The organism is Pseudomonas sp. FW300-N1A1 (assembly GCF_058789115.1).
Map to the genome: position 1 here is coordinate 110,226 of NZ_JBYTBK010000003.1, position 56,241 is coordinate 166,466.

Annotated in this window: 49 protein-coding genes and 1 pseudogene (2 of these 50 running past the window's edge); 25 read left to right on the plus strand and 25 right to left on the minus strand. The window is 61.2% G+C overall.

Annotation, left to right across the window (positions count from 1 at the left end; all coding sequences use genetic code 11):
- A protein-coding gene (locus AC3WQN_RS04115; RefSeq protein WP_103398770.1) for a transporter substrate-binding domain-containing protein crosses the window boundary here: on the minus strand, window positions 1–160 show its 5' end (the start). The gene continues 614 nt to the left of window position 1, outside the view; only the first 160 of its 774 coding nucleotides appear in the window; the start codon lies at window positions 158–160; the stop codon falls past the left edge of the window.
- Between the two features lie 132 nt (window positions 161–292).
- On the opposite strand from AC3WQN_RS04115, the gene AC3WQN_RS04120 reads away from it, so the two are divergent.
- The gene (locus tag AC3WQN_RS04120; protein WP_095081801.1) at window positions 293–730 is read left to right on the plus strand and encodes a DUF4399 domain-containing protein; all 438 of its coding nucleotides are present in this window, start codon (window positions 293–295) and stop codon (window positions 728–730) included.
- Between the two features lie 99 nt (window positions 731–829).
- Here AC3WQN_RS04120 and serA read toward each other — a convergent pair whose 3' ends face one another.
- The gene (gene serA / locus AC3WQN_RS04125) at window positions 830–2,059 is read right to left on the minus strand and encodes a phosphoglycerate dehydrogenase (RefSeq protein WP_095145984.1); all 1,230 of its coding nucleotides are present in this window, start codon (window positions 2,057–2,059) and stop codon (window positions 830–832) included.
- A 206-nt stretch (window positions 2,060–2,265) separates the two neighbouring features.
- On the opposite strand from serA, the gene AC3WQN_RS04130 reads away from it, so the two are divergent.
- The 3 genes from AC3WQN_RS04130 to AC3WQN_RS04140 all read left to right on the plus strand — a co-directional run bounded on the left by AC3WQN_RS04130 (window position 2,266) and on the right by AC3WQN_RS04140 (window position 5,470).
- Complete coding sequence (locus tag AC3WQN_RS04130) at window positions 2,266–3,660, plus strand: FAD-binding oxidoreductase (RefSeq protein WP_095083587.1); 1,395 nt, start codon at window positions 2,266–2,268, stop codon at window positions 3,658–3,660.
- Between the two features lie 40 nt (window positions 3,661–3,700).
- Complete coding sequence (locus AC3WQN_RS04135; protein ID WP_103398771.1) at window positions 3,701–4,366, plus strand: fumarylacetoacetate hydrolase family protein; 666 nt, start codon at window positions 3,701–3,703, stop codon at window positions 4,364–4,366.
- Between the two features lie 186 nt (window positions 4,367–4,552).
- Window positions 4,553–5,470 carry an SdiA-regulated domain-containing protein gene (locus tag AC3WQN_RS04140; protein WP_103398772.1) on the plus strand — a complete coding sequence of 306 codons (918 nt, stop codon included), beginning with the start codon at window positions 4,553–4,555 and terminating at the stop codon, window positions 5,468–5,470.
- 137 nt (window positions 5,471–5,607) lie between these two features.
- Here the strand turns inward: AC3WQN_RS04140 and rpiA are convergent, their stop codons facing one another.
- Entirely contained in the window at window positions 5,608–6,279 is a 672-nt protein-coding gene (gene rpiA / locus AC3WQN_RS04145) for a ribose-5-phosphate isomerase RpiA (RefSeq protein WP_103398773.1), read from the minus strand.
- A gap of 316 nt (window positions 6,280–6,595) precedes the next feature.
- On the opposite strand from rpiA, the gene ilvA reads away from it, so the two are divergent.
- A complete protein-coding gene (gene ilvA / locus AC3WQN_RS04150; protein WP_095083598.1) occupies window positions 6,596–8,110 on the plus strand; it encodes a threonine ammonia-lyase, biosynthetic in 1,515 nt (504 codons plus the stop codon).
- A 39-nt stretch (window positions 8,111–8,149) separates the two neighbouring features.
- Window positions 8,150–8,575 carry a DUF2269 domain-containing protein gene (locus AC3WQN_RS04155; protein WP_103398774.1) on the plus strand — a complete coding sequence of 142 codons (426 nt, stop codon included), beginning with the start codon at window positions 8,150–8,152 and terminating at the stop codon, window positions 8,573–8,575.
- A 167-nt stretch (window positions 8,576–8,742) separates the two neighbouring features.
- Here AC3WQN_RS04155 and AC3WQN_RS04160 read toward each other — a convergent pair whose 3' ends face one another.
- A complete protein-coding gene (locus tag AC3WQN_RS04160) occupies window positions 8,743–9,399 on the minus strand; it encodes a histidinol-phosphatase (protein WP_103398775.1) in 657 nt (218 codons plus the stop codon).
- 143 nt (window positions 9,400–9,542) lie between these two features.
- On the opposite strand from AC3WQN_RS04160, the gene AC3WQN_RS04165 reads away from it, so the two are divergent.
- Both AC3WQN_RS04165 and ptsP read left to right on the plus strand, forming a co-directional pair.
- The gene (locus tag AC3WQN_RS04165; protein ID WP_095083604.1) at window positions 9,543–10,022 is read left to right on the plus strand and encodes an RNA pyrophosphohydrolase; all 480 of its coding nucleotides are present in this window, start codon (window positions 9,543–9,545) and stop codon (window positions 10,020–10,022) included.
- A gap of 22 nt (window positions 10,023–10,044) precedes the next feature.
- Entirely contained in the window at window positions 10,045–12,324 is a 2,280-nt protein-coding gene (gene ptsP, locus AC3WQN_RS04170) for a phosphoenolpyruvate--protein phosphotransferase (RefSeq protein WP_103398776.1), read from the plus strand.
- A gap of 161 nt (window positions 12,325–12,485) precedes the next feature.
- Here the strand turns inward: ptsP and AC3WQN_RS04175 are convergent, their stop codons facing one another.
- Complete coding sequence (locus AC3WQN_RS04175; protein ID WP_103398777.1) at window positions 12,486–13,232, minus strand: NRDE family protein; 747 nt, start codon at window positions 13,230–13,232, stop codon at window positions 12,486–12,488.
- A gap of 125 nt (window positions 13,233–13,357) precedes the next feature.
- Between AC3WQN_RS04175 and AC3WQN_RS04180 the strand changes: the two genes are divergently transcribed.
- The 3 genes from AC3WQN_RS04180 (at window position 13,358) to AC3WQN_RS04190 (ending at window position 16,073) form a co-directional block, all read left to right on the plus strand.
- Window positions 13,358–14,140 carry a sulfite exporter TauE/SafE family protein gene (locus AC3WQN_RS04180; RefSeq protein WP_103398778.1) on the plus strand — a complete coding sequence of 261 codons (783 nt, stop codon included), beginning with the start codon at window positions 13,358–13,360 and terminating at the stop codon, window positions 14,138–14,140.
- 82 nt (window positions 14,141–14,222) lie between these two features.
- Window positions 14,223–15,038: a prolipoprotein diacylglyceryl transferase gene (gene lgt, locus AC3WQN_RS04185; protein WP_095146005.1), complete on the plus strand. Its 816-nt coding sequence runs from the start codon at window positions 14,223–14,225 to the stop codon at window positions 15,036–15,038.
- 63 nt (window positions 15,039–15,101) lie between these two features.
- Window positions 15,102–16,073, plus strand: coding sequence for a thymidylate synthase (locus AC3WQN_RS04190; protein WP_095146007.1), 972 nt, complete (start codon window positions 15,102–15,104; stop codon window positions 16,071–16,073).
- Between the two features lie 172 nt (window positions 16,074–16,245).
- Here AC3WQN_RS04190 and cadR read toward each other — a convergent pair whose 3' ends face one another.
- Window positions 16,246–16,695: a Cd(II)/Pb(II)-responsive transcriptional regulator gene (gene cadR / locus AC3WQN_RS04195; protein ID WP_103398779.1), complete on the minus strand. Its 450-nt coding sequence runs from the start codon at window positions 16,693–16,695 to the stop codon at window positions 16,246–16,248.
- 91 nt (window positions 16,696–16,786) lie between these two features.
- Between cadR and AC3WQN_RS04200 the strand changes: the two genes are divergently transcribed.
- The 7 genes from AC3WQN_RS04200 (at window position 16,787) to AC3WQN_RS04230 (ending at window position 25,942) form a co-directional block, all read left to right on the plus strand.
- The gene (locus tag AC3WQN_RS04200; RefSeq protein ID WP_103398780.1) at window positions 16,787–19,057 is read left to right on the plus strand and encodes a heavy metal translocating P-type ATPase; all 2,271 of its coding nucleotides are present in this window, start codon (window positions 16,787–16,789) and stop codon (window positions 19,055–19,057) included.
- A 16-nt stretch (window positions 19,058–19,073) separates the two neighbouring features.
- Entirely contained in the window at window positions 19,074–19,937 is an 864-nt protein-coding gene (locus AC3WQN_RS04205) for a LysR family transcriptional regulator (protein ID WP_103398781.1), read from the plus strand.
- A gap of 249 nt (window positions 19,938–20,186) precedes the next feature.
- The gene (locus AC3WQN_RS04210; RefSeq protein ID WP_103398782.1) at window positions 20,187–21,263 is read left to right on the plus strand and encodes a putative 2-aminoethylphosphonate ABC transporter ATP-binding protein; all 1,077 of its coding nucleotides are present in this window, start codon (window positions 20,187–20,189) and stop codon (window positions 21,261–21,263) included.
- A complete protein-coding gene (locus AC3WQN_RS04215) occupies window positions 21,263–22,987 on the plus strand; it encodes a putative 2-aminoethylphosphonate ABC transporter permease subunit (RefSeq protein ID WP_103398783.1) in 1,725 nt (574 codons plus the stop codon). The genes AC3WQN_RS04210 and AC3WQN_RS04215 overlap by 1 nt, the downstream gene beginning before the upstream one ends.
- Before the next feature lie 51 nt (window positions 22,988–23,038).
- Window positions 23,039–24,064 (plus strand): putative 2-aminoethylphosphonate ABC transporter substrate-binding protein, encoded by a 1,026-nt coding sequence (locus AC3WQN_RS04220; protein WP_095083630.1) that lies wholly within the window; start codon window positions 23,039–23,041, stop codon window positions 24,062–24,064.
- Between the two features lie 187 nt (window positions 24,065–24,251).
- On the plus strand, window positions 24,252–25,385 hold the full coding sequence (locus AC3WQN_RS04225) for a TIGR03364 family FAD-dependent oxidoreductase (RefSeq protein WP_103398784.1): 1,134 nt from the start codon (window positions 24,252–24,254) through the stop codon (window positions 25,383–25,385).
- Window positions 25,385–25,942: a phosphonate degradation HD-domain oxygenase gene (locus tag AC3WQN_RS04230; RefSeq protein WP_103398785.1), complete on the plus strand. Its 558-nt coding sequence runs from the start codon at window positions 25,385–25,387 to the stop codon at window positions 25,940–25,942. Before AC3WQN_RS04225 ends, AC3WQN_RS04230 begins: the two co-directional genes overlap by 1 nt.
- A 94-nt stretch (window positions 25,943–26,036) precedes the next feature.
- Here the strand turns inward: AC3WQN_RS04230 and AC3WQN_RS04235 are convergent, their stop codons facing one another.
- Window positions 26,037–27,422, minus strand: coding sequence for a GTPase/DUF3482 domain-containing protein (locus AC3WQN_RS04235; protein WP_103398786.1), 1,386 nt, complete (start codon window positions 27,420–27,422; stop codon window positions 26,037–26,039).
- Window positions 27,415–28,794, minus strand: coding sequence for a DUF2868 domain-containing protein (locus AC3WQN_RS04240; RefSeq protein ID WP_103398787.1), 1,380 nt, complete (start codon window positions 28,792–28,794; stop codon window positions 27,415–27,417). The genes AC3WQN_RS04235 and AC3WQN_RS04240 overlap by 8 nt, the downstream gene beginning before the upstream one ends.
- An 85-nt stretch (window positions 28,795–28,879) precedes the next feature.
- Between AC3WQN_RS04240 and AC3WQN_RS04245 the strand changes: the two genes are divergently transcribed.
- Complete coding sequence (locus AC3WQN_RS04245) at window positions 28,880–29,392, plus strand: dihydrofolate reductase (RefSeq protein WP_103398788.1); 513 nt, start codon at window positions 28,880–28,882, stop codon at window positions 29,390–29,392.
- Between the two features lie 151 nt (window positions 29,393–29,543).
- On the opposite strand, the gene AC3WQN_RS04250 is transcribed toward AC3WQN_RS04245, so the two are convergent.
- On the minus strand, window positions 29,544–30,935 hold the full coding sequence (locus tag AC3WQN_RS04250; protein WP_103398789.1) for an L-cystine transporter: 1,392 nt from the start codon (window positions 30,933–30,935) through the stop codon (window positions 29,544–29,546).
- 240 nt (window positions 30,936–31,175) lie between these two features.
- Between AC3WQN_RS04250 and AC3WQN_RS04255 the strand changes: the two genes are divergently transcribed.
- On the plus strand, window positions 31,176–32,231 hold the full coding sequence (locus tag AC3WQN_RS04255) for an HAD family hydrolase (protein WP_103398790.1): 1,056 nt from the start codon (window positions 31,176–31,178) through the stop codon (window positions 32,229–32,231).
- A gap of 119 nt (window positions 32,232–32,350) precedes the next feature.
- Here AC3WQN_RS04255 and ilvD read toward each other — a convergent pair whose 3' ends face one another.
- The 4 genes and pseudogenes from ilvD to AC3WQN_RS04275 all read right to left on the minus strand — a co-directional run bounded on the left by ilvD (window position 32,351) and on the right by AC3WQN_RS04275 (window position 38,388).
- Window positions 32,351–34,192: a dihydroxy-acid dehydratase gene (ilvD, locus tag AC3WQN_RS04260; protein WP_103398791.1), complete on the minus strand. Its 1,842-nt coding sequence runs from the start codon at window positions 34,190–34,192 to the stop codon at window positions 32,351–32,353.
- Window positions 34,193–34,502: 310 nt separating this feature from the next.
- Window positions 34,503–35,699, minus strand: a complete 1,197-nt coding sequence (locus AC3WQN_RS04265) for an MFS transporter (protein ID WP_103398792.1) — start codon at window positions 35,697–35,699, stop codon at window positions 34,503–34,505.
- Between the two features lie 29 nt (window positions 35,700–35,728).
- Window positions 35,729–36,805, minus strand: a pseudogene (locus tag AC3WQN_RS04270) (SagB family peptide dehydrogenase).
- A gap of 386 nt (window positions 36,806–37,191) precedes the next feature.
- On the minus strand, window positions 37,192–38,388 hold the full coding sequence (locus AC3WQN_RS04275) for a class I SAM-dependent rRNA methyltransferase (protein WP_095081576.1): 1,197 nt from the start codon (window positions 38,386–38,388) through the stop codon (window positions 37,192–37,194).
- A 147-nt stretch (window positions 38,389–38,535) separates the two neighbouring features.
- Here AC3WQN_RS04275 and AC3WQN_RS04280 point away from each other — a divergent pair, with 147 nt between their 5' ends.
- Both AC3WQN_RS04280 and mutM read left to right on the plus strand, forming a co-directional pair.
- Window positions 38,536–39,405: an HDOD domain-containing protein gene (locus tag AC3WQN_RS04280; RefSeq protein ID WP_095081574.1), complete on the plus strand. Its 870-nt coding sequence runs from the start codon at window positions 38,536–38,538 to the stop codon at window positions 39,403–39,405.
- A 30-nt stretch (window positions 39,406–39,435) separates the two neighbouring features.
- Window positions 39,436–40,248 carry a bifunctional DNA-formamidopyrimidine glycosylase/DNA-(apurinic or apyrimidinic site) lyase gene (gene mutM / locus AC3WQN_RS04285; protein WP_103398793.1) on the plus strand — a complete coding sequence of 271 codons (813 nt, stop codon included), beginning with the start codon at window positions 39,436–39,438 and terminating at the stop codon, window positions 40,246–40,248.
- 49 nt (window positions 40,249–40,297) lie between these two features.
- Here the strand turns inward: mutM and AC3WQN_RS04290 are convergent, their stop codons facing one another.
- The 5 genes from AC3WQN_RS04290 to AC3WQN_RS04310 all read right to left on the minus strand — a co-directional run bounded on the left by AC3WQN_RS04290 (window position 40,298) and on the right by AC3WQN_RS04310 (window position 44,949).
- Window positions 40,298–40,549: a YfhL family 4Fe-4S dicluster ferredoxin gene (locus tag AC3WQN_RS04290; RefSeq protein WP_003195146.1), complete on the minus strand. Its 252-nt coding sequence runs from the start codon at window positions 40,547–40,549 to the stop codon at window positions 40,298–40,300.
- Window positions 40,550–40,687: 138 nt separating this feature from the next.
- Window positions 40,688–41,167, minus strand: coding sequence for a pantetheine-phosphate adenylyltransferase (gene coaD / locus AC3WQN_RS04295; protein ID WP_071552943.1), 480 nt, complete (start codon window positions 41,165–41,167; stop codon window positions 40,688–40,690).
- A gap of 115 nt (window positions 41,168–41,282) precedes the next feature.
- The gene (locus AC3WQN_RS04300) at window positions 41,283–42,878 is read right to left on the minus strand and encodes a GMC family oxidoreductase (RefSeq protein WP_103398794.1); all 1,596 of its coding nucleotides are present in this window, start codon (window positions 42,876–42,878) and stop codon (window positions 41,283–41,285) included.
- A 68-nt stretch (window positions 42,879–42,946) separates the two neighbouring features.
- The gene (locus tag AC3WQN_RS04305; protein WP_095146040.1) at window positions 42,947–43,492 is read right to left on the minus strand and encodes a twin-arginine translocation pathway signal protein; all 546 of its coding nucleotides are present in this window, start codon (window positions 43,490–43,492) and stop codon (window positions 42,947–42,949) included.
- 26 nt (window positions 43,493–43,518) lie between these two features.
- Window positions 43,519–44,949: a coniferyl aldehyde dehydrogenase gene (locus AC3WQN_RS04310; protein WP_095146042.1), complete on the minus strand. Its 1,431-nt coding sequence runs from the start codon at window positions 44,947–44,949 to the stop codon at window positions 43,519–43,521.
- A gap of 146 nt (window positions 44,950–45,095) precedes the next feature.
- On the opposite strand from AC3WQN_RS04310, the gene AC3WQN_RS04315 reads away from it, so the two are divergent.
- Together AC3WQN_RS04315 and AC3WQN_RS04320 are read left to right on the plus strand one after the other, a co-directional pair.
- Window positions 45,096–45,767, plus strand: a complete 672-nt coding sequence (locus tag AC3WQN_RS04315) for a TetR/AcrR family transcriptional regulator (RefSeq protein WP_103398859.1) — start codon at window positions 45,096–45,098, stop codon at window positions 45,765–45,767.
- Window positions 45,768–45,800: 33 nt separating this feature from the next.
- Entirely contained in the window at window positions 45,801–46,655 is an 855-nt protein-coding gene (locus AC3WQN_RS04320; RefSeq protein WP_103398795.1) for a sulfurtransferase, read from the plus strand.
- An 87-nt stretch (window positions 46,656–46,742) separates the two neighbouring features.
- Here AC3WQN_RS04320 and AC3WQN_RS04325 read toward each other — a convergent pair whose 3' ends face one another.
- From AC3WQN_RS04325 to AC3WQN_RS04355, 7 genes are all read right to left on the minus strand, one after another.
- Window positions 46,743–47,759, minus strand: coding sequence for a hydrolase (locus AC3WQN_RS04325; protein ID WP_256587197.1), 1,017 nt, complete (start codon window positions 47,757–47,759; stop codon window positions 46,743–46,745).
- Window positions 47,760–47,834: 75 nt separating this feature from the next.
- On the minus strand, window positions 47,835–49,322 hold the full coding sequence (locus AC3WQN_RS04330; protein WP_256587198.1) for a M16 family metallopeptidase: 1,488 nt from the start codon (window positions 49,320–49,322) through the stop codon (window positions 47,835–47,837).
- Window positions 49,288–50,631, minus strand: a complete 1,344-nt coding sequence (locus AC3WQN_RS04335; protein ID WP_103398797.1) for a M16 family metallopeptidase — start codon at window positions 50,629–50,631, stop codon at window positions 49,288–49,290. The genes AC3WQN_RS04330 and AC3WQN_RS04335 overlap by 35 nt, the downstream gene beginning before the upstream one ends.
- A 251-nt stretch (window positions 50,632–50,882) precedes the next feature.
- Window positions 50,883–51,488 (minus strand): 16S rRNA (guanine(966)-N(2))-methyltransferase RsmD, encoded by a 606-nt coding sequence (rsmD, locus tag AC3WQN_RS04340; RefSeq protein ID WP_103398798.1) that lies wholly within the window; start codon window positions 51,486–51,488, stop codon window positions 50,883–50,885.
- Window positions 51,488–52,978 (minus strand): M16 family metallopeptidase, encoded by a 1,491-nt coding sequence (locus tag AC3WQN_RS04345; RefSeq protein ID WP_103398799.1) that lies wholly within the window; start codon window positions 52,976–52,978, stop codon window positions 51,488–51,490. The genes rsmD and AC3WQN_RS04345 overlap by 1 nt, the downstream gene beginning before the upstream one ends.
- A complete protein-coding gene (locus AC3WQN_RS04350) occupies window positions 52,971–54,326 on the minus strand; it encodes a M16 family metallopeptidase (protein ID WP_103398800.1) in 1,356 nt (451 codons plus the stop codon). Before AC3WQN_RS04350 ends, AC3WQN_RS04345 begins: the two co-directional genes overlap by 8 nt.
- Window positions 54,327–54,477: 151 nt before the next feature.
- Window positions 54,478–54,672 carry a hypothetical protein gene (locus AC3WQN_RS04355; protein WP_103398801.1) on the minus strand — a complete coding sequence of 65 codons (195 nt, stop codon included), beginning with the start codon at window positions 54,670–54,672 and terminating at the stop codon, window positions 54,478–54,480.
- Here AC3WQN_RS04355 and ftsY point away from each other — a divergent pair.
- On the plus strand, window positions 54,671–56,241 hold the 5' portion of the coding sequence (gene ftsY / locus AC3WQN_RS04360; RefSeq protein WP_103398802.1) for a signal recognition particle-docking protein FtsY. 37 nt of this gene lie beyond the right edge of the window; the window shows 1,571 of its 1,608 coding nt (coding positions 1–1,571); the start codon lies at window positions 54,671–54,673; its stop codon lies beyond the right edge, outside the window. The two genes, AC3WQN_RS04355 and ftsY, sit on opposite strands and share 2 nt — an antisense overlap.

Consider the following 56,241-nt stretch of genomic DNA (forward strand, 5'->3'; position numbering starts at 1 on the left):
AGCCGGTCAGCTTGCCGTCTTCCTTGAAGTTGAACGGTGGCGTATTGGCCTCAAGTGCAATGCGCAGTTCGCCGCGGTCATTGACTTCATCAATCAGTTCGGCGTGAGCCAAGGGGCTAAGAAGGGGTAGCAACATGATCAGGCCAGGCAGAAAACGCATGGTCACTCCTTGAATTATTTATAGGCGACGCGCTGTTGCGGTTCGCTTTGCTATGGTGTTGAGGTCCTTCGACAACGAATGGCTACGAAGTTGTCCCATTCGTAGAGATTAAGCGGAAAAATGGAGAAAAGAATGAAAACCTTTTTGTCTCGTGCAGCTCTGGCGGGTTTGATGCTCAGCGCTTCGATGCTGGCCAGTGCGGCGGATATCCCACGCACCCAGGCACCGCAGGACGCGCAAGTATTTATCGTCACCCCGGTCAACGGCGATACCGTGGCCAAGACCTTTAAAGTCAAATTCGGTGTCAGTGATATTTCCCTGGCTCCAGCGGGTGATCAAACCCCTCACACCGGGCACCACCATTTGCTGATCGATGTCGACAAGCTGCCAGCCGAGAACCTGCCGATTCCGGCGGACGCCCAGCACATCCACTTCGGCAAGGCCCAGACCGAAACCGAAGTGACCCTGGCGCCCGGCAAACACACCTTGCAACTGGAGTTGGGGGACAAGAACCACATGCCGTTCGACCCGCCGATCCTTTCGGAAAAAATCACCGTCACGGTGAAATGAAAAAAGGGAGCCCCGATGGGGGCTCCCTTTTTCATAACGGCAAGCTGTAAGCCTCGGGTTAAAGCAAAGGCGAACTCGACTTGCCGCTTGCCGCTGCCCTTAGAACAGCACCCGGCTACGGATGGTGCCCTTGATGTGCTGCAGCTTCTCTTGCGCCAGGTCCGAGTACTCGGCATCGACGTCGATCACGACGTAGCCGACTTTCTCGTTGGTCTGCAGGAACTGACCGGAAATGTTGATGCCGTTTTCGGCGAAGACCTTGTTGATCTCGCTCATCACACCCGGGATGTTCTCGTGGATGTGCAGCAATCGGTGCTTGCCAGGGTGAGCCGGCAGGGCCACTTCCGGGAAGTTGACCGAGGACACCGACGTACCGTTGTCGCTGTACTTGACCAACTTCTCGGCTACTTCCAGGCCGATGTTGGCCTGCGCTTCAGCGGTGGAGCCGCCGATGTGCGGGGTCAGGATCACATTGTCCAGGCCACGCAGCGGGCTTTCGAACTCTTCGTCGTTGGAGCGTGGCTCCACCGGGAATACGTCGATGGCCGCGCCGATCAGGTGCTTGTCCTTGATCGCGTCCGCCAGGGCGTCCAGCTCGACCACGGTGCCGCGAGCGGCGTTGATCAGGATCCCGCCCTTCTTGATGGCGCGGATTTCCTTCTCGCCGACCATCCACTGGGTGGCAGCGGTTTCCGGTACGTGCAGGGTCACGATGTCGGACATGCCCAGCAACTCGTGCAGGTTGCCGACCTGGGTGGCGTTACCCAGTGGCAGCTTGGTCACGGTATCGTAGAAGTACACCTGCATGCCGAGGCCTTCGGCCAGGACCGACAGCTGGGTACCGATCGAGCCGTAACCGACGATGCCCAGTTTCTTGCCCCGGATTTCGAAGGAGTTGGCCGCGCTCTTGATCCAGCCGCCACGGTGGCAGGAAGCGTTTTTCTCCGGGATGCCGCGCAGCAGCAGGATCGCTTCGGCCAGCACCAGCTCGGCGACGGAGCGAGTGTTGGAGTACGGCGCGTTGAACACGGCGATACCGCGTTCGCGGGCAGCGCTGAGGTCGACCTGGTTGGTGCCGATGCAGAAACACCCTACAGCCACGAGCTTCTTCGCGTGATCGAAGATCTCTTCGGTCAGTTGAGTGCGCGAGCGAATGCCGATGAAGTGCGCATCAGCAATCTTTTCCTTGAGCTGCGCTTCCGGCAGAGAACCTGTGAGGTACTCGATGCTGGTGTAGCCCGCCGCCTTGAGGACGTCGACAGCCGATTGGTGGACGCCTTCGAGAAGAAGGAACTTGATCTTGCTCTTATCGAGAGAAGTCTTGCTCATCTGCGTAAACCTGTATCCCGGAGAAAAATGGCAGGGAGGGGAGCAGCCCAGAGCTGACCCGAACGGCAGGAACGCCGTGACCGCAGAACAGCCTTTGGGCACTACCCTGCGGGGTCGGTATGCTAGCATATGCACCCCGCTAAACACTCATTCCTGCGACGTGAAGCGTTCTCAGGATGACCATGAATTGTTCGAGAGTTCTGTCGATGACCAATCCTGCCCTGATTGATGAGCTGAAGACCCTGGTTGAGCCTGGCAAGGTGCTGACCGATGCCGACTCCCTGAATGCTTACGGTAAGGATTGGACCAAGCATTTCGCCCCGGCCCCGACGGCTATCGTGTTCCCCAAGACCACGGAACAGGTCCAGGCCATTGTGCGCTGGGCCAATGAGCACAAGGTCGCACTGGTGCCGTCCGGCGGGCGTACCGGGCTTTCCGCTGCGGCGGTGGCGGCCAACGGCGAAGTGGTCGTGTCCTTCGACTACATGAACCAGATCCTCGACGTGAACCTGACCGATCGCACCGCTGTTTGTCAGCCGGGTGTGGTCACCGAGCATTTGCAGAACGTGGCCGAAGAAAAAGGCCTGTACTACCCGGTGGATTTCGCTTCTGCAGGTTCCAGCCAGATTGGCGGCAATATCGGTACCAATGCCGGCGGGATCAAGGTCATTCGCTACGGCATGACCCGCAACTGGGTGGCCGGCATGAAAGTGGTCACCGGCAAGGGCGACCTGCTGGAACTGAACCGCGACCTGATCAAGAACGCCACCGGCTACGACATGCGTCAGCTGTTCATCGGCGCCGAGGGCACCCTGGGTTTCGTGGTCGAAGCGACCATGCGCCTGGATCGCGCGCCGAAAAACCTCACCGCCATGGTGCTCGGCACCGCCGACTTCGACTCGATCATGCCGGTGCTGCACGCGTTCCAGAGCAAACTCGACCTGACCGCCTTCGAATTCTTCTCCGACAAGGCCCTGGCCAAAGTCCTCGCGCGTGGCGACGTGCCGGCCCCTTTCGAGTCCGATTGCCCGTTCTACGCGCTGCTGGAATTCGAAGCGACCACTGAGGAAGTGGCCAACCACGCCCTGGAAACCTTCGAACACTGCGTCGAAGAAGGCTGGGTGCTGGATGGCGTGATGAGCCAGAGCGAATCGCAACTGCAAAACCTGTGGAAGCTGCGCGAGTACATCTCCGAGACCATTTCCCACTGGACACCGTACAAGAACGACATTTCGGTCACCGTGTCGAAAGTGCCGGCATTCCTGAAGGAAATTGACGCGATTGTCGGTGAACACTACCCGGACTTCGAAATCGTCTGGTTCGGCCACATCGGCGACGGCAACCTGCACCTGAACATCCTCAAGCCGGATAACCTGAGCAAGGACGAGTTCTTCGCCAAGTGCGCAACGGTGAACAAGTGGGTGTTCGAAACCGTCGAGAAGTACAACGGTTCGATTTCCGCCGAGCACGGCGTGGGCATGACCAAGCGCGATTACTTGACCTACAGCCGCTCCCCGGTCGAGATCGAGTATATGAAGGCCGTCAAGGCGGTGTTCGACCCGAATGGCATCATGAACCCGGGCAAGATCTTCGCTGTTTGAAGGGGTCGTACCTGAAGAATCACTAAGGCAGGAGTCGGTAATGAGCTATCAGCACCAATATGTCGACGGTACACGTATTCATTTCCCGGTCGGGAAAGTGGTGTGTATCGGGCGCAATTACGCCGAGCACGCCAAGGAACTGGACAACCCGGTGCCGACCGAGCCGTTGCTGTTCATCAAGCCAGGCAGTTGCGTGGTGCCGTTGGACGGGGGTTTTGCCATTCCGGTCGATCGCGGGTCGGTGCACTACGAAGCGGAAATCGCGGTGCTGATCGGCAAGCCGCTGTCGACCCGGCCGAGTCGTGAGGAAGTGCTGGATGCGATTTCCGGGTTTGCCCCCGCGCTGGACCTGACCCTGCGTGACAAGCAGGCCGAGCTCAAGTCCAAGGGCCTGCCGTGGGAAATCGCCAAGTGTTTCGATGGCGCCTGTGTACTGGCGCCGTTCGTGGTCAGCAGCACCTTTGCCGACCTGGGCGACATTGGCATCCGCCTGACCATCAATGGCGAAGTTCGCCAGGATGGCAACAGCAGCGCCATGCTCAACCCGATCGTGCCGATGATCCAGCACATGGCCGGCTGCTTCTCGCTGCAGGCCGGTGACGTGATCCTGACCGGTACGCCGGTGGGCGTGGGCCCGCTGAATGTCGGTGACGAACTGGTGCTGGAGCTTCCAGGCGCCGGCAGCTTCACCAGCAGCGTTCGCTAAACCACGGTCGCCAGCTCCCTCTGGAGCTGGCGCAGCCTGCGATCTTTTGACTTGGCTTTGCTGCACCCTTTCCCAAAAACGACCCCTGCGCGCCGTCCGGTTGTGGCTGCAACCCCGTGGCCATTAAGCTTGAATTCATCAAGGCGTGATATTTCATCCTCCCGATTCGTTTTTTGAGCAGCCTGAATGCGCCGACTAGCCCGTCCCAAACCCCTTGCCCTGATGATGGTCATCACCGCCGTGCTGGCATTGGGTGTGCTGGGTCAGTACTACCGCCTTTACGAGCGTACCTGGTTCAACCTGCAAGCCTGGTTGCACCCGCTCAGTGAGCAGTCCATGGCGCTCAATGACTACCAGGTGGTGATCGAGGCGAAGGTGATCGACGGGCTGGACGATGATGTCTCGGCACTGACCTTTGATCCGGTGCGTAAAAGCCTGTTCACCGTGACCAACCAGAATTCCGAGCTGATCGAGATGTCCCTCGACGGGCAAATCCTGCGCCGCGTGGCGTTGGTGGGGTTTGGCGACCCGGAGGCGGTGGAGTTCATCAGCGCCGACACCTATGTGATCAGCGATGAGCGTCAGCAGCGCCTGATCAAGATTCACCTGGAGGACGACACGACGTTCCTCGATGCCGCCGATGCCGAGCAGATGACCCTGGGCGTGCACATGACCCGGAACAAGGGCTTTGAAGGTCTGGCCTACGACTCCAAGGGCAAGCGCCTGTTTGTCGCCAAGGAACGCGACCCGATGCTGATCTATGAGGTGCAGGGTTTCCCGCACTTCGACCCGGAAAAGTCCTATGCCGTTCACGTGGTCAACAACCCCAAGCGCGATGCCGGGATGTTTGTGCGTGACCTATCGAGCCTGCAATACGACGAACGCAGCGGCCATTTGCTGGCGCTGTCGGATGAGTCGCGGCTGATTCTGGAACTGGATATCGACGGTCGGCCGTTGAGCACGATGCCGCTGAACAAGGGGCGCCAGGGCTTGCAAAAGACCGTGCCGCAAGCGGAGGGGATCGCCATGGATGACGACGGCACCCTGTATCTGGTGAGTGAGCCGAATCTGTTTTACGTGTTCAAGAAGCCCACAGCGAATTAGTAGCGACGAGCTTTGTTTGTGGCGAAGGAGCTTGCGCCCCTCGGCTGGTCCGCGTTCTGGTGTAGCAGTCGCAGGTTTTAGGACCGCTTTGCGGTCCAGCGGGAGCAAACTCCCTCGCCACAGGTATTACGTACCGATCAGGCCTTGAGGGTTTTCACGCCTTCGCTGGTACCCAGCAGCAACAGATCCGCCGGGCGAGCCGCGAACAGGCCATTGGTGACCACGCCGACGATGGCGTTGATTTGCGTCTCGAGCTCCACCGGGTTGGTGATCTGCATGTTGAACACGTCGAGGATGATGTTGCCGTTGTCGGTCAACACGCCTTCACGGTAGACCGGGTCGCCGCCCAGCTTTACCAGCTCGCGGGCTACGTGGCTGCGGGCCATTGGAATCACTTCGACCGGCAGCGGGAAGTTGCCCAGTACCGGCACCAGCTTGCTGGCATCGGCGATGCAGATGAAGGTCTTGGCCACGGCCGCCACGATCTTCTCGCGGGTCAGGGCCGCGCCGCCGCCTTTGATCAGGTTCAGGTGCTCGTCGCTTTCATCGGCGCCGTCGACGTAGAACTCCAGGTCGCTGACGGTGTTCAGCTCGTACACCGGAATCCCGTGGCCCTTGAGGCGCGCGGCGGTGGCTTCGGAGCTGGCGACGGCGCCATCGAATGCACCCTTGTGCAGGGCCAGCGCATCGATGAAGCAATTGGCGGTGGAGCCGGTGCCGACCCCGACGATGCTCTTGTCGTCGAGTTTAGGAAGGATGAAATCGACCGCGGCCTGCGCCACTGCCTGTTTGAGTTGATCCTGGGTCATGCGGGCTCCGAGGTGCCATAAGGGAGGACAGAAGGCCGGCATTATAGGCTCCGGGGCCGGGAAGGTCATTGCCCGATTGGCGGGGCGACGGCGCATCTTGGCTTTTGTGGCGAGGGAGCTTGCTCCCGTTCGGCGGCGAAGCCGTCGTAAAGTCCGGTAGCACGATGTGGCTGAAAGAATTTTGGACCGCTTCGCGCCCCATCGAGAGCAAGCTCCCTCGCCACAGGTTCTAAAACCACCTGTTTGCTGTGGTCGCTCAGGTAAAAGCCGGGTTAGACTCCTTGGCCCTGCCCAACCCGCTCAGTGATGCTTTCCGATGCTCGAACAGTACGTCAAAAAGATCCTCACCTCGCGCGTTTATGACGTTGCCGTAGAAACCCCATTGCAGACTGCCCGCCAGCTCTCCGAGCGGCTGGGCAACACGATCTGGCTCAAGCGTGAAGACTTGCAGCCGGTGTTCTCGTTCAAGATTCGCGGCGCTTATAACAAGCTGACCCAGTTGAGCGATGAAGAGCGAGCGCGTGGCGTGGTCACCGCGTCGGCGGGCAACCATGCCCAGGGTCTGGCCTTGGCGGCCAAGGTACTGGGTGTGAAGGCGACCATCGTCATGCCCAAGACCACCCCGGAGATCAAGGTCGAAGGCGTGCGCTCGCGCGGCGGCAAAGTGGTGTTGCACGGGGATTCCTTCCCGGAGGCCCTGGCTTTTTCGCTGAAGCTGGTCGATGAAAAGGGCTACGTCTACATCCACCCTTACGACGATCCGCACACCATCGCCGGGCAGGGCACGGTGGCGATGGAAATTCTGCGCCAGCACCCGGGGCCGCTGGATGCGATCTTCGTTCCCGTCGGCGGTGGTGGCCTGATCGCCGGGATTGCCGCCTACGTGAAGTACTTGCGCCCGGACATCAAGATCATCGGCGTCGAGCCGGACGACTCCAACTGCCTGCAAGCGGCCATGGCCGCTGGTGAGCGGGTGGTGCTGCCGACCGTGGGCCTCTTTGCCGATGGTGTGGCGGTTGCCCAGATCGGCCAGCACACGTTCGATATCTGCAAAGACTACGTCGATGAAGTCATTACCGTCAGCACCGACGAGATCTGCGCGGCGATCAAGGATATCTACGACGACACCCGTTCGATCACCGAGCCTGCCGGTGCCCTGGGTGTGGCCGGGATCAAGAAGTACGTCGAGTTGCGGGGCGTTACCGGGCAGACCCTGGTGGCCATCGACTCCGGTGCCAACGTCAACTTCGACCGCTTGCGCCACGTGGCCGAGCGCGCCGAGCTGGGGGAAGGCCGCGAAGCGATCATCGCCGTGACCATTCCGGAGAAGCCGGGCAGCTTCAAGGCGTTCTGCGAAGCCATCGGCAAACGCCAGATCACCGAATTCAACTACCGCTACAACACCGGCAGCGAAGCGCACATTTTCGTCGGCGTGCAGACGCACCCGGAAAACGATCCGCGCAGCGCGCTGCTTGCCAGCCTGACCGAGCAGGGCTTCCCGGTACTCGACCTGACTGACAACGAGCTGGCCAAGTTGCACATCCGGCACATGGTGGGCGGTCGCGCGGCCCATGTGGTCGATGAAGTGGTGCTGCGCTTCGAGTTTCCAGAGCGTCCGGGGGCGCTGTTCAACTTCCTCAGCAAGCTCGGCGGGCGCTGGAACATCTCGATGTTCCATTACCGTAACCACGGTGCGGCGGACGGGCGTGTGGTCGCCGGCTTGCAGGTCCCCCATGACGAGCGTCATCTGGTGCCGGCGGCGCTGGCAGAAATCGGTTATCCCTACTGGGATGAAAGCGACAATCCGGCCTATCAGTTGTTTCTTGGCTGAACGGCTACGTTGATGGGCAGAACATAAGGAAATCGGACAATGGAAATGTTAACGGCCCTGAAGGCAGCGCACATGGTCGCGACGGTCGTGCTGCTGGCGTGCGCGCTGGGCCTGGGGATCTGGGTCTGGCGGACCCGGCGTAACGGCGATGCAACGGCGGGAAGCCGTACGTTGCAACGGCCACGGGTGTTCGTCTGGCTGTTGATGGGGCTGGCCTTGCTGAGCATGCCATTCACCGGCTGGTGGATGGTGCACTTGATCGGCTGGCCGCTGGGACAGACCTGGCTGCTGGCCTCCAGTGTGCTCTACACCGTGGCGGCGCTGGCCTGGTTCTGGTTGCTGGTGCGGCTGAACAAGCTGCGCAAGGCGCCGGGTAGCGTGGGCAGGTTTACCTTTGCGCTGGCGCTGGTCAGCTTCGTCTGCTTGATCGCTATTGCCGGGCTGATGGGCGCGAAGCCGGCTTGACCTGATTCACGTGATCAACTGTGGCGAGGGAGCTTGCTCCCGCTCGGTCGCGCAGCGGCCGCAAATCCGGCTGATGCGCTCCGTCTGACAAAGCGTCTTTGCAGATTTTAGGACCGCTTCGCGCTCCAGCGGGAGCAAGCTCCCTCGCCACAGGTAAAGCGCTTACCTCAGCCGCGCAACGAAATTACCGGCCAGCCTCGCTTCTCGGCCTCGGCCCGCAGGTTCGGGTCCGGGTCCACGGCAACCGGGTTGGCCACTTCCTCCAGCAACGCCAGGTCGTTCATCGAGTCGCTATAGAAGTAGCTGTCTTCCAGCGTCAACCCGGTCTCCTCCAGCCAGCGATTCAGGCGTGTCACCTTGCCTTCACGGAAGCAGGGTACATCGGTACTGCGCCCGGTGTAGCGACCGTCCTGCATCTCGCATTCGGTGGCGATCAGGGTTTCAACCCCCAGGCGCTCGGCAATAGGCCCGGTGATGAAACGGTTGGTGGCGGTGATGATCACCAGCTTGTCGCCGGCGGCGCGGTGTTTGGCCAACAACTCGATGGCCTTGGGCAGCATGATCGGTTCGATGCAATCGCGCATGTAGTCGCGATGCCATTCCTGCAACTGGTGCATCTCGGTGTGGCCGAGGATTTCCAGGCAGAAGTTCAGGTAGGCGGCGTTATCCAGCTTGCCGGCCAGGTAGTCCTGATAGAACGCGTCGTTGCGTGTCTTGTAGGCGACGGCGTCGAGCAAGCCCCGTTCGCACAGGTAGTCGCCCCATGCGTGGTCGCTGTCGCCGCCCAAAAGCGTGTTGTCCAGGTCGAATAAAGCCAGGCGCATTGCAGTTACCCGCTGAAAAGTCTGTAAAAAGGCGACAAGAATACGGTCTTTTCACAAGAGTGCACATAAGGTAGGAAGCTTCGTTGCCGCCTTAACAAGCTTTGTGGAACAATGCGGCGACATGCGTTTGCGAGGTTGTTGCCGTGATCGACCCCGATGGTTTCCGCCCCAATGTCGGGATCATTCTGACGAATGATGCCGGCCAGGTGCTTTGGGCTCGCCGTATCAATCAAGATGCCTGGCAGTTTCCCCAGGGAGGTATCAACCCCCAGGAGACGCCGGAAGACGCCTTGTATCGCGAGTTGAACGAAGAAGTGGGTCTGGAGCGCGAAGATGTTGAAATTCTCGCCTGCACTCGCGGCTGGTTGCGCTATCGTTTGCCGCAACGTCTGGTCAGGACCCACAGCCAACCGCTGTGCATCGGCCAGAAACAGAAATGGTTTCTCCTGCGCCTGGTCTCCAACGAGCAGCGGGTGCGGATGGATTTGACCGGTAAACCGGAATTCGATGGCTGGCGCTGGGTCAGTTATTGGTATCCGTTGGGCCAGGTGGTGACATTCAAGCGCGAGGTGTATCGCCGCGCTCTCAAAGAGCTTGCCCCGCGCCTTTTAACGCGCGACTGACGACGGAGTTCGACCCCGAGCCATGCTCAATACGCTGCGCAAGATCGTCCAGGAAGTTAACTCCGCCAAGGATCTCAAGGCGGCGTTGGGGATTATTGTGTTGCGCGTCAAAGAGGCCATGGGCAGCCAGGTCTGCTCGGTCTACTTGCTGGACCCCGAGACCAACCGTTTCGTGCTGATGGCCACCGAGGGCTTGAACAAGCGCTCGATCGGCAAGGTCAGCATGGCGCCCAACGAAGGTCTGGTCGGCCTGGTCGGCACGCGTGAAGAACCCCTTAACCTCGAGAACGCTGCGGGCCACCCGCGCTATCGCTACTTCGCCGAAACCGGCGAGGAGCGTTATGCCTCGTTCCTCGGTGCGCCGATCATTCACCACCGCCGCGTCGTGGGCGTGTTGGTTATCCAGCAAAAAGAGCGTCGTCAGTTCGACGAAGGCGAGGAAGCCTTCCTGGTGACCATGAGCGCCCAGCTCGCGGGCGTTATCGCTCATGCCGAGGCCACCGGTTCGATCCGTGGCCTGGGCCGTCAGGGCAAGGGTATTCAGGAAGCAAAGTTCGTCGGTGTACCCGGCTCGCCGGGTGCGGCGGTCGGTACCGCGGTGGTCATGCTGCCACCGGCTGACCTGGACGTGGTGCCCGACAAGGCCATCAGCGACATCGACGCTGAGCTCAAGTTGTTCAAGACCGCCATCGAAGGCGTGCGCGCCGACATGCGTGCGTTGTCCGCCAAGCTCGCCACACAATTGCGCCCCGAAGAGCGCGCCTTGTTCGACGTCTACCTGATGATGCTCGACGATGCCTCGCTGGGCAGCGAAGTCACCACCGTGATCAAGACCGGCCAGTGGGCCCAGGGCGCGCTGCGCCAGGTGGTCACCGATCACGTCAACCGTTTCGAATTGATGGACGATGCCTACCTGCGTGAGCGGGCCTCGGACGTCAAGGACCTGGGACGCCGCCTGCTTGCCTATTTGCAGGAAGAGCGCCAGCAGACCCTGGTCTACCCCGACAACACCATCCTGATCAGCGAGGAACTGACGCCGGCCATGCTCGGCGAGGTGCCGGAAGGCAAGCTGGTGGGGTTGGTCTCGGTATTGGGTTCCGGTAACTCCCACGTGGCGATCCTGGCGCGCGCCATGGGCATCCCGACGGTGATGGGCCTGGTCGACTTGCCGTACTCCAAGGTCGACGGCATCCAGATGATCGTCGACGGCTACCACGGCGAGGTCTACACCAACCCCAGCGACGTGCTGCGCAAGCAGTTCGCCGACGTGGTCGAGGAAGAGAAGCAACTGGCCCTGGGCCTGGATGCGCTGCGTGACCTGCCATGCGTGACGGTCGACGGGCATCGCATGCCGTTGTGGGTGAACACCGGCCTGCTGGCGGACGTGGCGCGGGCGCAAAAGCGCGGCGCCGAAGGGGTGGGTCTGTACCGCACCGAAGTGCCGTTCATGATCAATCAGCGTTTCCCGAGTGAAAAGGAGCAGCTGGCGATTTATCGCGAGCAACTCGCCGCCTTCCACCCGCAACCGGTGACCATGCGCAGCCTGGACATCGGCGGCGACAAGGCACTGTCGTATTTCCCGATCAAGGAAGACAACCCCTTCCTTGGCTGGCGCGGGATCCGCGTCACCCTCGACCACCCGGAAATCTTCCTGGTACAAACCCGCGCGATGCTCAAGGCCAGCGAAGGCCTGGATAACCTGCGCATCCTGCTGCCGATGATTTCCGGCATCCATGAACTGGAAGAAGCCCTGCACCTGATCCACCGGGCCTGGGGTGAAGTGCGCGACGAAGGCACCGATGTGCCGATGCCGCCAGTGGGCGTGATGATCGAAATCCCGGCGGCGGTCTACCAGACCAAGGAACTGGCGCGGCAGGTGGACTTCCTGTCGGTCGGCTCCAACGACCTGACCCAGTACCTGCTGGCCGTGGACCGCAACAACCCGCGGGTAGCCGACCTCTACGACTATCTGCACCCGGCGGTGCTACAGGCTCTACAATCCGTGGTGCGCGACGCCCATGCCGAAGGCAAGCCGGTGAGTATCTGCGGCGAGATGGCGGGCGATCCAGCCGCCGCGGTGCTGTTGATGGCGATGGGCTTCGACAGCCTGTCGATGAACGCCACCAACCTGCCGAAGGTGAAGTGGATGCTGCGCCAGATCAACCTCAGTTGGGCCAAGGATCTGCTGGCCGAGCTGATGACCATCGACAACCCGCAAGTGATCCACAGCTCGCTGCAATTGGCGCTGAAGAACCTCGGGTTGGCGCGGATGATCAATCCGGCGGCGATCAAGACCCTCTGAAACGCCAACGGCCCTTGTGGCGAGGGAGCTTGCTCCCGCTCGGCTGCGCAGCAGTCGTAAGCCGGCCAAAGCGATCTTTCTGAAAGATTGCAATCGCCAGATTGGAGCGCGTTGCGCTCCAGCGGGAGCAAGCTCCCTCGCCACCATTTACCGCCTGAGCTTCAAATTCTCAGCTCAATTTCCCCCAAATGCCCGCCATACGGCCCGAAACTGCGCTCGACCATCCACCGTGAACCATCGGCCTGGACAATCAGCGCGGTACTCGCCCGGGTGCCATACGTGGGGCTGACGATAAACACGCTGGACAACAGGCTTTCGGTCGCCAGGCCCACGCCGGTGTCCGGCAAGTCGGCAAGCGGCGCGGTTTGCGGGTCAGCCAGCAGTGCCAGCAGCGCCTGTGGTTGAGGGTCGTCGAGTACCTCGGTCAGGGCTGTCCTGGCCTTGAGCAGCTTGGGCCAAGGCGTATCCAGCCCGGCATTCGACAGTCCGTAGACTCCGGCTTCCAACCGGGTCGGTGCGGTCTGCCGGGCATTGAAGTGCCACAGCTCATGCAGGTTGCCGACCAGCAGGTTGAACCCGGCATATTCCACGGATCTGCCGACAACGTCGGCCAAATAGTCGGTAATTGGCATTTCGCCCGTGAGAAACCGTGCCACCAGTTCACCCCGCGAGCGGCGGGCCGCAGGTTGGTGGGGGTTGCGGATGTTGGTCAGCGCGGCAAAGCGCCCGTCGGCACCGACTCCCAGCCAGGTGCCACCGGCCTCCAGGTCACGGCCGGCATACACTTGCGGGGCTTCGGGCCATTGCGCCAGCGGCAGACTGGGGCGGGCATAGAACTCGTCACGGTTGGCCGCGACGACCAGGGGCGTGGGGTGATCCGGGCGCCAGGCGAAAACAATCAGGCACATAAGGTAGTCCTTGTGCGTTTTTTGCTCACTTTACGCAGACATCGCTCATCGATCCATCGTCTTGCACAGTGGAGCCTTGGGCCATGCATCCGTTACCATGCGGCACTTATTTTGGGGGTGCAGTCATGGAATTTCTGCTCTATCTGGTGTTGGGCGCCTGTGCAGGCGTGTTGGCCGGGCTGTTTGGCGTGGGTGGCGGGATCATTATCGTCCCGGTGCTGGTATTCAGTTTCACCTTGCAGGGCTTCGATGCATCGGTGCTGACCCACCTGGCCGTCGGTACCTCGCTGGCAACGATCATCTTTACCTCGATCAACGCCGTGCGTGAGCACCAACGCAAAGGTGCGGTACGCTGGCCGATTTTCCTCTGGATGACCCTGGGGATTCTCCTGGGTGCCGGGTTCGGGGCGCTGACCGCCGAAGCGATCTCAGGCCCCAACTTGCAGAAAATCATTGGTGTGTTCGCCCTGGTGATCGCGGTGCAGATGGCCCTGGAGCTCAAGCCCAAGGCCAGCCGAACCGTTCCCGGCAAGGTCGGCCTGACCCTGGCCGGCAGCGTGATTGGCTGGGCGTCGGCGATTTTCGGCATTGGTGGCGGCTCGCTGACCGTGCCGTTCCTGACCTGGCGCAGCGTGCCGATGCAGCAAGCAGTGGCCACTTCGTCGGCCTGCGGCCTGCCGATCGCGCTGGCTAGTGCATTAAGTTTCATGATTCTGGGCTGGCATGATCCCCTGTTGCCCGCTCATAGTCTGGGGTTCATTTATCTGCCAGCACTGCTGGGCATTGCCCTGACCAGCATGCTGTTCGCCCGCTTCGGTGCGCGACTGGCCCACCGGCTGTCGCCGCGGTTGCTGAAAAGACTGTTTGCCGTTTTGCTGTTGTGCGTGGGGCTGAGCTTCCTGCTCTGACGCGCGGCGCAATCCTGGCTTAATCCTGGCGTGACACGGTCGCGCCAGGAATTATAGGTTTCAACTCTAACGAGGAGTCGCAATGCTGCCTTACCCGCAGATTGACCCGGTGGCCCTGGCCATTGGCCCACTGAAAATCCACTGGTACGGCCTGATGTACCTGGTCGGCATCGGTGGTGCCTGGCTGCTGGCGTCGCGCAGGTTGAACCGCTTCGACCCGACCTGGACCAAGGAAAAGCTCTCCGACATGGTCTTCTGGATGTCGATGGGGGTGATTCTCGGTGGCCGTCTGGGTTATGTGCTGTTTTACGACCTGAATGCTTACCTGGCCAATCCGACGCTGATTTTCGAAGTGTGGAAGGGCGGCATGTCGTTCCATGGCGGGTTTATCGGCGTGATGCTGGCGGCGTTGTGGTTCGGTAAAAAGAACGGCAAGTCGTTCTTCCAACTGATGGACTTCGTCGCGCCCATGGTGCCGATTGGCCTGGGGGCCGGGCGTATAGGCAACTTCATCAACGCCGAATTGTGGGGTAAGGCGACCGACGTGCCGTGGGCCATGGTCTTCCCGGCATTCAGCGACCCGTCGCAGCTGCCGCGCCACCCGTCGCAGCTGTACCAGTTCGCGCTGGAAGGCGTGGCACTGTTCGTCATTCTCTGGTTGTTCTCGCGCAAGCCGCGGCCGACCATGGCGGTATCCGGGATGTTTGCGCTGTTCTATGGCATCTTCCGTTTCATCGTCGAATTCGTCCGCGTGCCGGACGCGCAACTGGGCTATCTGGCCTGGAACTGGCTGACCATGGGTCAGGTGCTGTGCGTACCGATGATCGTCGGCGGGCTGTTCCTGATCTGGCTGGCTTATCACCGCGCCCCGGCCGCTCCGGTTGCCCCGGCAGCCTGATTCGCCGCGCTCTACATTCGAACCCCGGGGCGTTGGCCCCGGGTTCAAGGACACAGGTAATACATGAAGCAATATCTCGATCTGGTCGCCCACGTCATCAAGAACGGCACCAAGCAAGCCAACCGTACCGGCGTGAACACCATCAGCTTTCCCGGCGCGATGCTGCGTTATGACCTCAAGGAAGGTTTCCCGGCGATCACCACTCGCAAGATGGCCTTCAAGTCCGCCATCGGCGAAATGTGCGGCTTCCTGCGCGGGGTGAACAACGCCGCCGAATTTCGCGCCCTGGGCTGCAAGGTCTGGGACCAGAACGCCAACGAAAACGCCCAGTGGCTGGCCAACCCCTTCCGCCAGGGCGAAGACGACCTGGGCGAGATCTACGGTGTGCAATGGCGCAAGTGGCCGGCATACAAGCAGATCCCGCTGAGCAACCCGGCGGCCATCGAGCAGACCCTGAACCAGGGCTACCGGCAGATCGCCGAGGGCGAGGAAGACGGCCAGGCCTATGTAGTGCTGTACAAGGCCATCGACCAGGTTCGCCAGTGCGTCGACACCATCATCAAGGACCCGGGCAGCCGTCGCATCCTGTTCCACGGCTGGAACTGCGCCCAGCTCGATGAAATGGCCCTGCCGCCGTGCCACTTGCTGTACCAGTTCCACCCGAATGTCGAGACGAAGGAGATTTCCCTGACCCTCTACATCCGCTCCAACGACCTGGGCCTGGGCACGCCGTTCAACCTCACCGAAGGCGCCGCGCTGCTGAGCCTGATCGGTCGCCTGACCGGCTACACGCCGCGCTGGTTCACCTATTTCATCGGTGATGCCCACGTCTACGAAAACCACCTGGACATGCTCAACGAACAGCTCACGCGCGAGCCGTTCCCGATGCCGAAACTGGTGATTTCAGACCGCGTGCCGGAGTTCGCCAAGACCGGTGTGTACCAGCCGGAGTGGCTGGAGTTGATCGAGCCAAGCGACTTCTCGCTGGAAGGCTATGAGCACCACGCGCCAATGACCGCGCCGATGGCAGTTTGATCGTGAGCCATTGTGGCGAGGGAGCTTGCTCCCGCCGCCCGATTCGCGTTCGGGGGTAGCAGTCGCAAAGCCTGCGAATGCGCTGTTTCTGAAGGAGTCGGGGTGCAGGTTTCAGGGCTGCCTTGCAGCCCAGCGGGAGCAAGCTCCCTCGCCACAGTTATTGAATCAAGCCTTAATGCCCGTGACTACGGCCCACATGTGAGTGCTCGGTGTCACTGGCCGCCACCCCTCCGCTGACTTCCAGCCGCTGCAATATCCCGCATTGTTCGATATCCGGCTCTTCGCTGCAGCGTTGGCGCAGGTCGAGCAGTTGTGCCTGCAGGGCCAGCAATCCGTCGATCCGCGCCTTGACGTGATGGATATGCTCGTCGATCAGTGCGTTGACGCTTTCGCACTGGTCCTGCGGGCTGTCGCGCAGGGCCAGCAGGCTGCGGATTTCTTCGAGGGTCATGTCCAGGGTGCGGCAGTTGCGGATGAACGTCAGGCGCTCGGCGTGGGCCTGGGTGTAGACGCGGTAGTTGCCGTCGCTGCGGGCCGGCTCCGGCAGCAGGTTTTCGCGCTCGTAGTAGCGAATGGTTTCGACCGCGCAGTCGGTCAGTTTTGCCAGTTCCCCGATCTTCATCGCAACAATCTCCAAAAAGGGTGCTTGACCCTATAGTGGCTACAGGGTCTTTACTTGGCAACAGGCACCTTAATGGAATGGACGCGACCTTATGAGCGATTCCCTGCACACCCACAAACCCGGCGCTGAGCACGAGCACAGCCACGGGGCAAAACTTCAGCCTGTGAAAAAACACGATCACGCCAGCCATGGTGGTTCCTGCTGTTCTAGTGCAGCGGCACCTGCGGTGGTGAAAATCAGTGAGGCGCCCACTGACGGCGCGCGCCTGAGTCGTTTCCGCATCGAGGCCATGGACTGCCCGACCGAGCAGACGCTGATCCAGAACAAGCTGGGCAAGCTCGAAGGTGTGCAGCAACTGGAATTCAACCTGATCAACCGCGTGCTGGGCGTGACCCATGACCTGCCGGGCACGAAACCGATCATCGACGCCATCAAGGCCATCGGCATGGTGGCCGAGCCGATCGAGGAGGGCGCGGATGCCGATGACAACCGTCCGGCCTCGGTGAAAAAGCACTGGTGGCCGCTGGCGGTGTCGGGTGTCGGTGCTATGGCGGCGGAAGTGATTCACTTCACCAGCGCCGCGCCGACCTGGGTGGTGGCGATTGTCGCGATGGTTTCCATCCTCTGCGGTGGTCTGGGCACCTATAAAAAGGGCTGGATTGCCCTGAAGAACCTCAACCTGAACATAAATGCGTTGATGAGTATCGCGGTGACCGGTGCCGTGCTGATTGGGCAGTGGCCGGAAGCGGCGATGGTGATGTTCCTGTTCACCGTGGCCGAGCTGATCGAAGCCAAATCCCTCGACCGTGCGCGCAATGCCATCAGCGGGCTGATGCAGATGACCCCGGAAAAGGTCACTGTGCGGCAGGAGGACGGCAGCTGGGTCGAACGCGAAGCCAAGCAGGTCGATCTGGGGGCGCTGGTGCGGGTGCGTCCCGGCGAGCGCATTGGCCTGGACGGCGAAGTCACGTCCGGCAGCTCGACGATCGACCAGGCGCCGATCACCGGTGAAAGCCTGCCCGTCGAAAAAACCGTCGGCGACAAGGTCTTCGCCGGCACCATCAACCAGTCCGGTTCCCTGGAATACACCGTCACCGCCGCCGCCAACAACTCGACCCTGGCGCGGATCATTCATGCCGTGGAAGAGGCCCAGGGCGCGCGGGCGCCGACCCAGCGTTTCGTCGACAGCTTCTCGAAAATCTACACGCCAGTGGTGTTCGTCTTCGCCCTCGGGGTGGCGCTGGTCCCGCCGTTGTTCATGGGGGCGGCGTGGTTCGAGTGGATCTACCGCGCGTTGGTACTGCTGGTGGTCGCGTGCCCTTGTGCGCTGGTGATTTCCACCCCGGTGACCATCGTCAGCGGTCTGGCGGCCGCGGCGCGCAAAGGCATCCTGATCAAGGGCGGTGTGTACCTGGAGGGCGGCTACAAGCTGGATTACCTGGCGTTGGACAAAACCGGCACCCTGACTCACGGCAAGCCGGTGCAGACCGATTACCTGTCCCTGGACCCCACGGTCGATGGCACCGCTCAGGTGTTAGCCGCCAGCCTGGCTGGGCGTTCCGACCACCCGGTATCGCTGGCCATTGCCAATGCGGCTGTGGATAAGCAGCTCCCCCTGCGCACTGTGGATAACTTCGAGGCACTGACCGGCCGGGGCGTGCGTGGCGAAATCGACGGCCAGCTCTACCACCTGGGCAACCACCGTCTGGTGGAGGAGTTGGGCCTGTGCTCGCCAGCCCTGGAAGAGAAACTCTTCGCCCTGGAAAAACAGGGCAAGACCGTGGTGCTGTTGCTCGACACCTCTGGCCCGCTGGCGCTGTTCGCCGTGGCCGATACGGTCAAGGACACCAGCCGCGAAGCGATCCGGCAGCTTCATGCGCTGGGGGTGAAGACCCTGATGCTCACCGGTGACAACCCGCACACCGCGCAGGCCATTGCGGCTCAGGTGGGCATCGACCAGGCACAGGGCGACTTGCTGCCGACCGATAAGCTCAAGGCCATCGAAGCCTTGTACGCCCAGGGACATCGTGTCGGCATGGTCGGGGACGGTATCAACGATGCGCCGGCGCTGGCCCGGGCCGAGATCGGGTTTGCCATGGCCGCGGCCGGCACCGATACCGCGATTGAAACCGCCGATGTGGCCTTAATGGACGACGATCTGCGCAAGATTCCGGCGTTTATCCGGCTGTCGCGCCAGACCTCGAACATCCTCACGCAAAATATCGCGTTGGCCCTGGTCATCAAGGCGATCTTTCTTGGGGTAACCTTCTTCGGCCTCGCCACCATGTGGATGGCGGTGTTTGCCGACATGGGCGTGGCCTTGTTGGTGGTGTTCAATGGTCTGCGCCTGCTGCGCAAGTAAATGAAGAGAGGGTGATGTGCTGAGTGCCGAGCTGAAGGCGTTTTACATGGTCGCGCGTCTGGGCAGTATTACCCTGGCGGCGAAAAAGCTCGGCCTGAGCCAACCGACGGTCACCACCCAGATCCGCCATCTGGAAAGCCAGTATTCGGTGGAACTGTTCTACCGTGGTGGTCGCCGGCTGACGGTCAGTGACGAAGGCTCGCGCCTGCTACCGATGGTCAAGGCCCTGTTGCAGCAGGAGGCGGATATCGAGTTTTTCCTGCGCAACAGCGGTCAGGTGCAGGGTGCCCTGCGTATTGCCGCCACCGCGCCGTATTACATCCTCGACCTGGTGAAGACGTTCCGCGAGCGTTTACCGCAGGTGGAGGTCTCGATGGAAATCGGTAACTCCCAGCAGGTACTGGAAGCCCTCGAGGACTATCGGGTCGACCTAGCGGCCTCGTCGCAATTGCTCGAAGACTCGCGGTTGATCCGCCGGGTACTCGGCACCGATCCCTTGGTGCTGGCGGTGCATCGCAACCACCCATTGGCGGGCCATGATCATGTCCCGTTGAGTGCGCTGGTCGGTCACACCCTGTTGATGCGCGAAACCGGTTCGACCACCCGGCGCCTGACCGAGGAGTTGCTGGCCAGCGCCGGGGTGAGTTTCGGCCCGTTGCTGGAAATCGGCAGCCGTGAATCGATCCGTGAAGCGGTACTGCGCAACATCGGCATCAGCATCATCGCCCGTCAGGAAGTACCCCATGACCCGCAATTGCGGGTGCTGACCATCGAAAACGCGCCGCAGATTCCGGAATACCTGTACTGCCTCAAAGAGCGCAAGAATGCCCGCTTGCCCGCCGCGTTCCTGGGGTTGGCGCAGGAAATGGCCCCGGCCTGAAATCTTCATCGCCGGTACTGGCTTCATCGCGGGCAAGCCCGCTCCCACAGGGTTAGCGGTTGTTGACCGAGTTGTGTTCGGCCAAGGTCAACGGTGGGAGCGGGCTTGCCCGCGAAGACGATTGGACAGGCAACACATCACGTGAACCCAAATCCTCCAATACCACTATCGGCAGTTTTTGCCTCGCTGCCACATGAACTACGCATTCGCTCCCTAGGATGGCCGTCATCTGCTTGATGAGGTCCGTCCATGAACCACTCGAACGCAATTGCCCAGGCTATCCCCGGCATCCCGATGAAGGTGCGCGGCATTGAAAAGCGTTTCGGCGCTTTCACCGCGCTGGATAACGTTTCGCTGGATGTCCAGGCCGGTGAGCTGGTGTGCCTGCTCGGGCCGTCGGGTTGCGGCAAGACCACCTTGCTGCGCTGCATTGCAGGCCTGGAGCGCCAGGATCATGGCCAGTTGTACCTCGGTGAGCGCGACGTGTCCTTGCTGGCACCGCAGGCTCGGGACTACGGGATTCTGTTCCAGTCCTACGCCTTGTTTCCCAATCTGACCGTCGAAGCCAACATTGCCTACGGCCTGGCCGGCAGCGGCCGTGAGGAAGTGCGCAAGCGGGTGGCGCAGATGCTGGAGCTGGTGGGCCTGATCGGCAGCGAGAAAAAATACCCTGGCCAATTGTCCGGCGGTCAGCAGCAGCGCGTGGCACTGGCCCGTGCCCTGGCACCGGCACCATCGTTGTTGCTGCTGGACGAACCGATGTCGGCGCTCGATGCCCGGGTGCGCGAGCACCTGTGTACCGAATTGCGCCAGCTGCAACGCAACCTCGGCATCACCACCCTGATGGTCACCCACAATCAGGACGAGGCCATGCTGATGGCCGACCGTATCGCCGTGATGAACAACGGCAAGGTCGAGCAATACGCCACCCCCCAGGAAATCTACAACCGTCCGGCCACTCCTTTCGTGGCCGAGTTCGTCGGGCAGGGTAACTGGTTGCCGTTCCAGCGCAACAGCGACAGCCATGCGCAGGTCGGCGGGATGAACGTGCGCCTGGCCGATAACGCCAGCAAGGCTGCGTCGGGACGGCTGTTCTGCCGCCCGGAAGCCATCAGCATCAACCCGTTGGTGCATGAGGAAAATCTGTTTCCGGCCAGGGTTCGCGAAATCACCTTCCTGGGCAATCGCTGCCGGATGAGTTTCGAACTCAACCATCTACCCGGCCATGCGCTGCTGGCCGAGCTGGCGCCCGAGGCCATGCCGCGCCTCGGCGCGCAGGACATCATGGTCGCCCTGCCGCCGCGCAGCCTGCAGGTGTTTGCCTGATGAGCGCGCAGATTGCCCTGCCGATACCGCGCAAGCAGGTTCGGCAGACCTCCCGCGCCGAGATCGGTGACCGGGTGTTCGTGGTCGGTGGCAAGCTGTTGCTGCTGTGCCTGCTCAGCGTCGCGGTATTGATGCCGCTGCTGGCCATCTTCTGGCGCGGTTTCAGCAACGATGCCGGGCAGGGCGGTGGCCTGGTGGCCGCCCGCGAACTGCTGACCAGCGCCAATTTTCACTGGTTGCTGGGCAACAGCCTGAAAGTGTCCCTCAGCGTGGCGGCCATCGTTGTGCCGCTGGCCTACCTGTTTGCCTACGCCCTGCAACGCACGCTGATTCCCGGCAAGGCGATCTGGCGGGGCATGTCGCTGCTGCCACTGATGGCGCCGTCGATGCTGCCCGGTATCGCACTGGTTTATCTGTTCGGTAACCAGGGCCTGTTGCGCGGACTGCTGTCGGAAAACATCTACGGCTTCTGGGGCATCGTCCTGGGTGAAGTGATCTACACCTTTCCCCACGCCTTGATGATCCTGCTGTCGGCACTGTCCCTGGCCGATGCGCGCCTGTTCGATGCCGCCTCGAGCATGGGCGCCAGTCCGGCCAAGGCGTTTCGCAGCATCACCTGGCCGGCGACCCGGCAAGCGGTGTTCGCTGCGTTCTGCCTGGTGTTCACCCTGACCATCACCGATTTCGGGGTGCCGGTGGTGGTCGGTGGCGACTATCAAGTGCTGGCGCTGGAAGCCTACAAGGCCGTGGTCGGCCAGCAACAGTTCGGGCGCGGAGCCTTGATCGGCATGGTGCTGCTGTTGCCGGCACTGCTCAGCTTCGCGGTTGACGCCTGGTTGCGCCGTCGCCATGGCGATTCCATGAGCGGCCGGGCGCAAGTCTTCCAGCCGGCACCGTCACGCCTGCGGGACGGCTGCTACCTGGCCATCGTGCTGCTGGTCTGCGCCGCGCTGCTGTTGGTGTTCGGCATGGCGGTGTACTCGTCGCTGGTGAAATTCTGGCCGTACAACCTGTCGCTGTCGTTCAAGCACTACCAGTTCGGCGACACCGCCGGTGGCGGCTGGCTGGCCTATGGCAACAGCGTGAAGATGGCCCTGTGCACGGCGTTGATCGGCAGCGTATTGATCTTCACCGGCGCCTACCTGATGGAAAAAACCCGTGGCCAGCGCGGCCTGAACCTGGCGCTGCGCATGCTCAGCTTCGTCCCGATGGCGGTGCCCGGCCTGGTCCTGGGCCTGGGCTACGTGTTCTTTTTCAACCTCAGCGGCAACCCGCTGCACGTGCTCTACGGAACCATGACCTTGCTGGTGGTGTGCACCATTGCCCACTACCTGACCACCGCGCAAATGACCGCGACTACTGCGCTGCGCCAGCTCGACGCGGAGTTCGAGGCCGCCGCGCTGTCGCTCAAGGCGCCGCTGTACCGCCACTACTTGCGCGTCACGGTGCCGATCTGCCTGCCGGCGCTGCTGGACATCGTGCGCTACCTGTTCGTCTCGGCCATGACCACCGTCTCGGCGGCGATCTTCCTCTACAGCCCCGACACCATCCTGGCGGCGGTGGCGGTGCTGAACATGGACGATGCCGGCAATGTCGGCGGCGCGGCTGCGATGTCGACCCTGATCCTGTTCACCTCGGCGGGCGTGTCCTTGCTCCTGGCCTGGGCTTCGCGCGGCTTGCTGCGCCGCTCCCAGGCCTGGCGGCAGACCGCGCCCGGCAACTGATCGCCCTCGCACCAATAACCCCTCTGATCCGCACTTGAAAGGAACCGCACCATGTTCAAGCCCCTGGCTCTAGCCGCTGCTGTCCTCACTGCTTTCAGCATGAACGCCTTTGCCGCGAAAACCGAACTGACGGTGTACACCGCCCTGGAGGCCGAGCAGCTGAAAACCTACAAGCAGGCGTTCGAGGCGGCCAACCCGGACGTCGAGATCAAGTGGGTGCGCGATTCCACCGGCATCATCACGGCCAAGCTGCTGGCCGAAAAAGCCCGTCCGCAGGCTGACGCGGTCTGGGGCCTGGCGGCCTCGAGCCTGGCGATCCTTGACCAGCAAGGCATGTTGCAAAGCTACGCGCCGAAGGACTTGGGCAAGATCGGCGGCAACTACCGCGACGCCGCCAACCCGCCCGCCTGGGTGGGCATGGACGTGTGGGCCGCGACCATTTGCTTCAATACCGTCGAGGCCGAGAAGCAAGGGTTGACCAAGCCGGTGAGCTGGCAGGACCTGACCAAGCCGGAATACAAAGGCAAGATCGTCATGCCGAACCCGGCCTCGTCCGGCACCGGTTTCCTCGATGTCAGCGCCTGGCTGCAAACTTTCGGCGAGAAGCAGGGCTGGCAGTACATGGACGACCTGCACCAGAACATCGGCCAGTACGTTCATTCCGGCTCCAAGCCATGCAAGCTGGCCGCGGCGGGTGAGTTCCCGATCGGCATTTCCTTTGAGTACCCGGCCGTGCAGCTCAAGCGCCAGGGCGCGCCACTGGACATCGTCCTGCCGAAAGAAGGCCTGGGCTGGGAAATCGAGGCCACCGCCGTGATCAAGGGCACACCTCATGAAGAGGCGGCGAAGAAACTCGCCGACTTCTCCGCCAGCCCGGCCGCGATGGAGCTGTACAAGGAAAACTTCGCGGTACTGGCGCAGCCGGGTATTGCCAAGCCACAGACCGAACTGCCGGCCGACTACGAACAGCGCCTGATCAAGAACGACTTCGCCTGGGCCTCGAAAAATCGTGACGAGATCCTCAGCGAATGGCGCAAGCGTTATGACGGCAAGTCCGAGAAAGTGGCTGCCAAATAGCTGATGCAAATCCCTGTGGCGAGGGAGCGTGCTCCCGCTCGGCCGCGAAGCGGTCGCAAAACCGATGAATGCATTCCTCCTGAAGGACTTCGTTGGCTGGTTTTGGGACTGCTTTGCAGTCCAGCGGGAGCAAGCTCCCTCGCCACGGGGGATCTCTGTCGTGCTCAAGCTTTTTCAGGACATGAACATGGAAAATCACAGCGACATGCTGATCGTCGGCGCCGGAATCCTGGGGCTGTCCCACGCCTATGCCGCCGCCAAACGCGGTCTCAAGGCCAGGGTCTTCGAGCGCAGCGCCACGCCTTTGGGCGCCTCGGTGCGCAACTTCGGCCAGGCGTTGGTCACGGGCCAGCCACCTGGACAGATGCTCGAGCTGGCCAAGGCCAGCCGTGAGATCTGGGGGCAATGGGCACAGCTTGCCGGTTTGCCGCTCAAGCGCAACGGTTCGTACCTGTTCGCGCGGACCGAAGCTGAAGAGCACTTGCTGGAGGCCTTCTGCGAAGGGCGCGCCGTCGAGCACGGTTACCGTGTCGAACTGCTGCGCGGTACTGCGCTGCGCAACTTGTACGGCGGCCGGTTCAGCCACCACCGCGCAGCCTTGCATGGCCTGGATGACCAGCAGCTGTATTCGCGCGAAGCGATCCCGGCCTTGATCGACTACCTGCGCCGCGACCTGGGCGTGGCGTTCCACTTCTCGACCCTGGTGCGCGATGTCGAACCCGGTCGTGTACACAGCACGGCGGGCAGCTTCACCGGCGAGCAGATCATCGTCTGCTCCGGCCATGACTATCAGACCCTGCTGGCCGATTCGATCGCCGCGCTCGAACCGCAGATCTGCCGCCTGCAGATGCTCCGTGCCCGTCCGCAGGCCAACCTTGAGCTGCAACACGCCTTGCTCACCGGGTTGAGTTGTGTGCACTACGGCGCCTTCGCCGACTTGCCGCAAGCGCAGGCGGTACGTGCACAGATCCTGCGTGAAACACCCCACCTGCATGAACAGGGTATTCACCTGCTGATCAGCCCGACACCCCATGGCGAACTGATCATCGGCGATTCCCATCACTATGGCAGCGACCCGTCACCGTTCAATGCCGAGCAAGTGGACGACTGGATGATCGAGCTGGCCGAGCAGACGCTGGGTTGCAAGGTGCAAGTGGTCGAACGCTGGCAGGGCGTCTATGGTGCTCGAGGGCCGGCCCCCTTTTCGTTTTTGCAGGCGGCGCCCGGCGTGCATGCGGCATTGATGCACACCGGCGTGGGCATGAGTGTCGGGCCGGCGATGGCCGAACGTAATCTCGGGACGCTATTGGGAGAGCACTGATGAGCCGCAATGAGCAGGTGATTGCCGAGGTGTTCGGCTTGTACGAGCGCTTGGGTGCCAGTGACTACATCGGCGAGCCGGTGTCGCAGATCGAGCACATGTCCCAGGCGGCGGAACGGGCCATGGCCGAAGGCTTCGACGATGAAGTGGTGCTGGCGGCGTTCTTCCACGACATCGGGCACCTCTGCGCCGAGAATGCCGAGAACATGGGCGGCTTCGGGGTGGCCAGCCATGAACGCCTCGGCGCCGACTACCTGCGTCGCCTGGGTTTTGGCGAGCGCATGGCGCGACTGGTGGAGTATCACGTCCAGGCCAAGCGCTACCTGACGCTGACCGAGCCGGGGTACTACGAGCGCCTGAGCGAAGCCAGCCGTCGTACGCTGGAGTATCAGGGTGGGGTGATGACCCCCGCCGAAGCCGAAGCGTTCAAGCAAGACCCGCTGTGCGCCGTCAGCTTGCGCATGCGCCAGTGGGATGAGCAGGCGAAGGAGATGGCGGTTCCCGTGATGGATCTGGCCGTGTTGAAGGCGAAGGCATTGCGCCTATTGGCCGTGTAACGCCCGGCTTTTTCCCACAGTGATTGTGTGCGTGCTCGAGACTCCCTGTGGGAGCGGGCTTGCCCGCGAAGAGGTCGGCACAGGTGCTCGAGACTCAAGCCTCGATCACCTTCTGCGCCAACACCTCGATCTGCTCCTGGCGTTCCGCCTGGCTCAACTTTGCATGGGGATTGAGCGACGACCATTGCGGATGCGCCCGCGCCTTCGTCAGTGCTTCTGGCAACTTGCCTTCGCGCCAGCTTTTATCCTGCGGCGTATCCACCTTGATGCTGTCCATCGCCGCATGTCCACGCTGGTTCAACGCCTGTAGCAATTGTCGCTGACGCAACGCCAGCAGGCGCAGCACGCTGTCATCGACGGTCAACTCACGTTGCCCTTTGATCTTGCCCAGCAAACGACTGCCATAACTGCGCGCGGTTTGCAGGGCGCCGCCGGCAATCGCACCGGCCAATGCCGCTGCACCGAGGGTCAGGCCGCCGACCAGCAAGTCCACACCAGCACCGGCCGCCGCCCCCGCCGCGATCCCGCCGCCGACCCGCACCCCCAGTTGCTTGAGGGTTTCGGGGTTGAACAGGTCATCGCCCCAGCGGCCATCCAGCAATGGCAGGTCGCTGGCGGCGGCGTCCTGTGGGCGGAAGGCATAAAGTTTGAGCAGTGCCTCGACGCAGCGTTGTTCGCGCTGACGCACGGCTTTGCGCAGTTCGCTGATGGCCTGTTGTTCTTGTTCGGCCTCACTGGCCACGCTGCGCCGGCAGGCCGCGCAGTCGATCAGCAGTTCGGCAATCAAGCGTGCCGCACTGTGCTGGCGGGCTTCACGTTGTGCCTGCTGGTCGGCGATCAGACGCTCAAGCTGGCCGCGAGCGTTTTCCAACAACAGCGCCAGGCTTTCATACAGCCGGCGCTCGCCATCCTCGGGCGGTGCCACGCTGTCGAAGCGCACCAGCGCATGCAACCCCAGGCGGGCCAACGCTTCGCGCCAGTCCGGCTCGCGGTGATTGGCGCTGCTGACGAAGTTCAGCACCGGCAGCAGCGGTTTGCCGCAGCTGGCCAGCACTTCCAGTTCGTCACGGTACTTGGCCAGCACCGGCTCGCGGGCATCGATCACATACAGCCCGGCATCGGAGGCCAGCAACTGGCGCAGGACCTTGGCTTCCTGTTCAAAGCGTTGCCGTGCCTCGCTGCCCTCCAGGAACCGCGCCAGTCGCGCCGGGCCGTCGAGGCGTTCGCCGGGGCGCTCCAGCTGTTCCAGGTAGTCGAGCAGGGCGATGGCGTCTTCCAGCCCCGGTGTGTCATAGAGTTCGAGCAAGGCTTCGCCGTCCACCGATAACCGGGCACCTTCGACGTGGCGGGTGGTGCTGGGGCGATGGGACACCTCACCGAACCCGACATCCCGGGTCAGGGTACGCAGCAAGGAGGTTTTGCCGACGTTGGTGTGGCCAACCACGGCGAGCTTCAAGGCTCTGTTTTTAGCCTCAGTCATGACCCGACTCCAGCCAGTTCATCGGCGCGCACTCGGCGACGGGCAGCTGCAACTGTTGCAGTGCTTCATGCCAGTCACCCAGGCGTTCGGCGTCCAGTGCCTGGCCCGTCGGGGCTTGCAGCAACCAGACACGGGTGGCGCTGGCGCAGCGGGCAAGTTCAGCGATCAGCGCCAGGCTGCCACGGTCCGGCGAACGGCGGGGGTCGCAGGCAATGGCCAGGCGCGCCGGTGGGAAACGGGTCAGTTGTTCCAGGAGCTTATGTCGCGACTCGCGGCTGTCGAGAATGCCGGCGTCTTTGACATTGCCGGGCAGCGGCGGTGGCCACGGGCGCTGGTCGTCCAGTTCGATGGCGACCAGCAGCGCACCGTCGCTGTCCAGGGCGCTGGCGCCACCATTGACCGGATGCAGCTGTTCAGGGGCGGCATCGTTGACTCCGAGGCGTTCGCTGCTCGGCATCAAGCGCTCGCGCAGCTGCGCGTAGCCGGGCAGGGTCAGGTCCAGGTGCAGACCTGCGCGTGCACTTGTCCAGCGCCACAGGCAGAACAGTGCCAGCAGCAGCCGCGGCACCACGCCGTACACCAGCACCACGCCGACCAGCCAGCCCGCCCAGGCTTGCCGGGCGCTTTCAATGTTCAGGGCGGCATCGCCGCTGGCGCGGATCATCTCCACGGTCGGTACGCTGAACCCCAGCAGCGCGGGCAGGGCGCCGAGGGCCTGGGTCATGGCGACGAACGTCTCGCCACTGAGGATGGTGGTCTCCCAGACGAACCCGTAGCGCCGGGTTGCCATCAGCGTCAGCACGATGACCAAGGCGCTGAGCATCGCCACCAGCCACAGGCCGTTGACCAGCATGCCGAGCACCCAGCGATTGAGCTTGCGGCGTTGCAGCAACAGCAGCAGGGCGGGTGCCAGGTGTACGGTCTTGGCGTCGCGGGCCAGCTTTTCGCTGAGCCACAGCCACAGGCGTCCGAGGGTGGCGCCGTAGTCACCGGCCAGGACCAGGCCGAAGGCCCAGCTCAACAGCAGCATCAGGTTTAGCCCGAGCAGACTGCCCAGGGCCCAGAATACGTTGACGGGAGTCTGGCCATCGCCCAGCGCGGCAAACGCCAGGCCGGCACCGCTGATGACCGCCAGCGCGGCCAGCACGATCAGCGCCAGCCGCGCCCCTTGCAGCCAGTGATGGAGGGCGCGGGTCAAGCCATCGCGGTCGGCCAGCCAGAGTGCCCGGGCCGCAAGGCGGCTCGACAGGTCGCCACCGGCGTTGCGGGCCAGGCGGCTGGCTTCGGTATCTTCCAGGGCACCGGCGTGCTCCTCGCGCAAGCGCACGGCTTCTGTCAGCCAGAGTGTTTGCAGGGGTGTCAGTTCAGTCACGCGTCATCCCGTCGCTTAAGTGAGTGGTGAGCATAACCGCTGTGGCGCTTATCGGGGAAAGCGAGGCTCTGGTATCCTCGTCGTCATGAAAAAAACACTCCCCCTCAGCCTGATCGCAGCCCTCGGTGAAAACCGTGTGATCGGCGTCGACAACAGCATGCCCTGGCACTTGCCGGGGGATTTCAAATACTTCAAGGCCACCACGCTGGGCAAGCCGATCATCATGGGGCGCAAGACCTGGGATTCCCTCGGTCGTCCGCTGCCGGGCCGGTTGAATATCGTGGTCAGTCGTCAGGTCGACCTGCACCTGGAAGGCGCGGAAGTCTATCCGTCGCTGGAAGCCGCCGTGGAACGGGCACAAGCGTGGGCGCTGGAGCAGGGCGTCGATGAGCTGATGCTGATTGGCGGTGCGCAATTGTATGCGCAAGGTTTGGCACAGGCCGACCGGTTGTACCTGACCCGCGTGGCGCTGAGCCCAGAGGGTGATGCGTGGTTTCCGGAGTTTGACGTGAAGCAGTGGAAACTGGTGTCGGACACGCCGAATCCGGCTGAAGGTGACAAACCGGCGTACAGCTTCGAGGTGTGGGAAAAAGCTTAGAAACTGTGGCGAGGGAGCTTGCTCCCGCTGGGTCGCGAAGCGGCCCCAATAAGGCTGATGCGGTCTTTCAGAAAGAACGTACCGCCTGGTGTTAGGGCTGCTGCGCAGCCCAGCGGGAGCAAGCTCCCTCGCCACAAGGTTGCTCTACCCGTCAAGCGTGCGCCAGCTCCTCATGCTCATCCGCATGCAGCAGTTCTTTATCCGTCTGCTGCATGATCTGGCTGGTGACTGCGCCAGCGGTCATCGAGCCACTGACGTTCAGCGCCGTACGGCCCATGTCGATCAGCGGTTCAACCGAGATCAGCAACGCCACCAGTGACACCGGCAAGCCCATGGCCGGCAGCACGATCAGCGCCGCGAAGGTGGCGCCACCCCCGACACCGGCAACGCCGGCCGAACTCAGGGTCACAATCGCTACCAGGGTTGCGATCCACAGCGGGTCCAATGGGTTGATGCCCACGGTCGGCGCGACCATCACCGCCAACATCGCCGGATACAGGCCGGCACAGCCGTTCTGGCCGATGGTTGCGCCAAACGAAGCGGCGAAGCTGGCGATCGATTGCGGAATGCCCAGGCGGCGGGTTTGCGCCTCAATGCTCAGCGGGATGCTCGCCGCACTGGAGCGGCTGGTGAAGGCGAAGGTCAGCACCGGCCAGACTTTGCGGAAGAAACGCAGGGGGTTGATCCCGGCCAGCGCGACCAACAGCCCGTGAACCACGAACATCAGGCCCAGGCCGATGTACGACACCACCACGAAGCTGCCCAGTTTGATGATGTCCTGCAGGTTGGAACCGGCGACCACCTTGGTCATCAGCGCCAACACACCGTAAGGGGTCAACTTCATCACCAGGCGGACCAGGCGCATCACCCAGGCTTGCAGGGTGTCGATGGCGTTGATCACTTTCTGGCCTTTTTCCACGTCATCCTTGAGCAGTTGCAGCGCGGCAACCCCCAGGAAGGCGGCGAAAATCACCACGCTGATGATCGAGGTCGGCTTGGCACGGGCCAGGTCGGCGAACGGGTTCTGCGGAATGAACGACAGCAGCAGCTGCGGGATATTCAGGTCCGCGACCTTGCCCGCGTAGTCGGTCTGGATGGTTTGCAGGCGGGCCATTTCCTGAGTGCCGGCCACCAGGCCTTCGGCGCTCAGGCCGAACAGGTTGGTCAGGCCGATGCCGATCAATGCTGCAATGGCGGTGGTGAACAGCAGGGTGCCGATGGTCAGGAAGCTGATCTTGCCCAGCGACGCCGCGTTGTGCAGGCGCGCTACGGCACTGAGGATCGAGGCAAACACCAACGGAATCACGATCATTTGCAGCAACTGCACGTAACCGTTGCCCACCAGATCGAACCAGCCGATCGAGGCTTTGAGTACCGGGTTACCGGCACCGTAAATCGTGTGCAGGGCAACCCCGAACACCACGCCCATCACCAGGGCGAGCAGGACTTTCTTGGCCAGGCTCCAGGTGGTGTGGCGGGTTTGTGCCAAGCCGAACAGCAAGGCGAGGAACACCAGCAGATTGAGGATCAGCGGCAGATTCATTGAGACTCCAAAAAGACTTGTGCCAATCGCAGTGCGGGGCGATTGCGAACCGGCAAGCCTAACAGCTTGAAATCTAATGAATTAATACCAAAAACGCATGGCGACTGTCGTTTTTGGAATAAGGGCGTGACGCTGTGGGTTATGCCGATGACGGAATCAGCATGCAAGCGGTCGCGCCCAGACGAGGACGGTCACACTAATTTGTTAGCGTCGATGGCTTTCATTCAGGGAGAAATGCACATGAAAGTCGCCGCGAACCTGTTAGCCGTCGCCATGTGCCTGGGCCTTGCCGGCCAGGTGTCTGCCACCGATCTCAAGCATTGGCCCGAGGCACAGGCCAGGCAGCTGGACGCGATGATCGCGGCCAATGCCAACAAGGGTAACTACGCGGTGTTCGACATGGACAACACCAGTTACCGCTATGACCTTGAAGAGTCGCTGTTGCCGTTCATGGAAAACAAGGGCCTGATCACCCGCGAGTCCCTCGACCCCTCCCTGAAACTGATCCCGTTCAAGGACACGGCCGACCACAAGGAAAGCCTGTTCAGCTACTACTACCGTCTGTGCGAACTTGATGACATGGTTTGCTATCCGTGGGTCGCCCAGGTGTTCTCCGGCTTCACCCTCAAGGAACTCAAAGGCTACGTCGATGAGCTGATGGCGTCCGGCAAGCCGGTACCGAGCACTTACTATGAAGGCGACGTGGTCAAGACCATCGACGTCAACCCGCCGAAAATCTTCACCGGCCAGAAAGAGCTGTACAACAAGCTGATGGACAACGGCATCGAGGTCTACGTCATGACCGCCGCCTCGGAGGAGCTGGTGCGCATGGTCGCCTCCGATCCGAAGTACGGCTACAACGTCAAACCGCAAAACGTGATCGGCGTGACGATGATGCTCAAGGACCGCAAGAGCGGCGAGCTGACCACGGCGCGCAAGCAGATCACCGCCGGCAAGTATGACGAGAAGGCCAACCTGGGCCTTGAACTGACCCCTTACCTGTGGACCCCGGCTACCTGGATGGCTGGCAAGCAGGCGGCGATCCTGACCTACATCGACGAATGGAAAAAACCGGTACTGGTGGGCGGCGATACACCGACCAGTGACGGCTACATGCTGTTCCACGGCGTCGACACGAGCAAGGGTGGCATCCACTTGTGGGTCAACCGCAAGGACAAATACATGGCTCAGATCAACGGCATGATGGCGAAAAACGCGGCGGCCCAGGCCAAGGAAGGTTTGCCGGTGACAGCGGACAAGAACTGGGTGATCGTCAAGCCGGAGGAAATTCAGTAGTACCGCATCGCTGATGATCGTTCCCACGCGGGAGCGTGGGAACGATCAGCTAGAGCGTGGGAACGAACAAAAAAATGCCCCGCACGTGGCGGGGCATTTTTTTGTTCGACGATTAAGAATTACAACCCGTCGAGCATCGCCTTGTTGCGTACCGCACCCTTGTCGGCACTGGTGGCCAGCAGGGCATAGGCTTTCAGTGCGGTGGTCACTTTACGTGGGCGCACCTCAACCGGTTTCCAGCCTTTCTTGTCCTGCTCGGCACGGCGTGCGGCCAGTTCCTCGTCGCTGACCATCAGGTTGATCGAGCGGTTCGGGATGTCGATCAATACTTTGTCACCGTCCTGCACCAGGCCGATGGCACCGCCGGCAGCGGCTTCCGGTGAAGCGTGGCCGATGGACAGCCCCGAAGTACCGCCAGAGAAACGACCGTCGGTGAGCAAGGCGCAGGCTTTGCCCAGGCCTTTGGATTTCAGGTACGACGTTGGGTAGAGCATTTCCTGCATGCCCGGGCCGCCTTTCGGGCCTTCGTAGCGAATGATCACGATGTCGCCGGCCTTCACTTCGTCGGCGAGGATGCCGCGTACGGCGCTGTCCTGGCTTTCGAAGATCTTCGCGTTGCCTTCGAACACATGGATCGACTCGTCGACACCCGCGGTCTTCACCACACAGCCGTCCAGGGCGATGTTGCCATACAGCACGGCCAGGCCGCCTTCTTGCGAGTAGGCGTGCTCGACGCTGCGGATGCAGCCGTTTTCACGGTCGTCGTCCAGGGTTTCCCAGCGAGTCGACTGGCTGAACGCGGTCTGGGTCGGGATGCCCGCAGGACCGGCCTTGAAGAAGTGATGCACGGCTTCGTCGGTGGTCTGGGTGATGTCCCACTTGGCGATGGCTTCTTCCATGCTGCGGCTGTGCACGGTCGGCAAGTCGGTGTGCAGCAGGCCGCCACGGGCCAGCGAACCGAGGATGCTGAAGATCCCGCCGGCGCGGTGGACGTCTTCCATGTGGTACTTCTGGATGTTCGGCGCGACTTTGCACAGTTGCGGAACGTGACGCGAAAGGCGGTCGATGTCCTTCAGGTCGAAGTCGATCTCGGCTTCCTGGGCGGCGGCCAGCAGGTGCAGGATGGTGTTGGTCGAACCACCCATGGCGATGTCGAGCGTCATGGCGTTCTCGAACGCCTTGAAGTTGGCGATGTTGCGCGGCAGGACCGATTCGTCGTTTTCGCCGTAGTAGCGCTTGCACAGTTCGACGATGGTACGGCCGGCCTGCAGGAACAGCTGCTCACGATCGCTGTGGGTGGCCAGAGTCGAACCGTTGCCCGGCAGGGCCAGGCCCAGTGCTTCGACCAGGCAGTTCATCGAGTTGGCGGTGAACATGCCGGAGCAGGAACCGCAGGTCGGGCAGGCGCTGCGCTCGTATTCAGCGACTTTCTCGTCAGAAGCGCTGGAATCGGCGGCGATGACCATGGCGTCGACCAGGTCCAGGCCGTGGGAGGCGAGCTTGGTTTTACCGGCTTCCATCGGGCCGCCAGACACGAAGATCACCGGGATGTTCAGGCGCAGGGCCGCCATCAGCATGCCGGGGGTGATCTTGTCGCAGTTGGAGATGCAGACAATGGCGTCGGCGCAGTGGGCGTTGACCATGTACTCGACGGAGTCGGCGATGATCTCGCGGCTCGGCAGCGAATAGAGCATGCCGTCATGGCCCATGGCGATGCCGTCATCGACCGCGATGGTATTGAATTCCTTGGCTACGCCGCCAGCACGCTCGATCTCGCGGGCAACCAGCTGGCCCAGGTCCTTGAGGTGGACGTGGCCCGGTACGAATTGGGTGAACGAGTTGGCAATGGCGATGATCGGCTTTTTGAAGTCGTCATCTTTCATCCCCGTGGCGCGCCACAGGGCGCGAGCACCGGCCATGTTGCGACCGTGGGTGGATGTTTTCGAGCGGTAATCAGGCATGGAGCACTCCGGGCGGCAAATCAGGTATCAAATGGGGAGTGAGCTTCTATTGACCTCGGGAACACCCGGAAATGGCCGTGTGTCCGAAAGCTGCCGATGACTGTGCGGGATCGCCGCGCGCCTCAGCCTGAGCTCATAAACCCGCCGGGGGATGACTGGCGATGAATCGTTCGATTCTACACCGCTGGCGTCAGGAAGGAATGCCGGCGAGCACGAGCGGGCGGCATATACCATTGTAGGAGCGAGCGCGCTCGCGAAAAACGCCAACGATGACACATTCCACCTGATACACACTGCGACAGCGGCCCGATCAGTGCCCGACTCTCGCATTTGTCAGCAAGCCCCACAGGCTGCAACCAATGAAACCGATGGCGATCATCATCAGCAACTGATCTCCGGCATGTGCCAGGGCAGCACTACTGATGGCGGCGGTGATGAACATGATGGTGTTGCCTGCTGACGCAGCGGTTCCAGCATGGTTGGAAAACAACAGCATGGCTGCAGATATGGCCGCCGGCCGTACCAAGGTGACGGCCAGTGCACTGATGAGCATCGGCACAATCAAGGTGATCGTCGTCATTGCATGGTTGCTTACGATCAACCCTAACACCAGGCCAGCGACGCCCAGCAAGCTCAATCCCAGGTTGATTTGCAGGGTGAGGGAGATGTGTTTCTGCACCGCTGAAGCCAGTACCCCGCCGAGTACATAGGCTACTCCATACACCATGAGCACCAATGCATACTGATATTCCGATAACTTCAGGTCGTCCATGAAAACCAGTGGGGTCACGCTGATAAGGGCGAAATAGCAGGAAAATACCAACGCAGCGATCCACCAGTAGCGGACAAAGTCTCGATTACCCAGAATGGCTTTCAGCGTGCGGGTAACTGAAGTGGGCGCACGTTCGGAACGGGCTTTCCTGGAGGGCAATATCAAGCGGGCGTGGGTAAGTATCCCGAGTGCGACAAGGGAAAACATATAAAAACTACCTTGCCAGTCGAATGTATTTTGCAGCCATGACCCAAGCAAAGGGGACAATGCGACGAAGGACCCGCTCAGGGTCATGTAATAAATGCGTACACGAGCTCGGTCCTGTTCATCGAACAGGTCTTCCACGAGTGCGTGACCCAGTACAAAAAATCCACACCCTAAAGCCTGAACAGCGCGAAAGAACAGGAAACTCAAATAGTCCGCAGCCAGCGCGCAACCTATTGCGCCAAGCGCAGAAAGGGTGAGGCATCCGAGAAGTACCTCTTTTCGCCCCCACTTATCCGAAAGGGGGCCGGTTATCAACTGTGAAAATGAGAAAACCAGAGTGAAGAGACTGACGGAAAGGGCAATGTCAACCATTGGAGTGTTGAACTCCATGGATAGGGCAGGGAAAGAAGGGAGCAGAATGTTGAGTGGGAAGAAGCTGATGAGCGAGATACTGGTGATGAGGATGAAGCGTGAGACTTTTTGATTTTGCGTGATGCTTATTGTTTTTGTGTGTGAGGGCGCTAACATTTTTTGGTTTCCGGAGTGATATGGCAGTTTTATTGTTTTAATAGGCTGCTGAACTCTTCGCAAAATGCCTCACCGTTACTATGTCCGGCACCTACAAAGAGAAAGACCTGTTCTGAAAGGCCTTTCAGGTTTAGAAGTTTCTCTATTTTTGACTCGCTCAACGCAGCAGTAAGCCAGGTGCCCAACCCCAGTGAGGTTGCGCATAGTTGTAGGGTTTGTGAAATGTGGCCAATTTCTAATAGTGCGACCCGGTAGGCCTGGGAGTGGGGGTATTTCCACCAGATTTTGTTCAGGCGTGAAGTAATGAATACCCCAAAGGGAAGCGTGTTGGCGAAGTGTTGACCTTGTAAAAATGAACCAAGGGGCTCCTTTGTGCGGTTCAGTAACTTCAAAGCGTGCGTTTGTGGATGATAGTAATAAATTCCAGGCTCTAATCCTTGGATATTATATGCATACAAGTATCCTTCACTGGCGTTGAGCCCGCCGCCCGATGGACTGCTGCGCCGCGCTCTGAGCCAGCCGGGTGTCAGTTCGCTGATTTCGCTATCTCGCTCCTTCAGGTAACCGAGGGAAAGGTAGAGTAGGGTGCTGATGTCGCTGAGCGATACGTGATGGTCCAGAAATGAACGGCACGTTTTCCGTTGCAGTAGGGTTTTCCTGAATTCGACACCTTCGTCGATAGCCTTATTGGCGAAAGGCTCCGGCAGGCAAATCATGTCTTCTGCGTGAAGATGGGCTAGTGGGTGTGGCGATGGTGGTCGGCGGTTCATTACCTCCTGGCAGTGAGAGAGGTAATACTCGGCCCAGTCCTTTGTGTTATTTGGGGCGTCATCGAAAATGAGGTCTTTAGTACCTATATGGAAGATTTTTGAAAGGTCATCCCACTCTCAGTCATTCTGCGGTATCAGTAGATCAACAAGAATTCCGGCCGCCAAAAGCTCTGTATCTATTGAGTGGCCTGAATCGAACAATGATGTCTCTTCAATAAGATCTATTAGTCGACTGGCATATGGCTTTTCGAGTTCGAATTGTTCATGGGTTTTGTAATTCCAAACAAACAGTCGGGGTGGTTTGGGGAGTAAAAAGATGTGAGGGTTAATGTGCATGCTGTCCCCCTGTTTTAAAAGCCGGGCTGAGACTCGGCAGTCCGGCTCTTCCTTGATTTTTATTTAGGTATGCCCAGCATGGCATGATGATGTACCGCTACTGCGTGCTCAAGATTAACTTTTTTCATGGTTCAACCTCCTGTGAAGGGCTTGATATCCGCCACTTATGTTTTAAGTGGTAGTGCAGATAATAAACTTGATTGAAGGGAGGTCAATCGGAATGGCTGTAAGGTGCTTCCCGGAGTTTTGTGGCTCTGGTCCTACAGTTTGTTATTCTGAAAATAAGTTATTAATAAGTATAAGGTTTTATGTGCGGGTGGCGGGTGGGATAAGTTGATCGCTCACACGCCGTGAGTGCAAGCGATCAACCTGGAGCGAAGCAAGCCTTAGCTGTTAGGCAACAACCGGCAGGTAATGCTCTTGATATAGCGGGTTTCGGCGATGGCCGGGTGTACCGGGTGGTCCGGGCCCTGGCCGCCACGCTCGAGCAGCTGGATATTGCGGTCCAGGTGACGGGCGCTGGTCAGCAGGATGTTCTGCAGGTCGTCTTCGGGCAGGTGCATCGAGCACGAAGCGCTGACCAGGATGCCGTCCTTGGTGAGCAGGCGCATGGCTTGCTCGTTCAGGCGGCGGTAGGCGCCTTCACCGTTCTTCATGTCTTTCTTGCGTTTGATGAACGCCGGCGGGTCGGCCACGATCACGTCGAAACGCTCTTCGCTGGCTTTCAGTTCCTTGAGGGCTTCGAACACGTCGCCTTCGATGCAGGTCATCTTGTCGGCGAAACCGTTCAGTGCGGCGTTGCGCTCGACGCCGTCGAGGGCGAAGGCCGATGCATCGACGCAGAACACTTCACTGGCGCCGAACGCGGCAGCTTGCACGCCCCAGCCGCCGATGTAGCTGTACAGGTCCAGTACGCGTTTGCCTTTGGCATACGGTGCCAGGCGCGCGCGGTTCATGCGGTGGTCGTAGAACCAGCCGGTTTTCTGTCCCTGAATGACCGGCGCTTCGAATTTCACGCCGTTCTCTTCCAGGGCTACCCACTCCGGCACCAGGCCGAACACGGTGTCGACGTAGCGTTCGAGGCCTTCGGCGTCGCGTGCCGCGGAGTCATTCTTGAACAGGATGCCGCTCGGCTTGAGCACTTGGGTCAGCGCGGCGATCACGTCTTCTTTATGGGCTTCCATGGTCGCCGAAGCGATCTGTACCACCAGGATGTCGCCGAAACGATCGACTACCAGGCCCGGCAACAGGTCCGAATCGCCGTAGACCAGGCGGTAGAACGGTTTGTCGAACAGGCGGTCACGCAGCGACAGGGCCACGTTGATGCGGTGCACCAGTAGCGACTTGTCGAGCGGCAGCTTGATGTCGCGCGACAGCAGGCGCGCGCAGATCAGGTTGTTCGGGCTCATGGCGACGATGCCCAGGGGCTTGCCGCCGGCAGCCTCCAGTATCGCTTGATCGCCCGCCTTGAAGCCGTGCAGTGGGGTGGCGGCTACGTCGATTTCGTTACTGTAGACCCACAGGTGACCGGCGCGCAGGCGACGGTCGGCGTTGGCTTTGAGGCGCAAGCTTGGCAGGGACATGACGTCGCTCCAGGTGAAAAAAAGAGCGGGATTATAGCGCTAGATGGGGGGTTGCAGCGCGGTTGTTTATAGGCGTTGCGTCGGACAGATCGCCCATGTGGCGGTTTTTTTCCGCTAGAATCGATCACTTGCCCAGAGTGAGTACTTATGTCCCAAGAGCTATCTTCCGAACAGATCCAGCAGGCCCTGCAAGGCATCAGCGTACCGCCTCAACCGCAAATCATGGTGGATTTGCAGATGGAGCAGTACATGCCCGACCCGGACCTGGAAGTGATCGCGAAGCTGATCTCCCAGGACCCCGGCCTCTCTGGCGCCTTGCTGAAAATCGTCAACTCGCCGTACTTCGGCTTGAGCAACAAGATCGCGTCGATCCAGCGTGCGGTAAACCTGCTGGGCAGCCGTTCGGTGATCAACATGATCAACGCGCAGTCGATCAAGGGCGAGATGAATGACGACACCATCGTCACCCTCAACCGGTTCTGGGACACCGCCCAGGATGTGGCGATGACCAGCCTGAGCCTGGCCAAGCGCATTGGTTCGCAGGCGGTGGACGAAGCCTACGCCCTGGGGTTGTTCCACGATTGCGGCGTGCCGCTGATGCTCAAGCGCTTCCCCAACTATATGTCGGTGCTGGAAGAGGCCTATGCCAGCGCGAGCGCCGAGTGCCGGGTGGTGGACACGGAAAACCGTGCGTTCAACACCAACCACGCCGTGGTCGGCTACTACACCGCGAAGTCCTGGCGCTTGCCGGAGCACGTGACCCACGCCATCGCCAATCACCACAATGCGCTGGCGATCTTCAGCGATGAGACGTCGCGCAACAGCCAGTTGAAGAACCTGCTGGCAATCCTGAAAATGGCTGAGCACATTTGCGCGTCGTACCGGGTACTGGGCAGCCAGGTCGAAGATCATGAGTGGGACAGCATCGGGCATCTGGTGCTCGACTATGTCGGCCTCTCGGACTACGACTTCGAAAACCTCAAGCAGACGATTCGCGAGCTCGGCGCTCACCACTGAGTGTCGGACCTTTCCTGAGCCGAGTACGCCATGCCCGAATTGCCAGAAGTCGAAACCACCCGCCGCGGTATTGCGCCCTACCTTGAAGGCCAGCGTGTCAGCCGCGTGATTGTGCGCGAGCGGCGCTTGCGCTGGCCGATTCCGGAGGACCTCGATGTACGCCTTTCCGGGCAGCGCATCGTGGGGGTGGACCGCCGTGCCAAGTATTTGCTGATCAATGCCGAAGTCGGCACCTTGATCAGCCACTTGGGCATGTCGGGCAATTTGCGCCTGGTAGAGATCGGGCTGCCAGCGGCCAAGCATGAGCATGTGGACATTGAGCTGGAGTCCGGCCTGGCCCTGCGCTACACCGACCCGCGACGTTTTGGCGCGATGCTCTGGAGTCTTGACCCGCTGCATCATGAACTGCTGATTCGCCTCGGGCCCGAGCCTTTGACCGACCTGTTCGACGGTGAGCGGTTGTTTCAGTTGTCGCGGGGGCGCTCCATGGCGGTCAAGCCTTTCATCATGGACAACGCCGTGGTGGTGGGGGTTGGCAATATTTACGCGACCGAAGCGCTGTTTGCCGCCGGGATCGATCCGCGTCGCGAGGCCAAGGGGATTTCCCGGGCGCGCTACCTGAAGCTGGCGATCGAGATCAAACGCATTCTGGCCGCGGCCATCGAGCGCGGCGGCACTACCTTGCGTGACTTCGTTGGCGGTGACGGCCAGCCGGGCTACTTCCAGCAGGAACTGTTCGTCTACGGCCGGGGCGGCGAAGGCTGCAAGGTGTGCGGGACAGAGCTTCGAGAAGTGAAGCTGGGGCAGCGCGCGAGTGTGTTTTGCCCACGGTGCCAGCGCTGACAGCAGGGCGTGATAGCCCGCAAGTGCGCCCTTTCGGGCGCGACATGGCTCAAGCCTTACCGGTGATTTTCCGGTATTTCTCCATCAACTGCTCTTCAGTTTCCGGATGGGCTTCGTCCAGCGGAATGCAATCCACCGGGCAAACCTGCTGGCATTGTGGTTCGTCATAGTGGCCGACGCACTGGGTGCACAGGTTCGGGTCGATCACGTAGATCTCTTCGCCCTGGGAGATGGCGGCGTTCGGGCACTCGGGTTCGCAGACGTCGCAGTTGATGCAATCGTCGGTGATGATCAGGGACATTGGGGGGCTCCTGCCGGGGCTGTCGACCCAGGCATCTGAAAACTAATGCGCACAATTGTGCCGCATTGACGAGCGCAGTGCACGCGGGGGCGATGGAGGGCAAAAAACGTCCGGGCTGGGCGCGGACGTTTTCGGTCGTTACTTCTTGAAGCGCAGGGTCAGGGCGTCGGCCACGATAGGGTGGACGAACTTGGTGATATCGCCGCCCAGGGCTGCAATTTCACGGACCAGCGTCGAAGAAATAAACGAATAACGCTCGGAGGGCGTGAGGAACAGGCTTTCGACATCCGGGGCCAACTGGCGGTTCATGTTGGCCAGCTGGAACTCGTATTCGAAGTCCGACACGGCGCGCAAACCCCGCAGGAACACGTTGGCATTCTGCTCTTTGGCGAAGTGCGCCAACAGCGTCGAAAAGCCGACGACTTCGACGTTCGGCAGATGCTTGGTGACCTCGCGAGCCAGTTCCACGCGCTGTTCCAGGGGGAACAGCGGGTTTTTCTTCGGGCTGGCGGCGACGGCGATGATCACATGGTCGAACAGGCGCGAGGCGCGTTCGACCAGATCGCCATGGCCCTTGGTAATAGGGTCGAAGGTACCTGGGTACAACACTCGGTTCATCGCGTCGTCCTGGCGGGAATCCGTTGGGGAGTCGGATGGTATCGCAGCATTCCCGGTCGGCCAAGCCACCTTTGCGGTAAGAAAGGACTATAGACGCTGCGAATAATCGATTTTTTCATGGGTTTTTCAAGCGCTCCGCCAGTGCGCTGGCCAATTGCGCGGTCAACCCATAGACCGACAATTGTGGGTTGGCACCAATGCTGGTGGGGAATAGCGAGCCGTCGTGAATCGACAGGTTGCGCAGTTGATGGTGACGGCCAAGGCTGTCGGTGACGGCGATTTTCGGGTTTTCACCCATGGCGCAGCCGCCCATCACATGGGCGCTGCCCAGGCGGGTGCGGTACAGCTCAAGGCTCAGGCCGTCGATCATGGTGCGGGCTTCGGCCAGGGTTTTCACGTAGCGCGCGTCGGCGTGCATGGGCATGACGGCCTTGGCGCCCCCAGCGAACTGGATCTCGGCCATGCTGTGAAACGCCCGGCGCAGACCGTCCCAGGCATAGTCCGACACCTGGTAGTCGAGCACGGGCGTGTTATCGCCACGCAACTCGACGCTACCGCCGGTGCTGTCGGGGTGAAAACCGTCGCGCATCAGCGCCAGCATCGCGTGGGTGTGCGGCAACTGGTGCATGTGCTCGGCGCTCTCGGTACCAAAGCCGCCGAGCAGGGTCGCCGCCAATGCTGGGTGTAACGGCGGTACTTCCAGCTTGTAGGACATTTTGCCGGTGGTGCCGTCCTGCCATTGGAAATGGTCGGAGTAAATCGACTGCGGTGCGCCGTAGAATGGGTTGATCACGTTATCGAACAGCCCGGCGGACATGTTCACCGGGTGCAGGAAGGTGCGTTTGCCCAGGCATTCATGTGGGTCTGGCGCCCTGGAGCGCAGGAGCAACGCCGGGCTGTTGATACCGCCGCCGGCCAGCACGTAGTGGCGCGCCTTGACGGTGATAGTGCGTCCGGTCGGGGCCACGCAACGCTCGTCCATTGCCACGCACTGCAGGCCGGTGACCTTGTCGTCCTTGATCAGCAGTTGTTCGGCGCGAGCCAGGTAAAGCAGTTCGCCGCCTTTTTCCAGCGTGGCGGGGATGGTGGTGACGATCATCGATTGCTTGGCGTTGGTCGGACAGCCCAGGCCGCAGTAGCCCAGGTTCCAGCAGCCACGCACATTGCGCGGGATCACGTGCCAGCTGTAGCCGAGTTGTTCACAGCCTTTCTTGATCACATCGTTGTTGGCGTTGGGTGGCACCAGCCACGGGGCGACGCCGAGGCGCTGCTCCATTTTCTCGAACCAGGGTGCCATCTCGGCCGGGCTGTGGCCTTTGACGTCATGCTCTTTGGCCCAGTGTTCCAGGGTCGGCTCGGGGGTGCGAAAACTCGAGGTCCAGTTGATCAGTGTCGTGCCGCCCACCGCGCGCCCCTGAAGGATGGTGATCGCGCCGTCCTTGCTCATGCGGCCGATGCCTTCCTGGTAGAGGTTGGTGTAGGCCTGGTCTTCCAGCATCTTGAAGTCGCTGCTGGTCTTGAGCGGGCCTTCTTCAATCAGCAGCACCTTGTAACCGGCGGCGCTGAGGATTTCGGCGGTGGTGCCTCCGCCCGCACCGCTGCCGATGATGGCAATGTCGGCTTCCAATGTCAGGTCATTGGCCAGTTGCGAGCCATTGTAGGTTTTCCAGCCGCGGGCCATGCCTTCGCGGAACGGGTCGGGTACGGGCATCTGGGACTCTCTTTTTATTTTAAGTAGTGGCGTGAGGCAGACAGCCTCATCACCGGCGAACCACGGTCTTAAACGGTGGGCGGGCCGGGATAGCCGCAATGAGCCCATGACTCGGCGCGGCTGTACCAGGCCATCATCACCAGTTGCAGGATCGAGCTGTGACCCATGCGCAACAGGCTCAATGAGCTGTTTTCCCAGCGTTGCAGGAAGCGGCGGATGTCATCGCCGCTGGCGTTCTCCCAGGCGCCCCAGATTCCGGTCAAGGGCCCGCGGGTGACGGGCATGGCGAGCACATCGAACAACTGCTGGGTCAGCTTGAGCATTTCTGGCGATAAATGATTGAGGCTGTCATCCAGCGATTTCAGGGTGCCTTCGAGGGCCGCAGGCATTTTCTCGGGCGCGATGGCACCGTCGAGCATCACCGGGAGCAGGGCCCGCAGAAATGGCAGGTCGCTGCTGCGCAGCACCGCAAAGCCGCTGGCCGGGGTGCTGGCCGAGCAACCGCTGAGGCTGGCGCCCAGGCCCGCGGTGGCGAGGAAGGCGGTAGCGCCAAGGCTGAATTTGAGCAGGCCGCGCCGTGACAGCGCGGGGGAATCGGAAAGACTGGGGTTCATTATTGTTATTACCCGGCAATGGAATGTCAGCGGATGAACAGCTTCTGAATCAGCTTCTGGATGGATTTGCCGTAAGGCGGGTAAATCAGTTTCGCCGCGTTGAAGCGCTGCTTGATCAAGACACCCTTGGCCTTGCTGAAGGTCAGGAAGCCTTCATGACCATGGTAGTGGCCCATGCCTGACGCGCCGATACCGCCAAACGGCATGTCGTCCTGGGCCACATGCAGCAGGGTGTCGTTCAGGCACACACCGCCGGAATGGGTGTGCTGGAGGACGCGGTTCTGTGCGGCCTTGTCGTAGCCGAAATAGTAGAGCGCCAGCGGACGCGGCCGTTGGTTGATGTAGGCGAAGGCGTCATCCAGCGTTTTGTAGGGCACGATCGGCAGCACCGGGCCAAAGATCTCGTCCTGCATCACGGTCATGTCGTCGCTGACATTGAGCAGCAGGCTGTGGCCCATGCGCCGCCCCTGGTCCTGCTCGAACATCGGCACCAGCAACGCGCCCTTGCTGGTGGCGTCGCTGAGGTAGCCGTGCAGCCGCGCCAGTTGGCGGTCATTGATGATGGCGGTGTAGTCGGGGTTGTCCGCGAGGGTCGGGTAGAACCCGCGAACGGCCTGGCGATAGGCTTCGACAAAGGAACCGACCCGTTCTTCAGGCACCAGCACATAGTCGGGCGCAACGCAGGTTTGTCCGGCGTTGAGGGTCTTGCCGAACGCAATGCGCTCGGCGGCGTCCTTGAGCGGTACGTCGTGGGACACGATGGCCGGGGATTTGCCGCCCAGTTCCAGGGTGACCGGTGTCAGGTGTTCGGCCGCGGCCCGCATCACGTGTTTGCCGATGCTGGTGGCCCCGGTAAACAACAGGTGGTCGAACGGCAGGCGGGAGAAGGCGATGCCCATGTCCGCTTCACCCAGGACCACGCACACCAGGTCTTCGGGGAACACTTTGGCCAGCAAGGTCTTGAGCAGGGCGCCGGTGGCGGGCGTGGATTCGCTGAGCTTGAGCATCACCCGGTTGCCGGCCGACAGGGCGCCGACCAGCGGCCCGATGGCCAGGTACAGCGGATAGTTCCACGGCACGATGATCCCGATCACCCCCAGTGGCTGATAGACCACCTTGGCCTTGGCCGGCTGAAACGCGGCACCGACCTTACGCGGGGAGGCTTTCATCCAGCCTTTGAGGTGTTTGCTGGCGTAGTGGATGCAGTGCAGGCTCGGCATCAGTTCGGCGAGCAGGGTTTCATCCGCGCTGCGGTTGCTGAAATCCTGGCTGATCGCCTCGATCAGGGCCTGGCGCTCGTCACTCAACAGGTCGCGCAGGGCCTTGAGCCACTGCTGGCGCTGAGCCGCTGGCGGCATCGGGTTGGCCGCGTATGCCTGACGCTGGGCGGTAAACAGGTCGTTAAGCTCGCTCAAGGCCTGCTGGGCGTTTTGCAGGTAGGCAATGTCGGCGGTCATGGTGGCTCCGATTATTGTTAGACTGGAGAAGTTTTTAGAGTCTATGCTCTAAAAAGTCAAATGACTACCTCGGGAAGCGATGATTTATCCGTCAACGGATAGGTCGTAAGATGCTCGTCAATGCACTCTGGATTAAAGCCCAAGCCATGGCCCCACGGATAAAAACCAGCGAGCGCATCGTGCAGAACAGCCTCGAGCTGTTCAATCAGCAGGGCGAACGCAGCGTCAGCACCAACCATATTGCCGCGCACATGGAGATTTCTCCGGGCAACCTGTACTACCACTTCCCCAACAAGCAGGCGATCATCGCCGTGTTGTTCAGTGAGTACGAGGCGCTGGTCGAAAGCTTTCTGCGCCCGCCCCAGGGGCGGGTGGCCACGGTTGCGGACAAGCGCTTCTATTTGCAGGCGTTGCTGGCGGCCATGTGGCGATACCGGTTCCTGCACCGTGACCTGGAACACCTGCTCGACAACGATGCCGAGCTGGCGGCCCGCTACCGGCGCTTTTCCCAGCGTTGCCTGATCCAGGGCACGGCGATCTACGCAGGCTTTGTCGAGGCCGGGATCCTGCGCATGGACAAGGTGCAGATCGAATCCCTGACGCTCAATGCCTGGATCATCCTGACCTCCTGGGTGCGCTTCCTGTGCACCACCCGGGAAAACTCCAGCCACCTGAGCGAGCAAGCTATCAAGCGTGGCGTTTATCAGGTCCTGGTGCTGGAAGCCGGGTTTGTCACCGAGCAGGCACGCGAAGAGGTCAGTGCTTTATTCGAGGAGTTTTACGTGCCATTGGCCCAGGCCCTCGAAGAAGTGCAGTAGCATCGACTTCAGACTTACTCACAGGAGCCCGCCATGTCCATCGCGCAACTGATCAGCCCTACTGCCCTGGAACAGAAAAAAGACCAGGCCGGGCTGGTGATACTGGATTGTCGTTTTGCCCTCGAAGATCCGGATTATGGCCAGCGCAGCTATGCCGAAGGGCATATCGCCGGTGCCGTGTTCGCCGATCTGGAGCGCGACCTCAGTGGCCCGGTGATCAAGGGCGTGACCGGCCGCCACCCGTTGCCTGCGGCGCAGTCGCTGATCGAGCGCCTGCAAGCCTGGGGCATCAGCAATGACAGTGAAGTGGTGCTGTATGACGACGGCCCCGGCGCCTTTGCCGCGCGGGCCTGGTGGTTGCTGGCGTGGCTGGGCAAGCGCGACGGCGTGTTCATTCTGGATGGCGGCCTCAAGGCCTGGCACATCGCGGGCCTGCCGCTGAGCCTGGATGCGCCGACCAGGATCAGTGGTACTTTCCAAGGCGTGCCGGATTCGACCTTGCTGCTCAGTGCCGAGAAACTGCAACAGCGCCTCGGGCAACCGTCCCTGACCTTGATCGACGCCCGTGGGCTGCCGCGTTTTCGTGGCGAGGTCGAGCCCATCGACCCGGTTGCCGGGCACATCCCGGGGGCTCAATGTGCGGCGTTCACTGACAACCTGGGCGCGGATGGGCGCTTCCTGCCTGCCGACCAACTCAAACAGCGCTTTGCCGAAAAGCTCGGTGATCGCTCGCCCACCGAATTGGTGGCGTACTGCGGTTCCGGGGTGACGGCCTGCCACAACCTGTTCGCCTTGTGCCTGGCCGGCTACCCGCTGGGGGCGCTGTATGCCGGTTCGTGGAGCGAATGGATTACGGACCCCGCACGCGCGATTGCCACCGGCGACTGAGTCGTCAGGCCGGCCACTGTCCGAGGCCGGTTCAGTTTCGGCCAAGGGGCCGGTAGCCAGATACGGATAGGCCCGCCCGAATTGGTCTTATCCGCGAGCTGTTTGAATCAGCCAATGGGGAATGCGCCGCTCCAGGTAGTAACCGGGAGCGCGCAACGTGCCGTCGACGAAGCCGACATGTCCACCTTTGGCCTGCAGCTCAAATTGCGTGCAGGCCGACAGTTCGCTGGACACCGGCAAACTGTAGGGAAAGACAAACGGATCGTCAGCCGCCTGGATGATCAGTGTCGGCGTGCGGATTTCACCGAGGAAATAGCGGCTGGAGGCACGGCGGTAGTAGTCGTGCGCGTCTTCGAAGCCATGCAGTGGCGCGGTCACTCGGCCATCGAAATCCCAGAAGGTGCGCATGTTGTCCAGCGAGCCCAGTTGGGCCAGTGTCGCCAGGCCCTCGTGACGGCCGTCGAGGAGGAACTGCCGCTCCTTGATCTTGATGTAGGCCAGCATCTCGCGCATGAAGTGCGCCTGATAGACCTTGGAAAAGCCCTGGCCGATACGGTCGGCGCACTGGTCCAGGCGAAACGGCACCGAGACCGCCACGGCGCCCTGCAACTGGCTGTCACTGCCGGTTTCGCCCAAGTGCTTGAGGAGCACGTTGCCCCCCAGTGAATAGCCGACCGCGTACAGCGGTGCTAACGGGCGTGTGGCGCGAAGGTGATTGATCGCCGCCGCGAGGTCTTCGCTGACGCCGGAGTGATAGCTGCGTGGCAACCGGTTCGGTTCGCCCGAGCAGCCGCGCCAGTTCAGGGCGACGCTGGCCCAGCCCTGGGCAGACAAGGCTTTTTGCAGGCCGGCGACGTAGGGTGAGTTCGACGACCCGGTCAACCCGTGCAGCACCAGCACCAAGGGCGTTTCAGCGCTGTGCGGTCCGTGCCAGTCGAGATCGAGGAAATCGCCGTCATCCAGCCATAGGCGTTCGCGTTGTCGGTCCAGGTGCGTGGTTTTACGCCACAGCGGCCCCCACAAGGTTTGCAGGTGCGGATTGCCCAAGCCGAAGGCGGGGGTGAAGGGGCTTTCAGGTGCGTAAACGGGAGAGTGCAGGGGCACGATAATCTCGTTGGATCAGGTGGCGATGGCAGCAGAGCGGGTATTGTGCCCGCTCCACCTGTATCACTGAAAAACCTAACTTGCCACACTCTCGTCGCCAGCGCGACACAGGCTCTGTTGCGGTTGATTGATCGGCTCAGGTAGTGCCTGCTGGGGCGTGGTGGGGCCAAGGGTGACGACATTCCATTGTTCAGTGCTGTAGTGTCGGTTCAGTGCTGCCTTGATTTGCTGGGTGGTCAATTGCAGGGCTTGTTGTACCGTAAAGTCCAGGTCGAAGGGCAAGTCATGTCGGCTGATATCAAACAGTCCAGAAAGTATTTGCGCATTGCTGGCGCTGGTCAGCGCGGTAACACCGCGTAGCAGGTCTTTGGCATCGTCGAGCTCCTGCTGTGTCGGTCCTTCCAGCAGATAGTCCCGAAACAGGTCCTTGATCAATGCCAGTGTGCCCTCGCTGAACTCCGGACTCGTTTGTAGAGAGAGGCTGACTGGATTGTGCCCTTGCCAATTGGGTGTACTCATGTGCACGCCATAAATGAGTCCTCGCCTCTCACGGAGTTCTTTCATCAGGCGTGAGCCGGGGTCGCTCCCTGCGAATATCAGATTAGCCACTTTCAGAGCGGCGTAATCGGGATCCTTGCGTGTGACTCCCTGCTGGGCCAGCATCAGGTGGGTCTGGTTCAGTGGGCTTTCGATATGCCGCGAGGTGCTTGGGTTCTGCGCCTGGGATGGACTGGCTGGTGCCGCCATGGCGGGGGTTTGTGGGAGGGCATCGGTTATTTGCAAGCTGATGCGCTGGGCCTCATCGAGTGACAGGTCGCCGACCAGGGTAATCAGCACATTGCCCGGGTTGTAGTATTTTTTATGAAAGTCCTGCACCTGTTCCCGACTTATCAATGGCAGGCTTTGTACGGTTCCGTAGACTGGCTGGGCATAGGGATGTGTGCCGAACAGCAATTGATTCATTGCTTGACCGACCTGGCTTTCAGGTTGTGTCTGCTGTTTTTCAAGCCGATCAACCAGCTCTGTCTTGACCCGTACGAGCGCTTCTTTGGCGAGCAACGGCTGACCGAGTATGCGTGTGAGCAACTGTACGGCAGGTGTGCGTTTGTTGGTCGCGCTTAGAGTGCGCAGTGAGAATGAGGCTCGCTCCTGATTGATCTCCATGTCCAGTTGGGCACCCAGGCTGTCGAAGGTTTCAAGGATTTGCGTCAGGTTCTGGCCCTGGACCCCTTCGTTCAGCAGGCTGAACGTCGTGGCTGCCAGTCCTGGGTGTTGATCGTCTCGTGCACTACCGGCGGCAAAGCTGACATGCAGGTCGAGCATCGGCAGTTCTGTTGTCCGGATAAACAATACTTTGCTACCGGTGAGGCTCTTCCAGGCATGGATATTCAGTGTGCGGGGCGCGGGTGCCGGTGGCGGTGTTTCGGTCAGTGATTCCAGCCGGTCAGTCGTTTGAGTCGAAGCAATGGTCGATGCACCGGACAGCGCGCTGGCAAGTGCAAGGCACAGCAGCATGGCGTTTCTGAACTTAGTCATTGGTTTGCTCCTGCTGCACGTAAGCAACGCTCAGGCGTTGGCGAGTCAGGTAAGTGTTTGCCGCCTGCTGGATATCTTCGGCGGTCACCTTGTTCAGCTCATTGAGGTCCTGCTCCATACTGCGCCATGACAGGCCGATGCTTTCAAGCAAGCCCATGTGTGCCGCCAGGGACTCAATGGAGTCCTGTTCATAGACTTTGTTGGCGATCAGAAGGGTGCGTGCACGCTCCAGTTCGTCGGAAGTGGGAGGTGTTGTTTTCAGTTCGTCGAGCAACTGCCAGACACGCGCCTGTGCCTGGTCGAGGCTGCTAGGTTGCTTGCCATGGAGCTGAGCGCTGATTGTTAAAAGGCTGTCGCCACGAGTAAGCGAGTTGTACCCGGACGTAATCTCGGAGAACAGTTGCTCAGTGAGCAGTAATTGTTTTTTAAGGCGTGAACCGTTGGAGCCGGCCAGCAAGATGTCGAGCAGGCGCAAGGCATGCACCGTACGCAGGTCTGTCGTCGTAGTCTGGCTGGGTACATTGAAGGTCATCAGCAAGCTGGGCGCATGGACGGGTTGGTGCAGAACAATCTTTCGCTCACCGGGCTCGGCTAACTCCAGTGGCAAAGGGGCCTCGGGGACAGCTCTGCGAGCAATAGCACCGAAGTAGCGTTGGACGAGGGGTTTTATCTGGACGACGGTGACATCGCCGACGATGACCAATGTCGCGTTGTTGGGTGCGTACCAGTCCTGATACCACTGACGTAGCCGTGTCGTGTTCATGCGCTGTAGGTCGTGCATCCAACCGATGACCGGTGTCGCATAGGGGCTGGCTGGGAAGGCAATGCTGTGGAGCCGTTCCATGGCCAGGCCCAATGGCTCATCGTCGGTGTATTCCCGACGCTCTTGCTTGATGACCTCCAGTTCGTTGGAGAAGTCCTCGGCCCGAAGGTGTGCCGTTGTGATGAGGTCGGCCATCAGTTCGAATGCGACATTAATGCGGTGGGGCGGCATGGTTTGGGAGTAGGTGGTGAAGTCCTTGTTGGTGAAGGCGTTTTCTGATGCTCCGAGTCTTGCCAGAATGGCCGATGCTTCGCCTGGACAGGTTTTGCTGCTGCCCTTGTAAAGCATGTGTTCGAGTGCGTGGGATACACCAGACTGCCCTGGCAGCTCGTGACTGGAGCCCACTTTCAACCACAGCTGGGAGGTGACCACCGGGGCTCGATGGTCCTCACGCACCAGTACTTTCAGACCGTTTTCCAGGCTGAATTCATGGGTGACGGAGGTGCTGGTCGCCACTGCCAGGCAGGGCAGCAGCCCGCCCAGGAGCAGCGTGATATTGCGGTAGATGTTCATCCGTTTACATCCTCATTGATCGACGGAAAATGCTGTCAATCACTGTGGGGTGCACACGGATGCGGCAGGTGGTAAGTATTTATGGCTGAACGGGCAGCGTAACCGCCTAATGCCGATCAGTTAAGCCAAAGACCAGCCGAACATAGTACCCGTGGCGAGGGAGCTTGCTCCCTCGCCACGGGGTTCGTGTTCGGCTTTATTTCTCTTAACTGACCGGCATTAGCGTAACCGCTCGTTTTATCGCGCAGGACTCAGGCGTTGCGATGCCACAACGCGTAGTAGACCCGCCCGGATTTTTGCTCGCGGTGCAGGCGCCAGGCTCCCGGCAGGCCGAGCGTCGAAGGCGCGTTTTCGCTTTCCGTGTAGATCCACGCATCGTCGGCCAGCCATTGCCGCTCTTCCAGCAGGGTGCAGACGGCGGGCAGCAGGTTCTGGTTGAACGGCGGGTCCAGGAACACCAGGTCGTAGGCGCTGGCTGGCTGGGTTTCCAGGTAGCGCAGGGCGTCGGCGGTTTGCACCTGGCCGACGGTGCAGCGCAGGGTGCCCAAATGCTCCTTCAGGCTGGAAACCGCCAGGCTGCTGGCGTCCAGTGCCTGGCCCATGGCTGCGCCACGGGACAGGGCTTCGAGAAACAGCGCGCCGCTGCCGGCGAACGGGTCAAGCACCTTGGCCCCGGCCACGTAGGGCGCGAGCCAGTTGAACAGGGTTTCGCGCACGCGGTCCGGCGTCGGGCGCAAGCCAGGGGCGTCCGGGAAGCTCAGGCGACGGCTACGCCACTCGCCGCCGATAATGCGCAATTGGTTCACGCCGTTGTGGACGTTGTGAACGGGTTTCTTGGGACGCGATGGACTGGCCATTAATGCTCCGGAACCCCGAGCGGCTGCTCGGAAGGTTTGTCAGTAGGGGCCGGTAACGGCTTTTGCGGCACGGTAGGGCCAACGGTGACGATGACCATTTTATCCATGCTCAAGTGTTTATTCATGGCGGCGGTGACCTGTTCGACGGTCAGGTCCTGCGACTGCCGCATGAAATCCTCAAGGTAGGTCAGCGGCAAGTCATAGAAACCCATGGCGCCCAGTTGCCCGACAATGTCGGCATTGCTGGCGGTGGACAGCGGGAAGCTGCCGGCCAGTTCACGCTTGGCATCGTCGAGCTCTTTCGGGGTCGGACCCGTTTTAAGGTAGTCGGTCATGACGTCCTGTACCAGCTTGAGCGTGCCTTCGCTCATTTCGGCGCGGGTTTGCAGGTTGATCATGAACGGACCGCGGGCCTGCATCGGCGAGAAGCCCGAGTAGACGCCATAGGTCAGGCCGCGTTTTTCACGGACTTCGCTCATCAGTCGAGTGCCAAAACCACCGCCACCCAGAATCTGGTTGCCCATGGAGACGGCCGCGTAGTCCGGATCGTCACGGTCGATGCCCAATTGGGCGAGCATCAGGTTGGTCTGCTTGGACGGAAACTCGACGCGGCTGGTGCCGGGCTTGGGTTCCACTGGTTGTTCGATCTTGGCCAGCGCCGGGCCTTTGGGCAGGGCAGTGGAGACTTGGGCGGCAATCGCTTCGGCCTCGCTGCGCGACAGGTCGCCGACCAGCGCGATCACCACGTTGCCCGCCGTATAGGCTTTGGCGTGGAAGGCCTTGAGTTGTGCCAGGGTAATTTGAGGAATGCTCAGCGCATTGCCGTCGCTGGAGTGGGCATACGGATGCTGGCCGTACAGACGACGCATCAGTTCCAGGCTCGCCACTTTTGCCGAGTTCTGCTTCTGGTATTCGAAGCCCGCGAGCATCTGGTTCTTGATCCGTGCCAGCGAGTCGGCCGGGAGCGTCGGTTTGCCCACCACTTCAGCGAACAGCTTGAGGGCGGGTTCGCGTTTGTCTACCGCGCTCAGGCTGCGCAGCGAGGCAACCGCCATGTCCTTGTAGGCACCATTGCCAAAGTCGGCACCCAGGCCTTCGAAACCCTCGGCGATCTGGCTGACATCCTTGCCGGCAACGCCTTCGTTGAGCATCGCGTTGGTCAGCATCGCCAGCCCTGGTTTGTCGCCGTCCTGGCTGCTGCCAGCGGCGAAAATCAGGCGCATGTCGAACATTGGCAGTTCGGGGGCGGCCACGAACAGTACTTTTGCACCCTCGGCGGTGGTCCAGGTCTGAACGTCCAGCGTGCGATGGCTCGGCGCCTTGCCGTTGAGTTCCGCCAGCGATTGCAGCTTCTGGCTGGACTTGGCCTTATCGAAGGCTTCGCTGGCCAAGGACTCATCGGTCCTGGAGAAATAGAAGGCGGCAGAGCCGATCAGGGCGACGGCGATCAGGCCGATCAGCGCCCGGCGCGTTGGTTTACGCTCACTCATGAGTCGTCTCCTGTGGCAGAACATGGGCGACGCTGAGACGTTCGCGGGTGAAATAGAGTCGGGCAGCTTTCTGGATGTCTTGCGGGGTCACGCTTTCCAGTTCGGCGAGTTCGCTGTCCATCAGTTTCCAGGACAGGCCGACGGTCTCCAGTTGGCCGATGGCGGTGGCCTGGCTGGTAATCGAGTCTCGCTCGTAGACCAGGCCGGCAATCACCTGGGCCCGCACGCGCTCCAGCTCTTCAGCGGACGGCTCCGTGGTCTTGAGCTGCTCCAGCAGTTTCCACAGGCCGGCTTCAGCCTGGGCCATGGTTTTGTGTTTCTGGGTGTTGGGGGTCGCCGACAGGGTGAAGAGACTGTCGCCACGGGTGTAGGCGTCATAACTCGACGAGCCACCCGACACCAGTTCCTCGCCGCGTTCCAGTTGGGTCGGGATGCGCCCACTGTAGCCGCCATCCAGCAGGGCCGCGATCAGTCGCAGGGCGTTCACCGAGCGTTTGTCTTCGGTGGTGGCGATGCTTGGCACGTTGAAGCCCAGCATCAGGGCCGGCAGTTGGGTCTGCACTTTCAGGGTAATCAAACGCTCGCCGGGCTCGGCCAGCTCTCGCGGAATCTTGGCCGGTGGCACGTCGCGCTTGGCGATCGGCCCGAAGTAGCGTTGTGCCAGGGCTTTTACTTCGTCCGGGGTCACGTCGCCGACCACCACCAGAGTGGCGTTGTTCGGTGCGTACCAGGATTCATACCAGTGGCGCAGCTCTTCAATCTTCATGCGGTCCAGGTCGGCCATCCAGCCGATGGTCGGCGTGTGATAGCCGCTGGCCGGGAAGGCCATGGCCTTGAAGCGCTCGAAGGCCTTGGACATCGGCTTGTCGTCGGTGCGCAGGCGACGTTCTTCCTTGATCACTTCGATTTCGCGGCTGAACTCATCGGCGGGCAAGCGCAGGGTGGCCATGCGGTCGGCCTCCAGTTCAAACGCCACGCCCAGGCGATCACGGGCCAGCACCTGGTAGTACGCGGTGTAGTCATCGCTGGTGAAGGCGTTCTCTTCGGCGCCCAGGTCGCGCAGGATCAATGATGCTTCGCCGGGGCCGACTTTCTCGCTGCCCTTGAACATCATGTGCTCAAGAGCATGGGACAAGCCGGTCTGGCCCGGGGTTTCGTAGCTGGAGCCGACCTTGTACCAGACCTGGGAAACCACCACCGGGGCGCGATGGTCTTCGCGCACGACGACCTTGAGGCCGTTGTCGAGGGTGAATTCGTGGGTCGGTTGAGGGTCGGCAGCCAAAGCCGAAAGGGGCAGACAAACTGTGCTGAGCAGCAGGCCTGCGGCGCGGCGGGCTAGAGCATTCATTCGTTTTTAAACCTGTTGGGCTGCCCGCTTGGCCTTAGCGTCGGCGGGCTAGAGGGTGCTAGGATACTGATCCGTTTTAGCGGCGGCCACGCCTATCAGGCCTTTGTGCTTGATCAGGTTGAATAGGTTTGCGACGGAAGGTGCGGGTTTATCAGCTAAACTCCGCTTTTTCGCCGATTTTGCCGGTCCAGTCCTTTGTGAAATCGATCCTTGAAGTGCCATTTAGCACTTCGACAAAATGTTGCGCGTGAACAAGCTGGGTCAAACGCAGTCTGTTCTGCATCGAATATTCAATTGCCGAGGCGCCACATTGGCGCGTCGCTACCGTGAGATAGCCGTCCTCCATGTTTGGTTCCAACGACGACAAGAAGAACCCAGCTGCGGCTGGCGAGAAGAAAAGCCTGTTCGGATGGCTGCGCAAAAAGCCGCAGGAACCCGTCGTCGAACAGCCACAGGCGCTTCCCGAGGTTGCGCCCGAGCCGGTTGTCAACGCCGCGCCGGTTGCCGAAGCACCGGCTCCCGTGGTGGTAGCGCCGGTCGAGCCGGTACTGCAGCCGGTCGTCGAACCGCAACCTGAGGCGGTGATCGAGCTGCCGCCTGTCGCCGAAGTCGTGCACAAGCCCTGGTTGACCCTGCCCGTGCCGGAAGAGCCGGTTGCGTTGGTCGAAGACGAGCAGGCGCCCCACATCACGCCACCGATTCCCGCGCCGACCGTGGTCCAGCAAGCCGTAGAGCTGTTGGTGGGCGAGCCGAAGCCGCTGGTCGAGCCAGCGCACGAGTCGCTGGAAGTTGAAGAGCCTGACCTGCCACAGCCGATCATCGCCGCGTTTGTGGCGCCAGAGCCTGTGCCTACCCCGGCTCCAGCTCCAATCCCGGTTGTAACCCCAGCCCCGATCACTGCCGTGCCAACTCCGGCCCCAGTGACCGCGCCGGCCCCGATCGCCGCCGAGCCTGCACCAATGCCGGTTGCAACGGCCGCCGCGGAACAGGAAGCGCCTCAACCAGCACGCACTGAAGAGGCCAAGGCCGGCTTTTTTGCCCGCCTCAAGCAAGGTTTGTCAAAAACCAGCGCCAGCATCGGCGAGGGCATGGCCAGCCTGTTCCTGGGCAAGAAGATTATCGATGACGAGTTGCTCGAAGACATCGAAACCCGCCTGCTGACCGCTGACGTGGGGGTCGAGGCGACATCGGTGATCATCCAGCGCCTGACCCAGAAGGTTGCGCGCAAGGAGCTGGCCGATGCCGACGCCCTGTACAAATCCCTTCAGGCCGAGCTGACAGAGATGCTCAAGCCGGTCGAGCAGCCGCTGAAGATCGTGGCGCAGAACAAGCCGTTCGTGATTCTGGTGGTCGGCGTCAATGGCGCCGGCAAGACCACCACCATCGGCAAACTGGCGAAGAAGCTGCAGCTCGAAGGCAAGAAAGTCATGCTCGCGGCGGGTGACACCTTCCGTGCCGCGGCGGTCGAGCAATTGCAGGTCTGGGGCGAACGCAACAAGATCCCGGTGATCGCCCAGCACACCGGTGCTGATTCGGCTTCGGTGATCTTCGATGCGGTGCAGGCCGCCAAGGCGCGCAACATTGACGTCCTGATCGCCGACACCGCCGGTCGTCTGCACACTAAAGACAATCTGATGGAAGAGCTGAAGAAGGTTCGCCGGGTGATCGGCAAGCTCGACGCCGACGCGCCACACGAGGTGCTGCTGGTGCTCGACGCCGGTACCGGCCAGAACGCTATCAACCAGGCCAAGCAATTCAACCAGACGGTCGAGCTGACGGGCCTGGCCCTGACCAAGCTCGATGGCACGGCCAAGGGTGGGGTGATTTTCGCCCTGGCCAAGCAGTTTGGCCTGCCGATTCGCTACATTGGTGTCGGTGAAGGCATCGACGATTTGCGTACTTTTGAAGCAGAACC

Excerpts from the sequence above, each read along its gene's own strand:
- mutM (WP_103398793.1), top strand. The coding sequence starts at position 39,436 with ATGCCCGAATTGCCAGAAGTCGAAACCACCCGCCGCGGTATTGCGCCC.
- AC3WQN_RS04355 (WP_103398801.1), bottom strand. The coding sequence starts at position 54,672 with ATGGAGGACGGCTATCTCACGGTAGCGACGCGCCAATGTGGCGCCTCG.
- ilvD (WP_103398791.1), bottom strand. The coding sequence starts at position 34,192 with ATGCCTGATTACCGCTCGAAAACATCCACCCACGGTCGCAACATGGCC.
- AC3WQN_RS04320 (WP_103398795.1), top strand. The coding sequence starts at position 45,801 with ATGTCCATCGCGCAACTGATCAGCCCTACTGCCCTGGAACAGAAAAAA.
- AC3WQN_RS04250 (WP_103398789.1), bottom strand. The coding sequence starts at position 30,935 with ATGAATCTGCCGCTGATCCTCAATCTGCTGGTGTTCCTCGCCTTGCTG.
- AC3WQN_RS04220 (WP_095083630.1), top strand. The coding sequence starts at position 23,039 with ATGTTCAAGCCCCTGGCTCTAGCCGCTGCTGTCCTCACTGCTTTCAGC.
- AC3WQN_RS04275 (WP_095081576.1), bottom strand. The coding sequence starts at position 38,388 with ATGTCCCTGCCAAGCTTGCGCCTCAAAGCCAACGCCGACCGTCGCCTG.
- AC3WQN_RS04180 (WP_103398778.1), top strand. The coding sequence starts at position 13,358 with ATGGAATTTCTGCTCTATCTGGTGTTGGGCGCCTGTGCAGGCGTGTTG.
- AC3WQN_RS04290 (WP_003195146.1), bottom strand. The coding sequence starts at position 40,549 with ATGTCCCTGATCATCACCGACGATTGCATCAACTGCGACGTCTGCGAA.
- AC3WQN_RS04305 (WP_095146040.1), bottom strand. The coding sequence starts at position 43,492 with ATGAACCCCAGTCTTTCCGATTCCCCCGCGCTGTCACGGCGCGGCCTG.
- AC3WQN_RS04225 (WP_103398784.1), top strand. The coding sequence starts at position 24,252 with ATGGAAAATCACAGCGACATGCTGATCGTCGGCGCCGGAATCCTGGGG.
- AC3WQN_RS04350 (WP_103398800.1), bottom strand. The coding sequence starts at position 54,326 with ATGAATGCTCTAGCCCGCCGCGCCGCAGGCCTGCTGCTCAGCACAGTT.
- AC3WQN_RS04310 (WP_095146042.1), bottom strand. The coding sequence starts at position 44,949 with ATGACCGCCGACATTGCCTACCTGCAAAACGCCCAGCAGGCCTTGAGC.
- ptsP (WP_103398776.1), top strand. The coding sequence starts at position 10,045 with ATGCTCAATACGCTGCGCAAGATCGTCCAGGAAGTTAACTCCGCCAAG.
- AC3WQN_RS04175 (WP_103398777.1), bottom strand. The coding sequence starts at position 13,232 with ATGTGCCTGATTGTTTTCGCCTGGCGCCCGGATCACCCCACGCCCCTG.
- AC3WQN_RS04230 (WP_103398785.1), top strand. The coding sequence starts at position 25,385 with ATGAGCCGCAATGAGCAGGTGATTGCCGAGGTGTTCGGCTTGTACGAG.
- coaD (WP_071552943.1), bottom strand. The coding sequence starts at position 41,167 with ATGAACCGAGTGTTGTACCCAGGTACCTTCGACCCTATTACCAAGGGC.
- AC3WQN_RS04160 (WP_103398775.1), bottom strand. The coding sequence starts at position 9,399 with ATGCGCCTGGCTTTATTCGACCTGGACAACACGCTTTTGGGCGGCGAC.
- AC3WQN_RS04210 (WP_103398782.1), top strand. The coding sequence starts at position 20,187 with ATGAACCACTCGAACGCAATTGCCCAGGCTATCCCCGGCATCCCGATG.
- AC3WQN_RS04155 (WP_103398774.1), top strand. The coding sequence starts at position 8,150 with ATGGAAATGTTAACGGCCCTGAAGGCAGCGCACATGGTCGCGACGGTC.
- AC3WQN_RS04140 (WP_103398772.1), top strand. The coding sequence starts at position 4,553 with ATGCGCCGACTAGCCCGTCCCAAACCCCTTGCCCTGATGATGGTCATC.
- AC3WQN_RS04135 (WP_103398771.1), top strand. The coding sequence starts at position 3,701 with ATGAGCTATCAGCACCAATATGTCGACGGTACACGTATTCATTTCCCG.
- AC3WQN_RS04215 (WP_103398783.1), top strand. The coding sequence starts at position 21,263 with ATGAGCGCGCAGATTGCCCTGCCGATACCGCGCAAGCAGGTTCGGCAG.
- rsmD (WP_103398798.1), bottom strand. The coding sequence starts at position 51,488 with ATGGCCAGTCCATCGCGTCCCAAGAAACCCGTTCACAACGTCCACAAC.
- AC3WQN_RS04190 (WP_095146007.1), top strand. The coding sequence starts at position 15,102 with ATGAAGCAATATCTCGATCTGGTCGCCCACGTCATCAAGAACGGCACC.
- cadR (WP_103398779.1), bottom strand. The coding sequence starts at position 16,695 with ATGAAGATCGGGGAACTGGCAAAACTGACCGACTGCGCGGTCGAAACC.
- serA (WP_095145984.1), bottom strand. The coding sequence starts at position 2,059 with ATGAGCAAGACTTCTCTCGATAAGAGCAAGATCAAGTTCCTTCTTCTC.
- rpiA (WP_103398773.1), bottom strand. The coding sequence starts at position 6,279 with ATGACCCAGGATCAACTCAAACAGGCAGTGGCGCAGGCCGCGGTCGAT.
- AC3WQN_RS04120 (WP_095081801.1), top strand. The coding sequence starts at position 293 with ATGAAAACCTTTTTGTCTCGTGCAGCTCTGGCGGGTTTGATGCTCAGC.
- AC3WQN_RS04335 (WP_103398797.1), bottom strand. The coding sequence starts at position 50,631 with ATGAACATCTACCGCAATATCACGCTGCTCCTGGGCGGGCTGCTGCCC.
- ilvA (WP_095083598.1), top strand. The coding sequence starts at position 6,596 with ATGCTCGAACAGTACGTCAAAAAGATCCTCACCTCGCGCGTTTATGAC.
- AC3WQN_RS04130 (WP_095083587.1), top strand. The coding sequence starts at position 2,266 with ATGACCAATCCTGCCCTGATTGATGAGCTGAAGACCCTGGTTGAGCCT.
- AC3WQN_RS04245 (WP_103398788.1), top strand. The coding sequence starts at position 28,880 with ATGAAAAAAACACTCCCCCTCAGCCTGATCGCAGCCCTCGGTGAAAAC.
- AC3WQN_RS04315 (WP_103398859.1), top strand. The coding sequence starts at position 45,096 with ATGGCCCCACGGATAAAAACCAGCGAGCGCATCGTGCAGAACAGCCTC.
- AC3WQN_RS04300 (WP_103398794.1), bottom strand. The coding sequence starts at position 42,878 with ATGCCCGTACCCGACCCGTTCCGCGAAGGCATGGCCCGCGGCTGGAAA.
- AC3WQN_RS04345 (WP_103398799.1), bottom strand. The coding sequence starts at position 52,978 with ATGAGTGAGCGTAAACCAACGCGCCGGGCGCTGATCGGCCTGATCGCC.
- AC3WQN_RS04255 (WP_103398790.1), top strand. The coding sequence starts at position 31,176 with ATGAAAGTCGCCGCGAACCTGTTAGCCGTCGCCATGTGCCTGGGCCTT.
- AC3WQN_RS04200 (WP_103398780.1), top strand. The coding sequence starts at position 16,787 with ATGAGCGATTCCCTGCACACCCACAAACCCGGCGCTGAGCACGAGCAC.
- AC3WQN_RS04265 (WP_103398792.1), bottom strand. The coding sequence starts at position 35,699 with ATGTTAGCGCCCTCACACACAAAAACAATAAGCATCACGCAAAATCAA.
- AC3WQN_RS04280 (WP_095081574.1), top strand. The coding sequence starts at position 38,536 with ATGTCCCAAGAGCTATCTTCCGAACAGATCCAGCAGGCCCTGCAAGGC.
- AC3WQN_RS04235 (WP_103398786.1), bottom strand. The coding sequence starts at position 27,422 with ATGACTGAGGCTAAAAACAGAGCCTTGAAGCTCGCCGTGGTTGGCCAC.
- lgt (WP_095146005.1), top strand. The coding sequence starts at position 14,223 with ATGCTGCCTTACCCGCAGATTGACCCGGTGGCCCTGGCCATTGGCCCA.